Source organism: Polaromonas sp., assembly GCF_030680935.1.
GTDB lineage: Bacteria > Pseudomonadota > Gammaproteobacteria > Burkholderiales > Burkholderiaceae_C > Polaromonas.
Window position 1 is genome coordinate 1 of the sequence record NZ_JAUXUP010000070.1, and the last position, 54,831, is coordinate 54,831.

Here is a 54,831-nt window from a genome sequence, read left to right on the forward strand (position 1 = left end):
GGAGGATCAACATGGTTGCAGTGGCCGTCAGAGGACCGAAAAGCCGATGATTATAGCAATTTATGGCTGTTGGGAGGATTTTGCCGCCAGGCTGCGCAAAAACGCCTCATCCGTCTTGTCCAGCCGTCCAGCCGTGCGCGCGCTTTCGAGCAGTTCCGGCCGGTGCTGCCGGGTCAGGGCCAGCCGCTGTTCGCGCCGCCAGCCTTCGATGTGAGCGTGGTTTCCAGACAACAGCGTGTCTGGAACGCCTTGCCCCCGCCAGATCTCCGGCCGCGTGTAGTGCGGGCAATCGAGCAAACCGTCCAGCGCCGGGTTGAAGCTGTCGAACTGGTGGCTGCCTTCGTCATTGAGCACGCCCGGTTGCAGGCGCGCCACCGCGTCCAGCAGGGCCATGGCAGGGATTTCGCCGCCGGACAACACGAAGTCGCCCAGGCTGATCTGCTGGTCCACATAGCTGTCGACAAAACGCTGGTCCAGGCCTTCATACCGGCCACAAATCAATACTGCCCCGGCGCTGGCCGACCAGCGCGCCACGGCGGTGTGGTTCAACGGGTGCCCAATCGGTGAGAACAGCACCGCAGGCGCTTGCTGACCCGCCGGCTCTGCGCGGTCCGCGCGGATGGATTCCAGGCAGCGCGCCAGCGGCTCGGCCATCATCACCATGCCCGGGCCGCCGCCAAAAGAGCGGTCATCGACCCGGCGGTAATTGCCCTCGGCAAAATCGCGCGGGTTCCAGAGCCTGACGTCCACCAAGCCGGACTCATAGGCGCGGCGCGTCACGCCGCTCGTCAAAAACGGCGCAAAAAGCTCGGGGAACAGGGTGATGACGTCAAAACGCATGGCTGTATTTTGCGCCCGCCGCACCAGATCAATAGTCTGGCTGCCAGTCCACCGTGATGGTCTTGCCCGGCAGATCGACGGCATCCACATAGGCCGCCACAAAAGGGATCATGCGCTCCAGCGTCTGATCGCCTTCGGTGTATTCCACACACAAGACCGAATGCGGGCCGGTGGCCATCAGGTCGCGCACGTTACCCAAAGCCACACCTTCACGGTTGAGCACATTCAGGCCGAGCAGATCGACCCAGTAATACTCGTCCTTGCCGGCTTTGGGAAAGCTGCTGCGCGGCACAAAAATACGCGCGCCACGCAGGGCTTCGGCCGGGGTGCGGTCATCGATGCCCGCAAACTTGGCAACCACCGAGTCAGAATGGGTTTTGGACTCGCTGACGGTCAGTATCACCGTGCCGGAAAAAGCGTCAAAGCCGGGGCGGTGTTTGGCCTCAGGCGGCTGCAAAAACCAGCGACTGGAAGAAAAAAGCGCCTCGGACGAGGCGCTGTGGGCCAGGATTTTGACCCAGCCCTTGACGCCCCAGGCGTCAAGAATGCGCCCGACTTCAATGGCATCGTCCGGCAAACCGGACGGCTCAAGGCCGGGCAGCATTTAAAGCTCCAGGCTCAGGCGGCCTTGGGCGCTGCAGCAGCACCCTGCTTGACCAGACGCTCCACGGTGGGGGACGCCTGGGCGCCCACGCCCAGCCAATGGGTCAGACGGTCCTGCTCGATACGCAGGCCTTCTTCACCACCTTTGGCAATCGGGTTATAAAAACCGATGCGCTCGATGAAACGGCCATCGCGGCGGACGCGTTTGTCAGCCACAACAATATTGAAAAATGGACGGTGTTTAGAACCGCCGCGCGAGAGTCGGATGACGACCATGATTTATCCTTCGGGTGGCGGGGTGAAAAAATTCACCCCAAAATGTTCCTGCAGCGATTGAGACACACGACATGGCACCCGGCCAGCGAAATGCTGCAAAGCCGCAGATTATAACCCGCCGACCCGCGGCAGGCCATCCCAACTCCCACCACCACCCCTTTTGACACCCCATGACACTGATACGACCCAGCCTTGAAGCCGACCTGCCGGCGATCACCGCCATCTATGCCCACCACGTTCTGAACGGTACCGGCACCTTTGAAACCGAGGCGCCCAGCGTGACCGACATGCTGGCGCGGCGCGCCGACGTCCTGGCCAAAGGCCTGCCTTACCTGGTGGCCGAAGAAGCTGGTAGCGTTGTCGGTTTTGCCTACGGCAACTGGTTCAAGCCCCGCCCGGCTTACCGGTTTTCGGTCGAAGATTCGATCTACCTGGCGCCGGACCAACAGGGCAAAGGCCTGGGCCGCCTGCTGCTCACCGAGTTGCTGGCACGCTGCGAAGCCGTGGGCATACGCAAGGTCATGGCTGTGATTGGCGACTCCGCCAACGCCGGATCGATTGGTGTGCATCGCGCACTGGGCTTCACACAGGTCGGGGTCATCGAGTCCTGCGGCTGGAAGTTCGGCGCCTGGCGTGATATTGTGATCATGCAAAAAACACTGGGCGCGGGCGACACGACGCCGCCTCAGGACGCCTGACCACTCCCCTCTTTCGAAAGCCCTGATGACCTCCAGAAGTAAAAACAAGACGCTGGCGACCTGGCTGGCGTTTGTGGGTGGTCAGCTGGGCGTGCACCGGCTTTACCTGTATGGCTGGACCGATCTGCTGGCCTGGATACATCCGGCCCTTGCTGCAGTGGGCTGGTGGGGTGTGCAGCGCGTGCGTCTGTACGGGCAGGACGACCAGCTTGCATGGGCCCTGATTCCGCTGCTGGGTTTCACGCTGGCGGCCACCGCCCTCACGGCCATTTATTACGGCCTGATGGCACCCGAAAAATGGAATCTGCAGCACAACCCGCTTGCCGCACCTGACGCCACTGCGGGTAAAACCAATTGGCTGACCATGGCCGCCGTGGTGCTGGCTCTGCTGTTTGGCACGATTGCCATGATGTCGAGCATTGTGTTCAGCTTCCAGCGCTACTTTGAATACCAGGTTGAGGAAGGCCGCAAGATTTCGCAGGAGAAATAGCGCCCCCACGTTCGCTCACTTCGTGTAGCTCTCTGCCCCCTTGGGGCGCTGCGCCAGCGGCCCGGCGAAGCCGGTTCCGCGGCCCCGGCTGGTATTCAGATCATCGGGAAGTGCAACTTCAAAACAGCTGCAGGCTGACCCAGTAGGCTATCGCCGCCACAAAGGCCGAGGCGGGAATCGTGAAGATCCAGGCCCAGACAATGTTGCCGGCGACGCCCCAGCGCACGGCCGAGGCCCGTTGTGTCGCCCCCACTCCAACGATGGCACCCGTGATGGTGTGGGTGGTCGATACCGGAATGCCCAGGCCGGTGGCCAGAAAAAGTGTGATGGCTCCACCGGTTTCGGCGCAGAAACCACCCACCGGCTTGAGCTTCGTGATTTTCTGGCCCATGGTTTTGACAATCCGCCAGCCACCGAACATGGTGCCTGCGGCTATCGCCGCGTAGCAGCTGATGATCGTCCACAGCGGCGGGGCGGCGTCGCTGGCGGCGGTGTAACCGGTGGCAATCAGCAGCATCCAGATGATGCCTATGGTCTTCTGCGCATCGTTGCCACCATGCCCCAGACTGTAAGCGCCGGCAGAAACCAGTTGCAAGCGCCGGAACCACCGGTCCACACGCGAAGGCGTGGCGCGGCGAAAGGCCCAGGCCACCACCACCACCATCATGGAGCCCAGCAGAAATCCCAGAACCGGAGAGACAAAGATGAATGCCACGGTTTTGAGGATACCGGTCGACACCAGTGAACCTGCACCCGACTTGGCCAGCACCGCACCCACAATACCGCCAATCAGCGCGTGGGACGAACTGCTGGGGATGCCGTAGTACCAGGTGACCAGGTTCCAGCTGATAGCGCCTATGAGCGCACCAAAGACCACATGGGTATCGACCACACCGGGCTGCACAATGCCTTTGCCCACCGTGGCGGCCACACTGAGGTGAAAAACAAAAATCGCCACAAAGTTGAAAAACGCTGCAAACAGCACCGCCTGGCCGGGCTTGAGCACGCCGGTCGACACCACAGTGGCGATCGAGTTGGCGGCATCATGAAACCCGTTCATGAAGTCGAAGGCCAGCGCCAGCATCACCAGCATGATGATGATCCACAGGGCGGTTTGCGCTGTCTGCATGATCAGGAGTTTTCGAGGACGATGCCCTCGATCAGGTTGGCGACGTCCTCACACTTGTCGGTGATGGTCTCCAGCAACTCGTAAATCGCCTTGAGCTTGATGACCTCACGCACGTCGGGTTCTTCACGAAACAGCTTGCTCATGGCCGAACGCATCACGCGATCGGCGTCAGATTCCAGCTTGTCGATCTCTTCGCAGGTTTTCAGCGCGGCCTCGGCCGTCGCGGCATCGCTGAGCTTGTCAATCAAGGCCACCGCGTCCTTCAGGCGCTCGCAGCATTTGACGCTGAGGTCGGTCAGCCGCACGATTTCATCGGTCATGTGGTGCACGTCGTACAGCGCCATGGTTTCAGCCGAATCCTGGATCAGGTCGGCCACATCGTCCATGGTGTTGATCAGCGAGTGGATCTGCTCGCGATCAATCGGCGTGATGAAGGTCTTGTGCAACATGCGGTTGACCTCTTGCGTGATGCGGTCTGCAGCACGCTCGGCGGTGTCCACCTCGCGGTTGAAGGCTTCGCGCTTTTCAACGTCGCTGTAATTGGCCACCAGGTTCGAGAAGGCGCGTGCGGCCTTCACGATCAGGTCGGCGTGCTGATTGAACAGCTCAAAAAAATTGCCTTCGCGCGGCAGCAACTTGCCAAACAGCATCTTCAACTCCCCGGACGGTGGCTGCCAGATATATGACAGATTTGTGACAAAGCGAGTTTACCCCGCTGCTTCAGCGGCGTCCGGTATTATGATAATTTCCGGCCGCAGCCCTTATCTGGCAAGCGCGAGAAGCTATCAATTAAATAGCGTATCGGGTAACACATTTGCAAGCCCTCAGGCCCGCGCAATCCAGCGCTGGCGCGCGGCCAGCTTCTCCACATCGCGCCAGTTGCTGCATTGCCGCGCAATCTTCGGCCAGATACGCAGCAGCAGCTCACACTCGGCCAGCGTGTCGGCCGCCGCCTGGTGCCTGACGCTGCAGACAATGTCAAAGTGAGCCAGCCATTCGTCCAGCGCGCGTGCCTTGACCTTCTCGTGTGTCACCGCGCAAAGCGCCTCGATGTCCACCCAGCGGTTCGGCAGCTCGGCGCCCAGATGGACTTTGATGTGCCGCCCGATCATCGCCTGGTCAAACGGCGCATGAAACGCCAGCAGCGGCGAGTTGCCAACAAAGCGCGCAAAAGCCTGCAAGCCATCGCCAGGCGGAACCCCTTCGCGCTGTCGCTGCAAGCCGATGCCGTGCAGCAGGATGTTGTCTTTGCTGGAGCCCACAGAAGACTGGCGCAGCACCACTTCAAAACTGTCGCCCAGGGAAACGGTCAGGCGTTTTCGTGGCCAGTCCACCTGGACGGCGATCGCCGCAATGGCCAGCAGCTGGTCGCGCTGCGGGTCCAGCCCGGTGGTTTCCACGTCCAGCACCACCCAGCGCGCCTCGTTCACGTCGTACAGCTTGCCCAGGCGTCGCCTGAACCAGTCGGCCCAGCTCATCGGTCAAAGTCCAGTTGCAGGCGCTGCTGCAACGAGCGCGCCACGCGAAACGACTCGCGCAGGATGCGCCTGTCGATATCGTTCAGGCTGGCGACCTTCATGTGGTTGGGCTGCTGCGGCGCTGCGGTGCCTTCAAGCTGTATGCGCAAACGCAGCGTCTGCAAAAACTCAAAGCCGCTGACCCAGGCCAGGTACTCGGGCGCTGCCAGCCCAAGCAGCGGTCCCACGGCCTCCAGCCTTTCACGGGTGTTGGTCTCGGTGATCCCGTGGCTCAACGAATAGATACGCGCCACATCCACAAAAATCGCGGCGCCCTGAAGTTTGAGGTCAATCAGGCCTGCGTCATCCACCGCCAGGTTGCCGGTCCAGTTCAGCGGCGCGCTGCGCAACAGGGCATTGACGGCCAGTTGCTTGATGAAGCGCGGTGCCCGGCGCGCCGCCTCGGTTACCTCCAGCCGCAGCTTGTGCGCCAGCGTGCTGTCCCCGGCCAGCGCGCGAAAGTCAAAATAAATGCTGGCATTGAGCAGGTCATGCGGCGCGCCGTGTTCTACCCAGTGCGCAAAACGCTCCCGCCACTCGCGCAGCGTGAGGCAACAGGCCGGCTCTCCGGCCATGATGCCGCCCCGGCACAGCGGGTAGCCGCAGGCGTCCAGCGCCAGATTGACATCGCGTCCAAAACGCAGCGCCGCCGCGCGCTGCTCTGGCGCGCTGTCGTCCGGCAGGATCAGCGCGTTGTCCTGATCGGTGGAAATCGTCTGCTCGCTGCGCCCTTCCGAGCCCAGTGCCAGCCAGCACATCCGGCTCAGGTCCACGCCGTGTTCCTCTGCCTTGAGCGCCAGCAGACGCGCAATCAGCACGTCGTTGAGGTGGCTGATCAGCGCCGTGAGCTGACGCGCGTGCACGCCCTGCCCCAGCAGGCTGTGCGCAAAACGGCGTATGTCCTGCGCCACCATCTTCAGTGTGTCCACGTCGGCCGCCGAGCGGATCGAGGTGCTGACCTGTTTGAGACTCAGGCGCTGCATTGCAAACAGGTCGCGCTCTGACACCATGCCGATCGCCACCCCGTCCCGCGTCACCGGCACATGGCGGATGCCGTGCTGGCTCATGAGCAACGCCGCATCCAGCGCAGTGTGCGCATGTGTGAGCGTGTGCACCGGCTGCGCCATCACCTGCGCAATCGGGGTCTCCAGCGGCAGTCCGGCCAGCGTGACCCGGCCCAATATGTCGTAGCGGGTCAAAATACCCAGCGGCCGCATGGCCGCATCGGTGACCAGCATCGAGCCTATGCGCTGCTGGTGCATCTGAGCCAATGCGTCCCGCAGCGGCGTGTCGGGCAGGCAGCTGCTGGGCGCCTGGCGCACCACATCGCCCAGCGGTGTCTCCAGCGACTGCTCGGCCAGCGCCTGTGAGGCATAAGCCACCTGCAGCGCACGCCGCGACAGGTCCAGAAACTTCAGGATGCGCCGGTTCAAAAAATCGGCGAACGTCGGGCTTAGCACGGCCAGCGCATGCATGGCCTCAAGCGGCAAGGTCAGCACAAAGGTGTCGGCCACCGCGCGGTAAGTGGCCGTCACCGCACGCTGCGCTACCGCGGCACTGACGGGAAACATCTCGCCCGGCTCATAGTGAAACGCACCGCCCGACAACTCGGCCAGGCCACGCTCGCCAATCACCGCGCCCTGGCGTATAAAAAACAACTCCTTGACAGACCCACTGTCGGGCGAAAGCAGCAACTCATCGGGCGCAAAATAATTTTGCTGCGCGTGACTCAAAAAGTAGTCCACCGCACTGGCCTGCATCTGCGCAAACGGCGGGTAACGCATCAACTCCAGCCGCAGGTTGGCCAGCAGGCTACTTGACGGGCTCAGGTCGGCATGAAGGGGAGGGAGAGGCGCAGGCGAGGGGGCAGCATCCATCACGGTTGACTCCTAGTGTCTCAGGACATTATCCGGGACGGCTCTGACCCCGGCGCTGATCCAGCGCAAACCCTCGGCCCTGCGCCGCCCGACCCTAAAAGCTCGCCTGCAAGCCCACCTTCAAACTGCGCCCCGGTAAAGGCGCCTTCGGAAAGGCCGTGCTGGTCAACACCGAGGTCGCGCTGTAGGCCAGCTTGTCGGTGATGTTGTCCAGCCGGGCGTACCAAAGCAGCGCGGCCGCACCCGCCTTGATGCGGTAAGACGAGCCCGCGTTCCACAGCGTGTACGCCGAGCTTGCTCCCGTCGGTGCGGCCGGCACACGCTTTTGCGCAGCCAGGTGGTCAAAGCCCACACTCGCACCCCAGGGCCCGCTGGCCCAGAGCAGCGACGCCCCCACCCGCCATGGCGCAATACGCGGCAAAGGCTGGCCGTTGCTCAGGTTGGTGGCGCGCACCAGATCGCCGCGCAGTGCCAGGTCCACCGTGGAGGCGCCCTCCTGCAGACGGATGTTGCCACTGGCCTCGATGCCAGTGAAACGCGCCCTCACCTGCTGGTACCGAAACTCGGCCAGCGGCCTGAACGCCGCGCCAGACGCCGTGAACCCGGTATTGCCGGCGTCTTCGGTCGGGTTGACCTCGCCATCTTCGGCATTACGCCTCACGCCCGTCGTCTGGTTCAGGGCAATGTAGTTTTTAAAGCGGCTGACATAGGTATTGACCTTGAAGCTGTGTCCGCCCGACTTCCAGGCCGCGCCCACGTCCAGGTTGTTCGATTGCTCCTTGGCCAGATTGGCATTGCCGACCTCATAAGCACCCGTGGCAATGTGCGGGCCATCGGCAAACAGCTCGTAGTCCCTGGGCGCCCGTTCTGTGTGCGCCAAATTGCTCGTCATTTGCCAGCCGGGCGCGGCATTCCACAATGCGCCCAGTGCGTAACTGCCGGGCTTGAAGCTTCTGCTGGCAGGGGTAAAACGCGCCACCCTCGGGTTGCCAAACGACGTCACGTCCACAGACTCTGCCCGGCCACCCAGGCTCCACTTGCCCCAATCGGTGCCAAGCTCTTCGTAAGCAAACAAGGCCGACTGGGAGGTCTTGCTGAAAGGCGCAAAAGCCTCTGTGCCCACCGCAGAAAAGCGGTTCGATTCGGTTTGCACCCCCAGCACGCCGTCGATGTTGCCAACCCTGGCGTGGCGCGCTTCCAGCCTGAGGTCACTGCCCTTGTTGGTAAAAACCGTGCCGGCCCGCGAGCCTTCAAACTCGGTGTGGCTGTAGTCCGTCTGGCTGTATTGCGCCTTGATGCTTTGCAGCGGACCGTGCAGATTGCGTATTTCACCTTCCATTGCATAGCGGTCCGACTTCATGCCAATGGTGACCCTGTCTTCAGCCACCGTGCCGTAGGTGCTTCGGTAGTTGCTGGCCGAGGCGCCCAGGTAACCGTCGGCAAAAAACACCGACCCCCCCACTGCCCCGCCGCTCGTATCGCTTGCTGAATTGCAGATACGCCTGGCTGTGGTGGTTACTGCGGTCTTGGTGCAGGCCAGGTCGCGCGGCACGCGCACGTCGCTGGTCTTGCGGTCAAAGGCGTCCACATGCAGGCTGTAGCGCTGATTGCCGGCCTCCAGCAGCACACCCTTGCCGCGTTCTGAATTGCCGCTGGCGGCGTTGATGTCCACCTTGCCGCTGATGCCGCCTTTGTCGTCAAACTGCGCCTCGCGCGGAATGCGGTTGTCGATCACATTGACCACACCCCCCACCGCGCTGCCACCGTACAGCAGCGCGCCGGGCCCTCGCAACACTTCAATGCGCTCCATGCTCAGCGGGTCGCTGGTCACCGCGTGGTCATAACTGAGGCTGGATGCGTCGAGCGATCCGCCGCCGTTGGACAGGATACGGATGCGGTCGCCATCCAGCCCGCGGATGATGGGCCGGCTGGCGTTCGGGCCAAAGTAGGTGCTGCTGACACCCGGCGTGCCGTCCAGTGTCTCACCGAGGGTGGTTTTGGCGCGTAGCAACAGGCCGTCGCCTGAGTACTGCGTGGCGGGTGTTATCAAATCCGTGCTGCCCAGCGGGTTGCCGGTGACGGTGATTGTTTTCAGGGTAGAAGCCGGCGTCTGCGCCAGCACGGTGGTGCTGCCAAGGGCGAGCAGGGACAAGGTAGCCGTGCCTATGGCACTGCGGGGAAATAATTTTTTCATGAGGACTCGTTGAATCGGGAACGGGAAACACCAAACAGCACCCGAAAAAGGTGCGTTTAGCGGCTTCAGAGAGGGGATTCAGCGAGTCAGGGGTGGACCGCGCGCTTCGAAAAGCGCGGCCCGTCGGGCGAGTGTTTCGCCCTGTAGAAAGAGAAAAACAAACGCGGTCAACACCAAAGGCAATGCCATCAGGGGAAGGGCCGGAACAGCATCGCCGTGGCAAAGCTGGTCGTAGACGCGGCAATCCGACTCGTCCGCATGGGCAGAAAACAGATCGGCCAGCCAGCCGTGCGCATGGCTGCTCTCATCGGCTTCAACAAGATGCGCCGGTGCCGCGTGGCGCGAGTCCCCGGGGCCATGGGTCAGCCCGTGCATCAGGCCCAGCATGGGCGCGAGCAAGAACACCAGGGCCAGATAAGCCCAGGCCACCCGGAGCGCCATGCGCCTGAAGACCATGCGGGCTTACTTCACCGTCACCGCATCGTTGATGCGGTAGTACAGGCCATACGGATCGTCGTGCAGCACCTGCAGGCGGCCCTCTACCACCACCGGCTCCATGCTGTATTCCACCGGAGTTCTGGTCTTGACCTCGACCATGCTTTCTGGCCCGCCCGGCAGACAGAACGAGCAGCTCAGCGGCACCGACGACAGCAGGAAATGGCGCTGCTTTTTGCCCGGCTCCAGCGGCATCATGAAGCCCTGGATGCGCTGGGTTTTGTCGTTCATGCCCATCTGGCTGGCAGTGAACACCGGCAGGATGCGGTTCTTCTCGTTTTTGGTTTTGACATCAGTCAGCACCGACCAGGGCACCACGTCTGTTCTTGGCGCCAGTGGCGCAAACGGGCTGTTGGCCCCGTGCACACCGGCACCCTGCCCGGCTGGCAAATCAATGCTGCCAAGGGGTGCAGGGGCAGCTTTGCCCGCAGCGGGCTTGCTGCTGCCCGGGGGCAGGGGTGAGCTCAATTGGGCCTGTGCCGCGCCAGCCGCCAACAGCAGGGTCAGCAGCAAGGGCGAAGTCTTGAAGGTGGCGAAAGCAAAACTGTTCATGGGTTTCTCCGGAGACGGTGCTTGGACAACATGCCTTGGCTGTCATCCCGGACTCGATCCGGGATCCATGGAGTGCGGATGAGGTCCGCAATGACAGACCAAACTCAGTGCGCGTGTTTCATGCCGCAGTATTTACCCACCGCCAGGCCTTTGCAAGAGGCCTGCAGGTCTTTCATGCAGACGTCTTCCTTCTTGCCGGACTCCAGGCATTTGGCAGCGGCCTCGTGCGCGGCTGCCATGGCCCGGTGGCGCTGGATGTCCTCTTTGGTTTCTGCATCCTTGTGTTGTGCATGCGCTATCGAAAACATAGCTGCCAGCGCAAGTCCAGCAAGGGCTGGAAGCATATTTTTCATAAATTTCAGAGTCATGTTGGTTCACCTCGATTGTAAAAGTTCAAACACATTGACGCGGTAAGCCTCGTACGCGGGCAGCAAGGCCGACAGCAGCGCCACGCCCACGGCCAGTACCGGCACACCCAGCAGCCCCACCGGCCACGCCAGCGTACCGATCAGAACTGATTTTTCCAGCTGCAGCAGCCAGCCCAGCAGCGCCATCAGCCCCTGGCCCGCCAGCACGCCAATCACCGCTGCCAGCAGCGCCAGCCACAATGCCTCGCACAGCAGCAGTGCCGCCACCTTGCGCGGTGGCGCGCCCAGCAAACGCAGCAGCGCCAGATCGGCGCGGCGCTCGCGTACCGCGCTCCACAGGGCAATAAAAACGCTCAGGCCGGCCGTCAGCAGCAGCACCCCCGCCAGCGCGCGCAACACGTCGGTGCCCACGCCAATCAGGTTGAGCAGCCGGGTGATCTCCAGCGCCGGCGCGGCGGCCTGCATCTCGGTGGTGCTGTTCACAAAACGCGGAAACGTCACCGCGGCCAGCGGGGTTCGGTATTGAATCAGCGCCAGCGTGACCTCGCGTTCGGCCTCCAGCGTCTTGCGGTCTTCGTCGTCCAGTGCGGTGTCGCCCTCATGCATTTTTTCGTGCACCTGCCAGACCGACTCTTGCGCGGTCAGCACAAGCCGGTCCAGCACCGAGCCGCTGGCCGCCAGCACGCCACTGACCACATAAGGCGCCTGGCCGTGGCTGGCGCCGCCGCTGCCCAAACCGTGGCTGCCCACAAAACGTTCGCCCACTTTCAGCCCGGTCTGCGCCGCCACCTGCGCGCCCAGCACCGCCTGTAGCGGCGCGGCCCACACGCCGCCCTGCGCAAAGCTGGCCTGGTAGTGCGCGATGTAAGCCGGTGTGGTTCCGACGATGCGAAAGCCGCTGTAGCTGTCGCCCAGGCTCAACGGAATCAGTTTGGCCACCTGCGGGTGCTGCGCCAGGGCCTTGACCGCTGCCAGCGGCACATTGCCGGTCGGCACGTCCAGGTGAAACACGCCCGACAGAATCAGTTGCATGGGGCTGCCCTTGGCGCCCACCACCACATCGATGCCGGCCAGGTCACGATCAAACGCCCGCGTTATCTGGTGGCTGACCAGCAGCACAAAACTCAGCGAGGCCAGGCCCAGGCTCAGCAACAGCAGGTTCAGGCCCGCCGCCAGCGGCCGGGCCCACAAAAACCGCCAGGCAATTGCTATCGTATTCATAGCTGCTTGCGCAAAAGGGATAAAGGCTGGAAGCCGATTTGGCTATCGAGATTGGCGGCTACCCGCGCATCGTGCGTGGCGATCACCAGCGTGGCGCCGTACCGCGTGGCGATGGCCTGCAGCAATTGCACCGCCTGCTGCGCTGCCTCGTCGTCCAGGCTGGCCGTCGGCTCATCGGCCAGAATCACTTTGGGTTGCAGCAGCACCGCACGCGCCAGCGCGACTCGTTGGGCTTGCCCACCCGAGAGCTGGCCTGGTTTGCGGGCGGCCAGCTCAGCCACACCCAGTGCCGCCAATGACTCATGGATGCGGCCGTCGTCCTGCGCCTGCCCCGCCGCCCATTGCGCCATTGCCAGATTGGCGTGCACCGTCAACGCGTCGCTCAAGTGCAGTTTTTGCGGCAGAAAACCAATCGTTCTGGCGCGCCAGGCATCACCCGCGACCTTGCCCAGCGCGGCCAGCGACTGGCCGGCAACCGTGATGTCGCCTGCGGTAGGCGCCAGCAACCCCGCCGCCAGCGCCAGCCAGGTCGACTTGCCCGAGCCCGAAGCGCCGCGCAGCAGCAGCACTCCACCCTGCGGCACGGTCATATCGTCAAAGCGTATCTCGGCGCCGCCCGGGTACTGGTAGGCGAGTTGCCGGGTGCTGATCATGCCGCCAGCGCAGCCACCCTCGGCGGTGAATGTCGTGCTCATGAGTGGATGTGAAGGTTTGAGTAGCGCCTGACGATGGATGGGTGCTAGCGACTACACCACTGCTGCTCGCAGGGAACGCCATCTCCGTCGCCGTCCATCTGTACACCGGGGCAGTTGGCAAGGAAGTATTTGGCCTCGGCACAGGACGTCATCTGGGAGCAGTACTTTCGTCTGTCGCAACTGAAGCCGCTGGACACGCGAGGAGCCGCAGGAACAAGCTTGTCGGGAGATGTGGCAACCGCCGCCGCACGCCGTCTCTTCTCTGCAGCGTTCAGCTCTTGAACTGTGGGAGGCTTTCTAACTTCACCTGTTGGACACGGCCCTTGCTGATAGGTGACCGTCCCGTTAAGCACACACTTGTTCGCTGGCGCAGCTGCGACTCCGGACACGGCGAACACAAGAGCCGCCAATACGCTGAGGAGGCAGGAGGTTGCAGGCAGCGTGGTGTGGATGTGATGGGAGGAAGTGGCTATGTGCGAGTACATGTTATTTGCTTGCACTTAACGTTTGAGATGAGAGGCGTGACCCGGCTTGCCGGGGCACGTCCTCTCGATTGAAGGGTTGGGCGTCACAGGTGGCGCGGCACTGATTTCGATGAACGAAGAGGAAGAGTAGGAGAAGGCTAGGCTCGACAGCTCGGCTTGCCGCGTGCCCCGTCGATCAATTGCGGCGCCACAAACAGAGGGGCTTCGATTCACTCTTTTGACTCCTTTTGAATGCCAGACTTTAGGCCGATCGCCGCGCAGTAACCGAGTGAAATGGCAACTGCCCAACATAGACCGGCAAGCAGCCAGGCGTGACCTGGAAAGTACTGTCTATTTGCAGAGAGAGGTACCAGCCCGCTGATAGAGATGACCCCCAAGACGACTAGCAGAAATGCAAGCAGCGCTGTTCTACGCGGCCGTTCGACAAACACGCCTAGCGATGCCCGCAGAGACACAGACTTTTCCTTTTCGTTGGCATCACAAGTGACGCCCAACGTAATTTAGACCGCATAGCTTGCGGTATAACTTGGTCGCCTCGGCCACTGACAAGTCCTTGTCAGATAACGAATTCATGCACATCGCATACTCCAGTCATGTCGATAAAACAGGCACCAAACACCGCAGATCATAGACGCGAAGATGCACGCTTCGCACCCTGCGAATACAGGAGATGCAAGCAAATCAAGCCGCACGGGGCTTGAGGAAGCACTGTATAAACAACAAATCATGACCGACAAGCACCCGGGCGCAGCGCCCTCCTCACCCCCACCCCACCCCACCCACCTGCACACCCACACCTTCCACGGTTTGGCGCCCGGCCCCAAGCTGCTGATCCTCGGCGCAGTGCACGGCAACGAGGTCTGCGGCACCAAAGCGATCACACAACTGCTGCAAGACATCGACAGCGGCCATCTCAACATCGAACGCGGCAGCGTGACCTTCGTGCCCATCACCAACCCGCTGGCCTACAAGCGCCAGCAGCGCACCGGTGAGCGCAACCTGAACCGCAACATGGCGCCCAGTGCGATTGCGCAGGATTTTGAAGACCGCATTGCCAATGTCTTGTGCCCGCTGCTTGATGCGCATGAGGTGTTGCTGGACCTGCATTCCTTCCACACCGGCGGCGCGCCCTTTGTGATGATTGGCCCGCAGAACAACAGCGGCACGTTGGAGCCCTTCAGCGACGCCGACGCAGAAATGCAGCTGGCCCTGTGCACCGGTGCGCCGCGTATTGTGGAGGGTTGGCTGGACACCTATGCGCGTGGTGTGCAGCGGCGCGCTGCCACACCGGTACCGGCTGGCACGGCGCGGGCGCAGACGCTGGTAACGAACCCGAACTACGGCGTGGGCACCGCCGAGTACATGCGTTCGCGCGGCGGTTACGGCGTGACGCTGGAGTGTGGCCAGCACGACGACCCGCAAGGCGTGCAGGTCGCGCGCCATGCGATTTTGCAAACGCTGGCGCTGCTGAACATGGTGTCGCAGCCGCTGGAGACCTCCACTACAGAACGCGAGATCCTGCGCCTGGTCGATGTGACGGATCGCGAACACGCCGGCGACAGTTTTGCCCGCGAATGGCGCAGCTTTGATGCGGTGCAGGCCGGTGACTTGATTGGCACACGCCACAGCGGCGCCCAAGTGACCGCGCCGCACGACGGTTTTGTGGTGTTTCCCAACCCGCGTGCCGAACCGGGCCAGGAGTGGTTTTACATGGCGCGGCGCCGGACGGCATGACGCTGGTCCGTTCGGGCTGAGCTTGTCGAAGCACCTTCGACAAGCTCAGGGCGAACGGTGGGGCGGCCGAGGATGGCAGCAAAGCGCTGCGCTCACGCCTTCGCGTACTCCGAAAAAGTCTTGCGGAACTTCGCCACCTTCGGCCCGGCCACCGCCATGCAGTAACCCTGATTCGGGTTTTTCTCGAAGAAGTCCTGGTGGTAGGCCTCGGCGGCGGAGTAGTTGGACAGCGCCAGTACCTCGGTCACCACCGGTTTGCCAAACAACTTTTGTGCGTTCAGCTCGCTGACCATGTCTTCAGCCACCTGCTTTTGCTCTGGCGTCGAGTAATAAATACCGCTGCGGTACTGCGTACCGCTGTCGTTGCCCTGGCGGTTCAGCGTGGTCGGGTCGTGGATGACAAAGAAAATTTCCAGAATCGCCCGCAGGCTGATCTGCGCCGGGTCGTAAACCAGCTTGACGACTTCGTTGTGCCCGGTGGTGCCGGTGCACACCTGCTCGTAAGTGGGGCTCGTGACGTGGCCGTTGCTGTAGCCGGACTCCACATCCTCAATGCCGCGCACCTGCACAAACACAGCTTCTGTGCACCAGAAGCAGCCGCCGCCCAGCGTGATGGTCTGCAGCCCCGCGCCCGTAAACTTGTCCTGTTCCATAAATCGTCCTTTTTTATCCAGCGATCAAATGCCGATCATCCGGGAAAATCCCTTGTACCGACCCCCGCCAGCTGAAAACCCTGGTTTCCGCAACGTTTGCCGCGCTGTGCCCTGTGGCGCATTTTCAAGCATCAAATACTGCCCCGGCCCCTATCTGACCAGCGCAAGCAGCTATCAATTCAAGAGCATATTGCAATGATTTCACTTGGCGAACTCAAGCCCATTCTGAGCACCCTGCTGCTGCCACCCGCCGCGCCGCTGTTGCTGGTATTGCTGGGGCTTGTCCTCGCGGTGCGAAGAAAAGCCGCTGGCCTGACGCTGGCGTTTCTGGGCAGTGCCGTGCTGTGGTTGCTCAGTTGCCATGCGGTGGCGGTGTGGCTGGCGCTGAATCTGTTGCCGCAACAAACCGCGCTGTCGATGGCCGCACTAAAGACCAGCGGGGCGCAAGCCATTGTGGTGCTGGGCGGCGGCGTGCACCCTACCGCGCCCGAGTATGGCGAGTCTCAGGCATCGGCCGCTGCGGCCATGCGTTTGCGTTACGGCGCCCGGCTGGCCCGGCAAAGCGGACTGCCGGTCGCTTTTGCCGGGGGCCTGGGCTGGGGCGCTGCGCAGACGCAAACCCTGTCGGAAGGTGAAGTGGCGCGCCGCGCGGCCTTGCAGGACTACGGCCTGGCCCTGAAGTGGATAGACAGCCAGTCGCGCGACACATCAGAAAACGCGCGCCTGCTGCGCCCGCTGTTGCTCAAAGACGGCGTTCAGCGGATTGTGCTGGTGACCCATGCGTCACACATGCCACGATCCGTGCGGGCATTTGAAGCCGCCGGCTTCACCGTGACCGCCGCCCCCATGGGTTTTATCCTGCCCAGCCGCAATGGCGTGCTGGAGTGGTTGCCCTCGGCCGACGGACTGGAAGCCTCCCGCGCAGTACTCAAGGAATGGCTGGGCTTGTTGGCGCAGCGCTTTACTTGAGCTTTACCACCTTGCCCGCACAGGCGTGGCTTGACGAACCGGGAGTCAATGGCTACATTACTAACCAGTCAGTCAGTAAAAATGTCCCTCTCCAAATTCATCTCTGAACAAACCGCCACCCTGGCGGGCAAACGCGAGCGGCGCAAGGAAGCGCGCCCGGGCGAGTTGCTGGACGCGGCTCTGGAGCTGTTTGTGGAAAAAGGCTTTGCCGGCACCCGCGCCGAAGAAGTGGCTGCTCGCGCCGGCGTGTCCAAGGGCACGCTGTTTCTGTACTTTCAAAGCAAGGAAGAACTTTTCAAGGCGGTGGTGCGTGAAAACATCTCTGGCCGTTTCAAGGAATGGAACGAGGAGTTCGAGACTTTTGAAGGCACGGCCTCCGAGATGCTGGCTTATTGCATGACGGTCTGGTGGGAGCGCGTGGGTACCACCCGGGCCTCCGGCATCACCAAACTGATGATGAGCGAGGCCGGTAACTTTCCCGAAATTGCGGCCTTCTATCAGCAAGAGGTCATTCAGCCGGGGCAGGCGCTGATACGCCGCATCATGCAGCGCGGCATAGACCGGGGTGAATTTCGCCCGATGAATCTCGACTATGCGATTTACAGTGTGATTGCACCGATGATCTACCTGATCATCGCCAAACACTCGGCGGGTACCTGTGCAGACCCCGCGCTGGCAGACAACGCCGGCAAATACATCGCTGTGCAGATTGACACGATTCTTCATGGCATGTGTACCGCGCCCTCTTCCCCTACCGTTTCCGCGAAAGCAAAAAAATGAAACCCTGGATCAAATGGGTCATAGGCCTTGTGGTTCTGCTCTTGCTGGCCAGTGCGGTGGTCGGCGCCCTGTCGGCACGCAAGAAACAGCAGCAGGCACTGGCCGTAGCAAACGCCGAAAAAGCACAGACCGTGATTGAGCTGGCCGCCACCGATGTGTTGCAGGCCAAAACCGTGGAACTCAGCCAGGGCCTGCCGGTGTCGGGCTCACTCAAGGCCGTCAACTCGGCTTTTGTCAAAGCCAGGGTGGCTGGCGAATTGCAGGGCCTGACCGTGCGCGAAGGCGACTTTGTCAAGGCCGGACAGGTGCTGGCGCGCATCGATGCCCGCGAGTACCAGTCGCGCGTGCAGCAGGCACAGGAGCAGGCCGACTCGGCCAAGGCGCAAACCGAAGTGGTACAGCGCCAGTACGACAACAACAAGGCGCTGGTGGACCAGGGTTTTATCTCCAAAACAGCACTGGACACCTCGCTGGCCAACCTTCACGCCGCCCAATCGAACCACAAGGCAGCGCTGGCCGCCGCCGATGTGGCCAAAAAATCGCTGGACGACACGGTGCTGCGTGCCCCGCTCTCGGGCCAGATAGCACAGCGTCTGGCTCAACCCGGCGAACGGGTTGGCATCGACGCCCGGGTGCTGGAAGTGGTGGACCTGAGCCGGCTTGAACTGGAGGCCAGCCTGAGCGCAGCCGACGCCCTGGCAGTGCGGCCAGGCCAGACCGCCGTGTTGCAGATCGAAGGCAGCGCACAAACCGTCAACGCCAGCGTGGCGCGTATCAACCCCAGCGCGCAGGGTGGCAGCCGCAGCGTGCTGGTTTACCTCAGCGTGGCCAACAGCGGCAGTACCACCGGCCTGCGGCAAGGGCTGTTTGCGCAGGGTGCGCTAGGCACCACACGCGTGTCCAGCCTGGCCGTGCCGCTTAGCGCCGTGCGTACCGACAAGCCAGCGCCGTATGTGCAGGTGGTTGAAAATAATCAGGTGACCCACAAGGCCGTTGAAATGGGTGTGCGCGGCAACAGCGCAGACGGCAAAGAAGCCATGGTGGCCGTCAAGGGCCTGGCAGAAAACGCGCTGGTGATTGCGGGCGCCGTGGGTGCACTGCGCGAGGGCACGGCGGTCAAGTTCACCCAGGGCGCCACTGCCGCAGCGCCAGCCGCATCAGCGCTCAAACCGGCCCCCTGAGGGCTCCAACTGTATGTGGTTTACCCAGGTCAGTCTGAAAAACCCGGTCTTCGCGACCATGGTCATGCTCGCCATCGTGGTGCTGGGCCTGTTTTCTTACCAGCGCCTGCAGGTGGACCAGTTTCCGAACATCGATTTCCCGGTGGTGGTGGTCACTACCGAATACCCGGGCGCATCGCCCGAGATTGTGGAAAGCGAAGTCACCAAAAAAATCGAGGAGGGCGTCAACTCGATTGCCGGCATCAGCGCCCTGACCTCGCGCAGCTACGAGGGCCAGTCGGTCGTCATCATAGAGTTCCAGTTGCACATTGACGGCCGCAAGGCGGCTGAAGACGTGCGCGAAAAAATCGCCTCGCTGCGCCCGCTGCTGCGCACCGAGGTGAAAGAGCCCCGTGTGCTGCGTTTTGACCCGGCCAATCGCGCCATCTGGTCGGTGGCTGTGCTGCCGACCGTTCGTCCTGAGCTTGTCGAAGGACAGGCTTCGACAGGTAGCACCCCAACAGCCGTTGAACTCACCAACTGGGCCGACCAGGTGCTCAAAAAGCGGCTGGAAAATGTGCGCGGCGTCGGCGCTGTCTCCCTGGTCGGCGGCAGCAAGCGCGAGATCAACATTTACCTGAACCCGCAGGCCATGGAGGCGCTGGGCATCACTGCCGACCAGGTGGCCAGCGCCGTGCGCAACGAAAACCAGGACTTGCCGGTGGGCGCCATCCGCTCACTGACGCAGGAACGCATCGTCAAAATTGATGCCCGCATGAAACGGCCTGAAGACTTTGGCAAGATCATTGTGGCGCGCAAAACCGGCGCGGGTGGCGGCGCGGCGGTGACGGTCGATCAGGTGGCCAGCATTCGCGATGGCTCGCAGGAGATCGACAGCCTGGCCCTGTACAACGGCCAGCGCACCCTGCTGCTGACGGTGCAAAAGGCCCAGGGTGAAAACACCATTGCTGTGGTGGATGGTTTGAACAATGCCCTCAAGGAGCTGCAGGCGCAACTGCCGGCAGGCACGCGGCTGGAGCAGATCGGCGACGGCTCACGGCCCATCCGCGTGGCGGTTGAAAACGTGCGCCGCACGCTGATTGAAGGCGCGTTGCTGACCATCCTGATCGTTTTCCTGTTCCTGAACTCCTGGCGCTCTACGGTGATCACCGGGCTGACCTTGCCGATATCCATCATCGGCACCTTCCTGTTCATGAACCTGTTTGGCTTCACCATCAACATGATCACCCTGATGGCGCTGAGCCTGTGTGTGGGCCTGCTGATTGACGATGCGATTGTGGTGCGCGAGAACATCGTGCGCCATGTGCAGATGGGTAAAACGGCGTACCAGGCGTCGCTGGACGGCACGCAGGAGATTGGGCTTGCCGTGCTGGCCACCACGTTTTCCATCGTTGCGGTGTTTCTGCCGATTGGTTTCATGGGCGGCATCATTGGCAAGTTTTTTCATGAGTTCGGCATCACCATCGTGGCGGCGGTGCTGATCTCGATGTTTGTCAGCTTCACCCTGGACCCGATGTTGTCCAGCATCTGGCACGACCCGAGCATTGAAGCCCACGGCAAACACCATGCGCCAGTGACTTTTTACGACAAGACCATAGGCCGCGTGACCGGCTGGTTTGAGCGCGCCACCGACTCGCTGGCCGAAACTTACCAGCGCATCCTGCGCTGGTCGCTGGTGCACAAACTGGCCACAGTCGGGCTGGCGCTGGCGATTTTTGTCACCAGCATTTTCATGGTGCCGCTGCTCGGTACCGAGTTTGTGCCCAAGGCTGATTTTTCCGAAACCTCACTCAACTTCTACACGCCAGTCGGCTCTTCGCTGGAAGCCACCGAGGCCAAAACCCGGCAGGTCGAAACCATATTGCGCGAATTTCCGGAAGTCAGGTACACCCTGGCCACCATCAACACCGGCAACGCCCAGGGCAAGATGTACGCCAGCATTTATGTGCGCCTGGTGGACCGCAAGGCGCGCAGCCGCAGTGTGGATCAGTTGTCCGGGGTGCTGAGGGACCGGCTCAAACAGGTGCCCGGCATCACCGTCACCCATGTCGGTTTGCTGGACGCGGTGGGTGGCAACAAACAGGTGGAGTTTTCATTACAGGGCACCGACCTGCGGGAGCTGGAGCGCTTGAGCCGCCTGGTCATGGACAAGATCAATGGCATACCCGGCCTGGTGGACCTGGACTCCAGCCTGAAGGCCGACAAGCCGACGATACAGGTCGATGTCAAACGTGACGCCGCATCCGACATGGGCCTGACGGTGGCGCAGATCGCCGCCTCCCTGCGCACCCTGGTGGCCGGGCAGACGGTGGGCAACTGGCGCGCACTCGACGACCAGACCTATGACGTGAACGTACGCCTGGCACCCGACGCGCGCAATGCGCCGCAAGACCTGGAGCGCCTGCCCTTTATCAGCACGGTCATAGGCAGCAACGCAGACGGTTCCACGCGCAACGTGCGTTTGAGCCAGGTGGCCACCGTCAGGGAAACCACCGGGCCCAACCAGATCAACCGGCGTGACCTGACGCGTGAAGTCGCCATCAATGCCAATGTGTACAACCGGTCTGCCGGTGAGGTATCTGGCGACATCCGCAAGGCGCTGGACAGCATCCACTTTCCGCCGGGATACCGCTACCAGTTTGGCGGATCCACCAAAAACATGGCCGAGTCCTTTGGTTACGCCATATCGGCGCTGGTGCTGGCCATTTTGTTCATCTACATGATCCTGGCCAGCCAGTTCAAGAGTTTTCTGCAACCCCTGGCGCTGATGACATCGCTGCCGCTGACGCTGATTGGTGTGGTGCTGGCCTTGCTGCTGTTCCGCTCCACCCTGTCGATGTTTTCCATTATTGGTGTGGTGATGCTGATGGGCCTGGTCACCAAGAATGCGATTTTGCTGGTGGACTTTGCAATCCGCATGCGCGATGAAGGCATGGAACGCAGCGAAGCGCTGCTGACAGCGGCCCGCGTGCGCCTGCGCCCGATTTTAATGACCACGTTGGCGATGATTTTCGGCATGGTGCCGCTGGCTTTCGCGCTGACCGAAGGCTCCGAGCAACGCGCACCCATGGGCCAGGCCGTTATTGGCGGCGTCATCACCTCGTCGCTGCTGACGCTGGTGGTGGTACCGGTCACTTATTGTTATCTGGACGACCTTGCTCAATGGATCAAACGCCGCTTCAGCAGCCGGCGCGCGCAGCCGGTCACGGTGTCGACCCCCCCACTAAAATAACGGGTTTACCCCAGCACCCACCGCTTTCTAAAGGCCACGCCATGAACTACGAACAAGCCCGCTTCAACATGATTGAACAGCAGATCCGCCCCTGGGAAGTGCTGGACAGCCAGGTACTCTCCCTGCTGGCAGTGGTCAGGCGCGAAGATTTTGTACCGGCTGCACGCAAGGCCATGGCTTTTGCCGACATGGAAATTGCGCTGACCGCCAAACCGGGGCAGGCCATGCTGGCGCCCAAGGTAGAGGCGCGGATGTTGCAAGATCTCGCTGTCCAAAAACACGAAAAAGTGCTGGAGATCGGTACCGGCTCCGGCTACATGGCCGCCCTGCTGGCCCACCGCGCGCAACAGGTCATCACCCTGGAGATCGACGCCGCCCTGGCCGAGGTGGCGCGCGACAACCTGGAGAAAGCCGGCATCTACAACGCCGAAGTGCGCACTGGCGACGGCGCCGCCAAACTGGGTCAGGCCGTCTCAAGCAGCGACCCGCTCAGCGGCCCGTTTGACGTGATTGTGCTCAGCGGTTCGGTGGCCGAGGTGCCACCCGCCCTGCAGGCCATGCTGAAAGTCGGCGGACGCCTCAGCGCCATCGTCGGCTTTGAGCCCATGATGCGCGCCACACTGGTCACCCGCGTGGGTGAGACCGCCTTCCGCACCACCCAAGGCTGGGACACGGTAGCCCCACGCCTGCTCAATTTCCCTGAGCCTTCCAGATTCAGCTTCTAGAAAAAACCGCTCTCATGGTTCCTCAGCTCGCCCCTGCCAATTTTGCCGACTGGCTTGCCAGCCTTCCGGCCGACGCACCCACGCCCATCGTGCTGGACGTGCGCGAACCGTGGGAGTTGCAAACCGCATCGGTCAAGGCTGAAGGTTTCACACTGGTGCATATCCCCATGCGTGAAGTCCCTGCACGGCTGGAAGGGCTGAGAGAAGAATTGTCACCTGACCAGCCTGTGGCCTGCCTGTGCCACCACGGCATGCGCAGCCAGCAGGTGGCCGCTTATCTGGTGCAAAACGGCTTTACCCAGGTGGTCAACCTGCAAGGCGGCATTCCGGCCTGGACCGGGCAGCGCGACGCGACTGTGCCGCTGTACTGACTTGTTGCCTCCCCACTTTCTCTGATTTTTACTTCTATCAGGACCCGCATGACAACGCTATTGAAACAACCTGCCTTGTTGCCACTGGCTCTGCTGGTCAGCGCCGTGCTGGCCGCCTGGGCGCCCGCAGCGCAGGCGCAAAACCTGGTGGAGCTGTACCGCTCGGCACGCGACTATGACGCCGCCTACCAGTCATCACGCTCGCTGTACCAGGCGAATCTGGCCAAAGCCGAACAAGCCAAGGCCGGCATTCTGCCGACTGCCGGCCTGTCTGCGGGCGTGAACCGCACCAACTTTGAAAACACCAACCCGGTGGTGGACCGCAGCTTCAGCGCACAGACCGCCAGCGTCAATGCCTCACAGCCGCTGTACCGGCCCGGAAACTGGGCAACCTACGAGCAGGGCAAGCAGCAGGTAGAGCTGTCCAGGGCGCAACTGGAGACCGCCGAGCAGGACCTGATTGTGCGCACCAGCCAGACCTACTTTGATGTGCTGGCCGCGCAGGACACGCTGGCTTTTGTGCGCGCACAAAAATCAGCGGTGGCAGAACAGCTGGCTTCGGCCAAGCGCAACTTTGAAGTGGGCACCTCCACCATCACCGACTCACGCGAGGCGCAGGCCAGGTTCGACCTGGTGGTGGCGCAAGAGATCGCGGCCGAAAACGATTTGCGCGTCAAGAAAATTGCGCTGGACCAGCTGGTGGGCAAAACCGACGCGCAGCCCCGGGGCCTGCTGGTGCCGGTGGCACTGCCGCCGCTGGTGCCCAGCGACGTGACGGCGTGGGTACGCCAGTCCGAAGACTTTCACCCCAGCATCAAACAGGCGCAGGCCAACCTGGAGGTCGCCAAACTTGAAATTGACAAGGCCGAGGCCGGCCACAAGCCCACGGTGGACCTGACCGCCAGTTACGGCGCGCAGCGCAACCCGCAGGGCAGCGCCACCAGCGCACTCAACTCACGCAGCAACAGCACCACCATCGGGCTGGCGCTGAACCTGCCCCTGTTTGCCGGTTTTGCCACCCAAAATCGCATTCGCGAAACCCTGTCGCTGGAAGAAAAAGCCCGCACCGACCTGGAAGGCGCCAAACGTGGCATCGCGCTGGGCACACGCACTGCATTTTTCGGCGTCTTGTCGGGCCAGGGTCAGGTCAAAGCGCTGGAAGCCGCTGAAGCCTCCAGCCAAAGCGCGCTGGATGCCAACAAACTGGGCTACCAGGTGGGCGTGCGGATCAACATCGATGTGCTCAATGCACAAAGCCAGTTGTTCCAGACCAAGCGCGATCTGGCGGTTGCCCGTTACAACGTGCTGATCGGCGGCCTGAAGCTGCGCCAGGCCAACGGCACGCTAACGCCAGAGGATTTGCTGCTGATCAATTCGCTGCTGGTGCAGTAGGCCGCTTCGCAGTCACTGCGCCTCTTCTTGACCGTCAGTCCAGCAACTCAAACACGCCAAGCGCCCTCGCCTGCCCGTTGAGCAGCACATCGACCCGGTGCAGCCCCGCACGGCGTTTGCGTGTGGTCATCTCCGCCGTAGATACCGTCTTGCCCAATCGGACCGTTTCTTTCGGCGCGAGATCCAGCACCTTGAGCTTGAACACCTTGGCGCTGGTCTTGCCGCTGGCTTTCACGTAGTGGATACAAAAATCTACCAGCACCTGCTGCGCCTTGTTGCTGGTGCTGGAAACGTCGAAGGCGATGTTCACCTTCTCGCCCATCACCACACGTTTTGGCATGATGCGGGCGTTCGACACTTCGACCTCTGCGCTTTTGCCAAATCCCAGCACCTCCAGCGCACCAGCCTCACCACGTTTGACGGCTGAACGCAGCGCATGTTGCACGATCCAGCGCCGCTCATCGCTGGCGCCCTTGAGCCACTGCTTCGCGGTCTTCGCCAAAACGTCCGGGTGATCCTTGCCGATGTCGTTGAGGTTGTTGGCGACCGAGCGGCGCACATACAGCGCCGGGTCGTCCTTCAGCAGCTCCAGCAGGGCCAGCACCGGCGCCGGGTCTTTTTGAAACGCCGGCAGGCGGCTGGCCCAGGGCAGGCGCGGGCGGCTGCCTTCGGACACCAGGCGGCGCACATGTTCGCTCGGGTCGCTGGCCCATTGTTTGAAACGCGCCAGTGTGGCGGCTTGGTGTTTCTGCAAAAAGGCGCGGATGCTGAATTCGGCCGTGAAGCGCTGCGTCAGCGCATGTTGTGCGCGCATCGAGTCTTCAAAATGATCGAGCCCGAACTGGGCGACGAACATCGTGTGCGGCAGGTATAAAAAAGACGCCATGCTGAGCTCGGCAGGCCGGCCATGCGGCTGGTCCAGCGACGCCAGCAGAATGTCTATCGCCTTTGGGTACTCGGGCGGCAGGTGACGCTGCAGCGCGTGAGCAATGTGTTTGCCGCGCGGCATCAGGGCCAGCGCGTCGTAGCCCGTGAGCACATCGGCAACAAATTTGCGGGATTCAAACCGGGGGTACACGGCGGCGATCATGCGGGCGATGGCCTTGGGCACATCGGCGCCGTACTGGTTGATCAGGGGTTCTGCCATGGGGGTCCGTCTGGTTGAAGTGCCTGGCCGCCGGTACGCACTATTTGCAGTGCTGCTTGTATTCGGCCTCCATGCCGGCAAGAAAGGCATCCCGGTTTGCGTCGCTTTTGAAAACGCGCTCGCCCTTGGCGTTCAAATCGTAAATGCGTGCATGGCGCTTGCGCTCAAGATCATCCCTGGCCTCTATGCACCATTGCTTTCTGGATGCCGCTTCCTGAAAGTCTTTGGCCTCTGCTTCCTGCCTGGCAATCTGGCGGCGTTTGAATTCGGTGTCTTGCTCGCGCACCGTGGCCAGCGGGTCTTTGGCGGCTGACGCGCCCCGTGCGGCAGCAGGCGGCGCGTCGGGCAGTTTCATCTTTTGCCCCTTGTGGTCTGCCGGCGGCTTTTGCCCATACTGGGTCACGCCTTTTTCGTCCACCCATTTGTACACCTGGGCCTGGGCCGGCACCCACAGACCCATGGCCAACAAGGCAATCCATAAACAAGGCATGACACGACCTCCTGTATTTTTCTGGCCTCAACGCACTTTCAGGACTTGAGACCTTGTTCCAACCACCTGGCCAGCGCCTGCACGGTGCTGGCAGCCGCGCCCCGGTGCTGCGCCGCAAACTGCAGGCCCGCCGCAGCCGCTGCCTGCTGGGCAGCGGGTCTGCTCAGCATGGCGCGGGCGCTGCGCACGGCTTCGGCCATGTCCTGCACCCGGCGCGCCGCGCCCGCCGCTTCGGCCAGCTCGGCCACTTCGGCAAAATTGAAAGTGTGCGGCCCCATGATGACGGGGCAGCCACCGGCCGCCGCTTCAATCAGGTTCTGGCCGCCCAAAGGCGCATAGCTGCCGCCCAGCAGGGCCACGTCGCTCAGGGCGTAATACAGCGCCATCTCACCGAGTGAGTCGCCGAGCCAGACATCGGCCGGTAGCGGTGCAGCGCCCCACGACGAGCGGCGCGACACCGACAAGCCGTGTTGTTCAACCAGAGCGCGCACCTCGTCAAAACGCTGCGGATGGCGCGGCACGATCAGGATCTGGAAATCAACTGCAGCCCGCAGCCCTGCCGCGCCGTAATCTGCTATCTTTTCAGTAGCTGCTTGCGCAGGTGCAGAAAGGGCTAGAGCCCTGATTTGCTTGAGGAAATCGTCTTCCTCCCCCTCGCGCGAGCTGGCCAGCATCAGCACCGGTCGACCCAGCGCCTGGCGCCACTGCCGGCCCAGCAACTGCTGCGCTGCGTCTGGCGCAGCGTCAAATTTGAGGTTGCCAAAAACGCCCTGCACGGGCGCCCCCAGCAAGCACAGCCGGTCGGCATCGCCCTCACTTTGCGCATAAACCGCTGCCAGCGCTGCATACGCCGGTTTGGACAGCGGCGCCATGCGCAGCGCCTGTTGCAGCGACTTGGCCGACAGGCGCGCATTGACCAGCGCCAGCGGCACGCCGCGCGCCCGCGCAAAGGCCACGGTGTTGGGCCAGACTTCGGTTTCCAGCAGCAGTCCCAGCCGCGGCTTGAAGTGCGTGAAAAACCGCGCCACTGCGGCTTCGCTGTCCCAGGGCTGCCAGACTTGCACATCGCCTTCGCGCAGCAGGCTGGCACCCTCAGCGCGACCGGTGGCAGTGCCATGGGTCAGCAACACACGCAGCCCCGGCCACTGTGCCCGCAGGCTGCTGAGCAAAATGGCAGCGGTACGGGTTTCGCCCAGCGACACCGCGTGTATCCAGACCAGCTCGGAGCGCGCCTCGGGCGCCTGGCTGTAAAAACCAAAACGCTCGTTCACCGCCTCCAGGTAACCCGGCTCTGCCTGGCCACGCCGCAGCAGTTTGCGCCGCAGAAAAGGCTGCGCCGCCCACATCAGCCACGAATACAACTTGCGTATAAAGGCGTCCATTTTCAAAGCGGCTGCCATTCAGACACCGACGGAAGGTTGGGCTGGCAACTGAGCCAGGCGTCCCACACCGCCTGCACCGAAGGAGTTGGCTGGGCAAAAACGCTGCGTTGACGCGGCGGTGCGTCAGCACCGGCCATGCCGGTCAGGGGCCCGGTGCGCCAGGCTGTGTCAAAGTTGTAGATCTGCACATGCGGTACATCCAGGGCGACAGCGATGTGGCTGAGGCCGCTGTCCACGCCAATCACGCCTGCACATTGCGCAAAATTTTGCGTGAGCTCATCCAGAGGCAAGCGGGGCCAAACAGTGGCGCGCGCTGGCCCTGCTTCTGCGTTAAGCGCGGTGGCAATCGCCTGGCTGGTGGCCAATTCGTCTGCGCTGCCGTGCGGCAGGGCAATGCGGTAACCCAATGCGTTTAATTGCCGGCCCAGTGTGATCCAGTTTTCCTGCGGCCACTGCTTGTCGGCGCGTGAGCTGCCATGTACAAACGCTATCATTTCAGGAGCTGTCTGCGCAATAGCACCGTGGGCTGGAGCCCGATTTAAGCCATAAGCTGGCAGCGTATCCAGCGGGTAGCCCAGCGCGCGGGCCGACAACTCGCGCCCGCGCTGCACCGCGTGGATGTGCGGCTCCAGCACTATCGCCACATCGGCCAGCCAGCGGGTGGGCGCTTCGTAGCCCGAGCCTTCGGTCTGGTTGGCCATGGCGTAACGTTTGCCACCGGGCGACAGGCGCGCCAGCCAGGCGAGCAGCGCCGACTTGGTCAGGCCCTGCAGGTCGATGACGGCGTCGTAACGCTGGCTTTGCAGCTCGCGCCGGAAGGCGCGCCAGGCGCTGCGCGTGGCAGCACTGAATGGCGACTTGCGCCAGCGCCTCAGCTCGCAGGAGATGACACGCTGCAGGCCCGCGCCCCGCAGCGGGGTCAACAGCGGCGCAAAGGCTTTCTCGACCACCCAGTCGATCTGCGCACCGGGATGCGCGACCAGGATGTCCTGCACCACGGGCAGCGTGTGCACCACGTCGCCGAGGGACGAGAGTTTGACGAGCAGTATTTTCACAAGGCCCCAAGCAAGGTCAACCCTCTCGGGGCGCATCCTTCGACAAGCTCAGGACAAACGGTAGATGGCAGTGACGAGCGTGGGGGCATCAGTGGGCAGGGGCAGCAAAGCTGGCGTCAGGCTTGACGCTGCGCAGCAACTTGAGCATGTCGGCCTCGATGCGCTGGAGCGCCGCCTCGGTGTGGCCTTCAAAACGCAGCACCAGCACCGGCGTGGTGTTGGACGCGCGGATCAAACCAAAGCCGTCCGGCCAGTCCACACGCACGCCGTCAATCGTGCTGACTTTTGCCGGCGCCGGAAAGGCCGCGAGCTTAATAAGCGCCTCCACCACCGCGTGCGGCTCGCCTTCCTTGCAGGCTACGTTGAGCTCTGGGGTGCTGAAGCTGGTCGGCAGGCCGTTGAGAAGTGCGCCGACGTCGTCCACCTTACTCAATATCTCCAGCAAGCGCGCGCCGGCATAGGTGCCGTCGTCAAAGCCAAACCAGCGCTCCTTGAAAAAGATGTGGCCGCTCATCTCGCCACCCAGCGGGGAGTTGACCTCTTTCATCTTCGCCTTGATCAGCGAGTGGCCGGTCTTGTACATCATGGGCACGCCACCCGCCGCTTCGATCTCGGGCGCCAGGCGCTGCGAACATTTGACGTCGTACAGGATGGTGCCGCCCGGTACGCGCGACAGCACATCGCGCGCAAACAGCATCATCTGCCGGTCGGGGTAAATGTTCTGGCCGTCCCGCGTGACGATGCCCAGGCGATCACCGTCGCCGTCAAAGGCCAAGCCCAGCTCGGCGTCGCCCGACTGCAGCGCGGCGATCAGGTCCTTGAGGTTTTCCGGTTTGCTCGGGTCCGGGTGGTGGTTGGGAAAATCGCCATCGACCTCGCTGAACAGCTCGGTTACTTCACAGCCGAGCGCGCGAAAGATGCCGGGGGCCGAGGCGCCAGCAATGCCGTTGCCGGAGTCGATGACAATTTTCATCGGCCGCTTGAGTTTGATGTCGGACACGATGCGGTCGCGGTAAGGTGCCAGCACATTGACATGGGTGATGCGACCGGCCTGAGCGGGCATGGCCCAGTCTTGTGCCTCCATGCTTTTGCGCAGCGCCTGAATGTCTTCGCCAAAAATCGCGCGGCCGGCCAGCACCATCTTGAAGCCGTTGTAGTCCTTGGGGTTGTGGCTGCCGGTGATTTGTATGCCCGAGCTGGCCAGGGTACTGGCCGCAAAATAGAGCATGGGGGTGGTTGCCATGCCGATATCAATCACATCCACCCCGCTGGCCGCCAGACCACGAATCAATGCGGCACTGATGACCGGCCCGCTCAGGCGCCCGTCGCGCCCCACAGCCACGGCGCTTTCGCCCTGTGCCAGCGCAGCGCTGCCAAAGGCGCGGCCCAGCGCCTCGGCGACGGCTTCATTGACGGTGGCAGGCACTACGCCACGGATGTCATAGGCCTTGAAAATCGATGCGTCAAATGGCATGCGCTGGGGCTCCTGAAGGTTGCGGAAAATCGACTGATTGTAGGCGCCGGGAATGGCTGGGAGATGTCCGGAAACGGCTAGCTACAAGCAGCCCGCCGCGTATCATGAAGCCATGACCCCGAGCACCGCCCCCCTGGCCGACGACGCCTGTTACCTTGCGCTGAAAACGCGCGATGCGCGGTTTGACGGGCGCTTTTTTACCGGCGTCACGTCCACCGGCATTTACTGCCGGCCGGTCTGCAGCGTGAAGACACCCAAACGCGAAAATTGCCGTTTTTTTGGTCATGCGGCACAGGCTGAGGGCGCGGGTTTTCGGCCCTGCCTGCGCTGCCGGCCCGAACTGGCGCCACATTCGGTGGTGTGGTCGATTCAGGATGCGAGCTACATCCTGGCGCACCAGGCCGCCCGTTTGCTGGACGAGCCCGACGCATGGCCAGGGGGGCTGCCTTCGGTGGAATCGCTGGCTGCCAGGTTGGGCGTCAGCGACCGCCACGTCCGGCGCATTTTTGAAACGCAATTCGGTGTTTCGCCGATGCAGTACCTGCAGACGCGCCGGCTGCTGACTGCCAAGCAGTTGCTGGCCGACACGGCACTGCCAATCACGCAGATCGCGCTGATCAGCGGGTATGCCAGTGTGCGCCGCTTCAACGCCGCCTTTGTCGGGCATTACGGGCTGAACCCGACGCAGTTGCGGCGCCAGGGCAGCGCGCCGTCAGACCAGGGCATCACCGTGAAGCTTGGCTATCGCCCGCCTTATGACGTCGCGGCCATGACGGGCTTCTTCAAAAAGCGCCAGATCCACGCAATCGAGTTTATTGATGAGGCGGCTGGTGCAACAAAAATGGGCCGTACCTTCCGCGTCGAAACCGGCGGCAAAGTCCACGCCGGCTGGCTGCTGGCCAGCTTTGACGAAAGCCGTTGCCATGTCGCGCTGCATATCAGCGACTCGCTGCGCGAGGTGTTGCCACTGGTGATACGCCGGGTGCGCGCCATGCTGGACCTGGATGCCGACCCGCAGGCCATCAACGCCGTGCTGCACGACAGTTTTCCAGGCGGTGATGGCCTGCGTGTGCCCGGCGCCATGGACGGCTACGAGCTGGCGGTGCGCGCCGTGTTGGGCCAGCAGATCACGGTGGCAGCAGCGCGCACCCTGGCGCAGCGCATGGTCGACAAACTTGGCGAGGCAATTGAAACGCCGTGGCCGGGCCTGACGCGCCTGTTCCCCGCGCCCGCCGTGTTGGCGCAGGCCAGCGGCAACACGCTGGGGCAGCTCGGCATCGTGCGCCAACGCCAGACGGCGATTGTTGGTATCGCCCAGGCGGTGGCCGAAAAACGCGTGCAATTGCATGGCGGTGCCGACGTCAATGCCACCATTGCAGCGTTGAAAGAATTGCCTGGCATCGGCGACTGGACGGCGCAATACATCGCGATGCGGGCCTTGCGCTGGCCCGATGCCTTTCCGGCCGGGGACGTGGCGCTGCACAAGGCGCTGGGAGTACAGGGTCAGAAGAACCCGGCGAAAGAAGCCGAGCAGGCCTCACTTGCCTGGAAGCCCTGGCGCAGTTATGCGGTGATTCGTGCCTGGAGCGGCGCGATGCAGCCCTCGGCGCTTGCACCAGCCACACAAAATGCTACTGAATTTATAGCTACCCGCGCACAACCAGCAAGGGCCGACACCCTAAAACGTTCCATAAAACCCTGACGCCCCTCAATGAGAGACACTCTCAAGGAGATCATCATGAAATTTCACAACCCTATTGTGCAGACACGCTACGACAGCCCGCTGGGTAGCATCATCATCGCGGCAACGGCAAAAGGCCTGGCAGGGCTCTGGTTTGACGGCCAGCGGCATTTACCGGTGGAGTTGGCGGGGCCTGTCATCTGGCCTGCAAACCCGGACCATCCGGTGCTGCAGGAAGTCATCCGGCAGCTCACCGACTATTTCGCCGGGCAGCGCACACAGTTCGACGTGCCGCTGGACCTGGCCTACGGCACGGCTTTCCAGCAATCGGTCTGGCAGGCGCTGCTGAAGATACCCCAAGGCGGCACCGCGAGTTACGGCGAGGTGAGCCGGCGCATCGGCAAACCGGCTGCCGTGCGCGCAGTCGGCGCGGCGGTGGGCCGCAACCCGGTCAGCATCATCGTGCCCTGCCACCGCGTGATGGGTGCCGGCGGCGCGCTGACGGGTTACGCCGGCGGCCTGGAACGCAAAAGTGCCCTGCTCCAGCTGGAGGGTGTGGCCCATGAGGGCGCGCGGTGAGTGCCGTGATACCCACCTTGAGTAGCAAGACCTGGGTCAGCGATTTTGTATTGCTGGCGGCCATCTGGGGCTCGTCTTTTCTGTTCATGCGTATCGCCGTCGTGGACTTCGGCCCGCTACCCACCGCTGCGGTGCGGGTCGCGATTGCTGCTGCCTTTTTGCTGCCGCTGGTGCTGTGGCGCGGTCACGGCGCAGCGCTAACGCGCAACTGGCGCCGCGTCTTTCTGGTGGGCCTGTTCAACTCCGGGATTCCGTTCGCCTGTTTTGCATTCGCGCTGCTGTCCATCACCACCGGGCTGTCGGCCATCCTGAATGCGACCGTGCCGATGTTCGGTGCGGTCGTCGCCTGGGTGTGGCTGAAAGACCGGCCCACGGGCTCGCGTGTGCTGGGCCTGCTGGTCGGTTTTGCCGGCGTGGCGATGCTGGCCTGGGACAAGGCCACTTTCAAGCCAGATACCTCGGGCCTGGCACCCGGCTGGGCCGTGCTGGCATGCCTGTTTGCCTGCCTTTGTTATGCACTTTCGGCCAGTTATACCAAGCGGTACCTCACCGGCCTGCCGCCGCTGGTCACCGCCGCCGGCAGCCAGATCGGCGCGACCTTGGGGCTGGCCCTGCCCGCCGCGTGGCTGTGGCCCGCGCGTTTGCCTGGCGGCAGCGCTTGGCTGGCCCTGCTGGCAGTCGGCGTCCTGTGCACCGGCATTGCCTACGTCCTTTATTTCAGGCTGATAGCTACCGCCGGCCCGGCGCGGGCGCTGGCCGTCACCTTTGTGGTGCCGGTGTTTGCGGTGTTTTACGGCCTGGTCTTTCTGGGAGAGACGGTCACGCTGTGGATGCTGCTGTGCGCCGTGGTGATCATTTGCGGCACGGCGCTGTCCACCGGCTTGCTTAAAATCGGTCGATGAGTTCTGCACGCAAATTCAAGCTCAAGCTGACAGCCAGCAAGCCGCGCAACCCGCTGGTGGCGCCGGCAGCCCTGCGCAAGGCGGGCTCACACCGCAAGCCGCAGGCCGCGCTGCGGCGAGAGGAAAAAATGGCGCTCAAAAAATTACTGAGCGAAAGCTGACCTTCGCATGGCTGAATTTTTCAAAACATCCGTCATCTGGGTCGTGGACTTCCACTACGAAGGCCGTGCGCGCCGCTGGTTCAAGGCCTTCGAGCCCAAGGACGATCCGTTTCAGAAAATGACGGACGCCCTGAAAGACCTGTACGGCGAGCGCGCCAAGCTGGCGACAGTGCGCAAGGCCACCGAAGAAGAGGAATTGCAGTACCTGCGCGGCGAAGAACCGAAAAACAGCTACTGCCCGACCGGGCGCTGAAAAAAGTGCCGCGTGAACCCGTCTGGTTGCGCCGTCGCCATGCGTCACCCGGAATAACCCCGGCCGGCGTGCGAATGTCGGGGCCGGAAAGCAAAAAGGGTTTGCTTCTATTTTCATAGCAGCAAACCCTTCAATACTGGCGGAGCGGACGGGACTCGAACCCGCGACCCCCGGCGTGACAGGCCGGTATTCTAACCAACTGAACTACCGCTCCTGGTAGATAGCGTCTGCTCTTGCGAGCCAAGTGCTAACTGCTTGCGCCTTGTGCATCACACAGCTGGTGTGATGAATGCTGGCGACCCCACGGGGATTCGAACCCCGGTACCTACCGTGAAAGGGTAGTGTCCTAGGCCTCTAGACGATGGGGTCAAAACCTTGGAACTTCCGGAAACAGGTTTTTGCAAACCCGCTCAAAAAAACTCAACTCAAAAACTTTTACCGACAAAATTTCAGGACAGTTGATTGGTGGAGGTAAACGGGATCGAACCGATGACCTCTTGCATGCCATGCAAGCGCTCTCCCAGCTGAGCTATACCCCCGTACCGTCCTGCAATGCGGGTTTCCCTGCAATTGTCGAGCCTTGAATTATAGCCCGAAAATCAAAGCGCTTTCAAGCGCGCCAGCCGGGCAATGACGTTTTCACGGTCCATCAAAGCCACAAAGGCGTCGAGCGACGGGGTTTGTGGCCGGCCCGCCACCAGCACCCGCACCGGCATGGCCAGTTGCGGCATCTTCAGGCCGGTGTCAAGCAGCACCTGCTTGATGGCTGCGGCAATGCCTGCCTTGGTCCACTCGCAACTTGCCAGCAGCTCCGCCAGTTTTTCAACCGCTGGCAGGACTTCGGGCGGCACCTGGGCCCTGATCTCTTCGGCGCTGACCAGCTCGTCTGCGACCAGCACGGCGATCCACTCGGCCAGCTCCACCAGGGTGCTGCAGCGGTCTTTGAGCAAGGCGCAGGCCGCCACGCGCCGCGTGACATCGAGGGTAGACAAGGCGTGTTCACTGAGGAAAGGCGCAACCAGATCGGCCAGTTGTTCATCGGCCATGACCTTCATGTGCTGGGCATTGACCCAACGCAGTTTGGCCTCGTCAAATTGCGCGGCGCTTTTGCCGAGGTGGTCGAGGTTGAACCACTGCAAAAATTGTTCACGGCTGAAAATTTCATCGTCGCCGTGGCTCCAGCCCAGACGCGCCAGGTAGTTGACCATGGCGTCGGGCAGGTAGCCCTCCTTCGCGTACTGCGTGACGGCTTTGGCGCCGTTTCGCTTGCTCATCTTCTCGCCCTGCTCATTGAGCACGGTCGGCAGATGCGCATACACCGGCACGTCTTTGCCCAGCGCGCGCAAGATGTTGATCTGGCGCGGTGTGTTGTTGACATGGTCGTCGCCGCGGATCACGTGCGTGATGCCCATGTCCATGTCATCGACGACCACGCAGAAGTTGTAGGTCGGCGTACCGTCGGGCCGCGCAATCACCAGGTCATCAAGCTCGTCGTTGCTGATCTCGATGCGGCCCTTGACCTTGTCGTCCCAGACCACGGCGCCGCCTTGCGGGTTCTTGAAGCGCAGCACCGGCAGCACACCTTCGGGCACGGCCGGCAAGGTTTTGCCGGCTTCGGGCCGCCAGGTGCCGTCATAACGCGGTTTTTGTTTGTCGGCCATCTGCTGCTCGCGCAGCGCATCAAGCTCGGCCATGCTCATGTAGCAGGGATAGACCAGGCCGTCAGAGACCATTTGCGCGAGCACTGCCTTGTAGCGGTCCATGCGCTGCATCTGGTAAACCGGGCCTTCGTCGTAATTGAGGCCCAGCCAGCGCATGCCTTCGATGATCACATCGACGGCCTCCTGCGATGAGCGCTCGACATCGGTGTCCTCGATGCGCAGGATGAAGTCGCCGCCGGTGGAACGCGCAAACGCCCACGGATACAGCGCCGAGCGGATGTTGCCGAGGTGGATGAAGCCGGTGGGGGAAGGTGCGAAGCGGGTGCGTGTCTTCGGTGTCATGTCAGGGTGTCCAGGCCACGCAGCAGGTCGGTCTTCAGGTCTTCGATATGCTCCAAACCAACAGCCACGCGGATCAGGCCCTGCCCGATACCGGCTGCCTGGCGCTGCACTTCGGTCAGGCGTCCATGCGAGGTGGTGCCGGGGTGAGTGATGATGGTTTTTGTATCGCCGAGGTTGGTGGCAATGCTCATCACGCGTACGCTGTTGATGACATGGAACGCGTTGGCTCGCGCAATTTCAGGGGTGTCCCCGCGCACATCGAACGAAACCACCGCGCCGCCCTGCCCCGATTGCTGGCGCATGGCAAGTTCGTGCTGCGGATGCGATGCAAGCCCGGGGTAATAAACGCGCGAAACAGCCGGCTGCTTTTCCAGCCACTGCGCAAAGGCAAGCGCATTGGCGCACTGAGCCTGCATGCGAATACCCAGTGTCTCAAGCCCCTTGAGCACCACCCAGGCGTTGAAAGGGGACAAGGTCATGCCAGCCGTGCGAACGACCGGGCCGAACACGTCAACGATCAGCTTCGAAGGACCGCAAATGGCCCCGGCCATGACGCGGCCCTGGCCATCAAGGTATTTGGTGCCGGAATGGATGACGAGGTCGGCGCCGAGTTCGACGGGCCGCTGCAGCGCAGGCGTGCAGAAACAATTGTCCACAGCCAGCAGTGCGCCGACACTGTGCGCCAGGTCGGCCAGCGCGGCGATGTCGCACACATCGGTCAGGGGGTTGGTGGGTGTTTCGGCAAACAGCAGTTTGGTGCTCGGCTTGAGTGCAGACTTCCACTCGCCCACATCGGTCTGCGACACAAAGGTAGTTTCGACACCAAACTTGCCAAACTCCCGGCCGATCAGGTTGATGGTCGAGCCGAACATGGAACGCGAACAAATCACATGGTCCCCGGATTTGAGCAGCCCCATGCACATCATGAGGATGGCTCCCATGCCAGTGGAAGCGGCGATGGCGGCTTCCGTTCCTTCCAGCGCGGCCAGTCGCTGCTCAAAGCTGGTGACCGTGGGGTTGGACGTGCGGCCGTAGGTGTAGCCTTCTTCAGTACCGGCAAAACGCCGGGCTGCGGTTTCGGCATCGGGCTGCACAAAACCGCTGGTCAGGTACAGCGCTTCCGAGTTTTCGCCATGTTGGCTGGGCTCCAGCGCAACACGTACAGCGAGTGTGTCACGGTGCAGCTTGTCGGGGAGTTTGCTTGATGCCATGGTCAGGCTTCCTGCGGATTGGGCAGCGCCAGGCGCGAAACATCGACCTCGCCCTCCTCGCTGCTGTCCACCCGCTGCTCGTTCATTTTGGCAATGCTTTCCGGCGTGATGCCGCCGGTGATGTACACGCCGTCAAAACAGGAGGCGTCAAAACCATCGAGCTTTCCGTTGAGCGAGCCGATGGCGCGTTTCATGCCTTCCACGTCCTGGTAAATCAGCGCATCACAACCAATCGCGACGCGAATCTCCTCGATCGTGCGGTCGTGCGCGACCAGCTCGTCGGCGGTCGGCATGTCGATGCCGTAGACATTGGGGAAACGCACAGGCGGCGCGGCGCTCGCCAGATAGACTTTTTTGGCACCCGCATCACGCGCCATCTGCACGATTTCTCTGGAGGTGGTGCCGCGCACGATGGAGTCGTCCACCAGCAGCACATTGCGGCCCTTGAACTCGCTGGCGATCACATTGAGTTTTTGGCGAACGGATTTTTTGCGCACGCCCTGGCCCGGCATGATGAAGGTGCGGCCCACATAGCGGTTTTTGACAAACCCTTCGCGGTAGGGAATGCCCAGCAGGTGCGCCAGTTGCGTCGCGCTCGGGCGGCTGGACTCGGGGATGGGGATGATCACGTCGATTTCATTCGGCGGCACGGTGGAGACCACACGTTTGGCCAGGGTTTCGCCCAGGTTCAGACGCGCCTGGTACACCGAGATGCCGTCCAGCACCGAGTCTGGCCGCGCCAGATAAACAAACTCAAAAATGCAGGGCATCAGCTGCGAATGCGCAGCGCACTGCTCGGCATGCACCGTGCCTTCAAGGTCAACAAACACCGCTTCGCCCGGCGCGATGTCGCGCTCGAACTGGTGCGACGTGCCCTCCAGTGCCACCGACTCGCTGGCCACCATGACGGTGCTGCCGCTTTCGTTCTGGCCGCGGCCCAGGCACAGCGGGCGAATGCCGTAGGGGTCGCGAAAGGCCAGCAAACCGTGGCCGGCAATCAGCGCCACCACGGCGTAAGAGCCCTGTATGCGTTTGTGCACGCCGCGCACTGCGGCAAACACATCAGCCGGTTTGAGCGGCAGACCGCGTGTGGTTTTTTCCAGCTCATGCGCCAGCACGTTGAGCAACACTTCCGAGTCGCTGTCGGTGTTGATGTGGCGGTGATCGGTGGTGAAGAGTTCGGCCTTGAGCGCCGCCGCATTGGTCAGGTTGCCGTTGTGCGAGAGCACCAGGCCAAACGGCGCGTTGACATAAAACGGCTGGGCCTCATCCTCGCTGTAGGCATTGCCGGCCGTCGGGTAACGCACCTGACCCAGGCCCACATTGCCCGGCAGCGCGCGCATGTTGCGCGTGCGAAACACGTCGCGCACCATGCCCTTGGCCTTGTGCATGAAGAACTTGCGGCCTTGCTGCGTGACGATTCCCGCCGCGTCCTGGCCACGGTGCTGCAGCAGCAGCAGACCGTCGTAAATCAGCTGGTTCACCGGGGCGTTGCTGACAACACCAACTATTCCGCACATACATTTCCGTTCATCAATTCGTCATTCCGTGACCAGGTACTTTGCAAACTGTTCCGGCAACACCGGTTTCAGGCCCTTGAGTGCCGCTGTCAACACTTCAGCGCCCTGGGACTGTTGCCACCAGATGCTGCTTTTGAAAGCAGTCATGTTGACGACCACCGTCAAGGCCAGCAACAAAATGACTCCGCGCACCAGGCCAAACGCAGCGCCCAACGTGCGATCTACAGGCCGCAGGCCAATGGCTTCCACCATCTTTTTGAACAGCACCGCCACCAGACCGGCCAACAACACCGCGAGCACAAACACCAGTACAAAAGCGGCCGCGTAACGCACCGGCTCTGAAGCGCCCTGCAAGGGCAAACGGCCAGCCACGTCCGGGGCAAAAAACTGGGCCAGGTAGAACGACAGCGCCCAACCCAGAACCGACAACACTTCGTACACCAACCCACGCCATGCGCCAATGATCAGCGAAACCGCCAAAACCCCCAGAAAAGCCCAGTCAGCAACAGCCACAGCGTTGCCAGCAATTACAAGGTCAGGACGGCGGCCGGCAAATCAAGGCTTTTGATCTTGCTGGCGGCCTTGTCGGCGTCGGCCTTGCTGTCAAAAGGCCCGACCCGCACGCGGATACGTTTGCCGTCCTTGGTCTCGGCCACCTGGGTGTAGGTTTTGAGGCCCGCCTTCTCCAGCTTTTGCCGCACGTCTCTGGCCTTGTCGGCATCGGCAAAAGCGCCGACCTGCACCACATGGCGGCCTTCCGCCTCAGCAGCAGCCGGTTTGCTGTCCACCGTTTTGGCAGCACTTGCAGCAGCAGCGACCTTGCCGTCCAGCAGCGCCTTGGCGCGGCTGCCGTCGTCGCTGGCCGCACTGGCCGCTGGTGCTTTGGCAAGCGGCTTGGGCTCGGCGGCAGGCTCTGTTTTTGCTTCGTTTTTGATAGCTGCTGGCGCAGGACTGGTCTGGGCTGCAGCCTTTTTGTCCGTTACGATTTCTTCACGGGGGGTGAGACTGGCCGGGGCCGCCACGCCGGATGCAGCGGCTACAGAGCCACTGGCGGCCTGCGCAGGTGCAGCCACCGGGCCTGGCATGGCCAGCGGTTTGACTGCGGCTTTGGAAGGTATTTCAATCGGGATGTCCACCGCAACCGGCCGGGGCTGGGTGTCAAACAGCAGAGGAAAACCAATCACACCCGCCAGCACCAGCACCACAGCGCCAATCAGGCGGTGTTTGGCGCGTCTGCGTATGACGTCCACGCTTTCGGTCTGGGCACCCGATCCGGCGGAAGCAGCAGCGGGTTGGCCCCGACGAAAGTTGAAAAACGGCATGGTGTGGAGGGTATCCCTTAGATATCGGTTGATGAGGGAGCTGGCGCAGCGTGCGGGGCAAAAAGCCGGGGCAAACCGTCTTTCAACACCCCTCCCACGGTGTAGAACGATCCGAACACGACAATTCTATCAGCGGGGTCTGCTGCGGCGACCGCTGCACGCAGTGCCTGAGCCGGGTCGGCCCAGACGCTGCCCCGGGCATCGCGGCGGATGTTGGACGCCTGCCAGGTTGCCAGCAAATCGCCAGATTTGGCGGCCCGGGCTGTAGGCAGGTCGGTGAAATACCAGCGGTCCACCAGCGGCCCGACACGCGCGAGCATTTGCGTCAGGTCCTTGTCGGCCATGACGCCAAACACGCCGTGTGTGCAGGGGTAAAAACCCATGGCATCCAGGTTTTCAGCCAGGGCGGCGACTGAATGCGGGTTGTGTGCCACGTCCAGCACCAGCGTGGGCTGGCCCGAGATGATCTGAAAACGCCCGGGCAGCTCGACCATGCCCAAGCCGTTGCGCACCGCCTGAGCCGTCACCGGCAGGCGATCGCGCAAGGCCGTCAGCGCTGCCAGCACGCCCGACGCATTGACCAGCTGGTTGGCGCCGCGCAGCGCCGGGTAGGCCAGACCGGCATAACGACGACCGCGACCTGCCCAGGCCCATTGCTGCTTGTCACCCGAGAAGTTGAAGTCATGGCCCAGGCGCCACAGGTCAGCGCCCACTTCTGCGGCGTGCTTCAGCACACTTTGCGGCGGCACGGGGTCGCTGATGACCGCCGGTTTGCCGGCGCGCATGATGCCGGCTTTTTCAAAACCAATACTTTCCCGGTCCTTGCCCAGCAGTTCGGTGTGGTCAATGTCGATGCTGGTGATCAGCGCGCAATCGGTATCGATGATGTTGACCGAATCGAGCCGGCCACCAACACCGACCTCCAGAATCACCACGTCCAGGCCGGACTCGGCCAGCAGGCTGAAGATGGCCAGCATGGTGAACTCGAAGTAAGTCAGCGAGGTGTCACCACGCAGGGCTTCTACCCGCTCAAAATGCGGCAGCAGGGCCGCAGCCTGCACCATCTCGCCGCGAACGCGGCAGCGCTCTTCAAAATGCACCAGATGCGGCGAGGTGTACAGCCCGGTGCGGTAGCCCGCCTGACCCAAAATGGCCTCCAGCATGGCGCAGCTGGAACCTTTGCCATTGGTGCCAGCCACGGTGATCACCGGACAGTCAAAACGCAGCCCCATGCGCTGCGCGACGCCCCGCACCCTGGCCAGGCCAAGTTCTATGGTGGTGGGGTGCAGGCGCTCGCAGTGCGCGAGCCAGTCGTCAAGGGTGGCAGGTTTGTTCATACAGGGCCGTATTGTCGCCGCTGGCGAATCTCGGCCTGGCATCCGGGTGTCACCCCCCTACGCTATTAACTTCATAGCTGCTTACGCATACCCACCAAGGGCCGCAGGCCAATTTGGCTTGCAAACATGTAAAAATGGCGAGCATGATCATTGTTTACGGCATTTCCAACTGCGACAGCGTCAAAAAAGCCCGCGCCTGGCTGGCAGAGCGGGGACTGGCCTGTGAATTTCACGATTTCAAAAAACTCGGTGTCCCCACTGACCGGCTGGCCGCCTGGGAGCACGCCGTGGGTTGGGAAAAACTGCTGAACCGGCAAGGCACGACCTGGCGCAAGCTTGACGCGGCAGCCCAGGCCGGCATCAAGGACGCCGCCAGCGCCATGGCCCTGATGCAGGCCCAGCCCAGCATCATCAAACGACCGGTGGTCGAGTGGGGCCCAAAAGGCAGCGCAACCACGGTCGGGTTTGACCCGGCAAGCTGGGCGGCCAGGTTGTCATAGCGGCTTCGTCCCTGTGTAAAGCCTGGCCAGGCAGCACCAGCTTTACAGTGATTTACCGAACTTGTGTGCACCAAAACAGCTCCCAAACATTAAACTGGGCGTTGCCACTTTGGCCACCCCCACAAGGGCTTAACCAGCCGGCTGAAAAGGAATTCTCATCATGAAAAAAGCACTTGTTTTATCGGCCCTGGCCACCTCGTCCGGCCTGTTTGCCGTCAACGCCTCGGCCATGGACATCCTGGCGCGGGTGATCTCCAGCACACCTGTGGTGCAACAGGTCAGCGTGCCGCGCCAGGTTTGCAATACCCAAGCCATGATCACCCAGGCACCTGGCTCGGGTGCGGGCGCCGTCATGGGCGCGCTGGCCGGTGGTGCCATGGGCAACGCGATTGGCGACGGCGGTGGGCGCGCGCTGGCCACAGTGATTGGCCTGGTCGGCGGCGCCATGATAGGCAACAACATTGAAGGCAACCGCCAGCAGGTGCAAAACGTGCAGCAGTGCGGCACCCAGGTTTCTTACGAAAACCGCACCTCGCACTACAACGTGGTGTACGAATACGCCGACCGGCAACACAGCGTGCAGATGGCCAACGACCCCGGCCCCTACGTGCGCTTGCAGGCCACCCCGGTGGGCGCCATGCCCTCGCAGCCCCAGGCTGCCGTGCAACCGGGATTTGCCCAGCCCTATCCGCAGACGGGTTATGGCCAACCCGTGTATTCGCAACCCGTGTATTCGCAGCCGGTCTATTCGCAGCAGCCGGTGTATGTACAACCCCAGGTGATTGCGCCTGTGCTGACTTACCCCGGCTATTACTCGCGTCCGTATTACCCGCCGGTGGGTGTGTCACTCAACTTCGGTTACAGCCGGGGTGGATATGGGCACGGTCACCGCCACTGGCGTTGAGCTGATCAGATACAAAAAAAGGGGCTCTTGAGCCCCTTTTTTTTGATTCCCGTTTTTTTGCAGTTCTTACAGCGCGGTTTGCAGCAGCGCGCCCTTGAAAAGCACCGGACCGCTCGGCCCGCTGCCCAGCGGCACGCCGCCCTTGGGCTCCAGGCTGATGGCCAGTGTCGGCACCTGGTTCACATCCCCCGCCCCGGCGGGCAAACGCACCACGGCGCCATCCCCCAGCACACCCAGCGATTTGGGCCCGCCCGCCTGCGGCAAGGCCCACAACTGCAGCGATTTATCAGGCGCGGGGTGGAACTGGCCCACATGTTTAAGCTGCAACTGGTTGTGCTTGGGGTCGTAGGTCACCAGCACAGAAGGCGCGGACTTGTCGTCGGCCAGCACAGCCACGTACTGGATCTCGGGCGTGGCGGCCAGCTTGGCGGTCAGTTCGCTGACCTGGCCGTTCAAGGCCGTGTTCAGGTTCAGCCCGGTCACCACCGCCACCACGGCAGCCATCGCGCCCGCAGCCGTGGCGCCGCGCCACAAGCCGAGGCTGGCCCACCAGCCGCCACCTGATACCGCGGCAGGCGCCCGCCGGGCGGCCAGCATGGCTTTGGACTCTTTTTCAGCGTTGACCAGATTTTCGATGCGTTTCCAGACCGCCGGGCTGGGTGCGGCCTGCGGCTGCAGCTCGGCCACCGAAACCATGCGGCCCTGCCAGATCAGCGCGGCCGCACGCACAGTCGCATGGGTGCGCGCCAGTGCCTCAAAGCGGCGACGGGCACCGCCGCGCAGCGTACCCAGCGCATAGCTGGCCGCCAACTGCTCGACCAGCGAGGGGTTGCGCGTGATATTCATACCTTACCTTCTTCCAGAAGTTTCCCGTCACCATGGACGGGAACAAACAAAATCCAATACATGCGGCTCATGCAAACCGCGCCATACAGCCGCGCAATTGCTCCAGCCCACGGCGTATCCAGGTCTTCACGGTTCCCAGCGGCAGCTTGAGCTGCTCGGCCAGCTCGTTGTGGCTCAGGTCCCGCATATAGGCCAGGCTTACCACCTCGCGCTGTTTGTTGTCCAACTGGCTCAGGCACTGGTGCAGGGCCCAGGCCTGCTCACCGGCCAGCGCCGTGTCCATGGGATTGGCCGAATCACCTTCCAGGGTGTCGGACAACACGTCGTCAAGCTCCAGCGCCGCGTCCGCCCGCTCGGACGTGCGGCGGCGCAGAAAGTCCAGCCCCCGGCTGCGCACGATCAGGCACATCCAGGCCATGGGCGGCGACAAGGTGGCTTTGTAATCCCCTGCGATGCGCCAGATATTGAGGAAAGCTTCCTGCAACACGTCCTCGGCCCAGTTGCGGTTGCTGACCACCCGCACCGCCACACCGTAAAGCTTGGACGAGGTCAGCTCGTACAGCTCCCTGAGCGCCGATTCGTCAGCCTGTGCAACGCGGTCAATGAGCGCGATCAATTGGGTATCCGGACTTTCTGCATTCATGGACGCCATTGTCCTGCATTCCCTATACGCCGGAAACAGGGCTATGGATTCAGGGCGTTAGCGTCGCGCCCTTCCCGGGTGCCCTAAAATCGATGGTTTTGCACGCCGGGCGTTCTTCTGGCTGTACCTCCTGTTTTTCCCTTCCAGCACACCATGATTACCGAAAAAATAGACAACATCAGCGTCACCGCCCAGGCCAACGTGTATTTCGACGGCAAATGTGTGAGCCATGGCATCACCTTCGCCGATGGCACGAAAAAATCTGTCGGTGTGGTGCTTCCCTCGACGCTCACCTTCAACACGGGCGCCCCCGAGATCATGGAATGTGTCGCAGGCTCGTGCGAATACAAGCTCGCCGGTAGCGACAGCTGGGTCAAGTCCTCGCCTGGCGAAAAGTTCAGCGTGCCGGGCAACTCGAAGTTCGACATCCGCGTTACCGAGGCCTACCACTACATCTGCCATTTCGGCTGAGAAGCTCAAGATCTATTTCAGCACTGAGAAAAACATGGCCACCATCCTCCAAACCATCCCCGCCGGCCAAAAGGTCGGCATCGCCTTCTCTGGCGGCCTCGACACCAGCGCCGCGCTCTTGTGGATGAAACAGAAGGGCGCCCTGCCCTACGCCTACACCGCCAACCTGGGTCAGCCCGACGAGGCCGATTACGACGAGATCCCGCGCAAGGCCATGGAATACGGCGCCATCAAGGCGCGCCTGATTGATTGCCGCCCGCAACTGGCTGCAGAAGGCCTGGCCGCGCTGCAGGCCGGCGCCTTCCACATCACCACCGCCGGCTCCACCTACTTCAACACGACGCCGCTGGGCCGCGCCGTGACCGGCACCATGCTGGTCAGCGCCATGAAGGAAGACGACGTCAACATCTGGGGCGACGGCAGCACCTTCAAGGGCAACGACATCGAGCGCTTCTACCGCTACGGCCTGCTGACCAACCCCGCGCTGAAAATCTACAAGCCCTGGCTGGACCAGCAGTTCATCGACGAACTGGGTGGCCGTTCTGAAATGAGCGCCTTCATGACCGCCAACGGCTTTGGCTACAAGATGAGCGCCGAAAAAGCCTACAGCACCGACAGCAACATGCTGGGCGCCACGCACGAGGCCAAAGACCTCGAAAGCCTGGCCACCGGCATGAAGATCGTCAACCCCATCATGGGCGTGCCCTTCTGGAAAGACGACTGCGTCGTCAAGGCCGAAGAGGTGAGCATCACTTTTGAAGAAGGCCGCCCGGTGGCCCTGAACGGCGTGCAATACCCCGACCTGGTCACGCTGATTCTGGAAGCCAACAAAATCGGCGGCCGCCACGGTTTGGGCATGAGCGACCAGATCGAAAACCGCATCATCGAAGCCAAGAGCCGCGGCATCTACGAAGCCCCCGGCCTGGCGCTGCTGTTTATCGCCTATGAGCGCCTGGTCACTGGCATCCACAACGAAGACACCATCGAACAATACCGCGACAACGGCCGCAAGCTGGGCCGCCTGCTGTACCAGGGCCGCTGGTTCGACAGCCAGGCCATCATGCTGCGCGAAACCGCCCAGCGCTGGATCGCCAGCGCGATCACCGGCACCGTCACGCTGGAACTGCGCCGCGGCAACGACTACTCGCTGTTGAACACCGAATCACCCAACCTGACCTATGCACCAGAGCGCCTGAGCATGGAAAAGGTGGAAGACGCGCCATTCAGCCCGTTGGACCGGATTGGGCAGTTGACCATGCGTAATCTGGACATCACCGATACGCGCGCAAAGCTGCAGGTCTATTCCAACGCCGGGCTGCTGGAGTTGGGCAAAGGAGATGATTTCTTGAAGCTGGGCAAGTAGGCCAGTTCAAGCCGCAAAAGCAGGCACGGGCCTAGTCCAGAAAACGCCAGGCCGCATCGGCCGGCGGCAGCAAACAGGTCTCACTGCGGCCAAACCAGCGGTAGCGATTGCGCGCCAGCCAGCGGTACAGCGCATCACGCAGCGGTGCAGGCACCAGCCAGGCGAGCCAGGCCAGGCGCCAGACACCGCCCAGCGCATGCAGGATGCGCAGGATCGCGGCCGTGTGCTGCCAGCTTCGGTCTCCGTCCACCAGCAGCAAGGTCTGCAGGCCATCAACCTGCAGGCCCGCGCGCCGCAACAACGCCAGCCCCTGGACGCCCTGGATGGAGGCAAAACGCAATGCCTGTTTTTTGTCATGGCGCAGCAAGAACTTCACCCACCCGTCGCAGGCCAGGCATTGCGCGTCGAATACGAGGACCATGGGGCAGCGACCGAACCGGCGCTAAACGACAACCGGCTCCGGCTCCAGCAGAATGCCAAAGCGTTCATACACACTGGTCTGGATGGCTTTGGCCAGGGTCATCACCTCGCCGCCGGTCACCGGGTTGGCTCTGCCGCCCCGGTTGACCAGCACCAGCGCCTGGCGCTCGTACACCCCGGCGTTGCCTATGCTTTTGCCTTTCCAGCCGCAAGCGTCAATCAGCCAGCCGGCAGCGAGTTTGACCGTACCGTCATCCAGGTGGTAGTGAACAATCTTTGGCTCGCGCTGGATGATGTCGGCGCACTGCTCGGGGGAGACGGTGGGGTTTTTGAAGAAGCTGCCGGCGTTGCCGATGACCGCAGGGTCGGGCAGCTTGGCTTTTCGGATCTCGCAGATCCACTCATAAATTTGTAGCGCATCAGGCACAGCGGACGTGGGCTGGGCCATCTTTTTATCCAGATCGGCATACCCCAGAACGGCTTTCCAGGCCTTGGGCAGCGCAAACCGTACCCGCGTGATCAAGGCCTTGCCTGCCAGACCCAGTCCGTTCGGGCCGGTGCTTGAGTGTTTGAAAACCGAGTCGCGGTAGCCAAACGCGCACTGCGCGGCGTCCAGCGTGAAGCTTTTGCCAGTGCTCAGGTCAATCGCATCGAGTGAATCAAAACGGTCCTGCAACTCCACGCCGTAGGCACCTATGTTCTGCACGGGCGAGCCGCCCACCGTGCCCGGAATCAGCGCCAGATTTTCCAGACCCGGGTAGCCGTTCTGCACCGTCCAGCTGACGATGTCGTGCCAGTTTTCGCCCGCGCCGGCCTCCACAATCCAGGCTTTGGCGGTCTCGCCGGCCAGCCGTTTGCCCATGATCTCGACCTTGAGCACCAGCGGCTTGACATCGCCGGTGATCACGATGTTGCTGCCTCCTCCGAGCACAAATTTGGGGGCGGCTTGCAACGCCGGATCGGCCAGCACCGCGGCCACATCCGCCTCGCTGGTGATACGCACCAGCGTGAGGGCCTTGGCCATGATGCCAAAGCTGTTGGAAAACTGCAGGGGAACGTTTTTCTCGACTAACATCGCAGGATTGTCGCACCCCGACACCCCAGCAATACAAGCCCGGAAGCCAGAAACCATGCCCTCTTTTGACACTGTCCTGGAAGCCGACCTCGTGAAGGTCAAAAACTCGGTCGAAAACACCGCCAAGGAAATCGGCACACGTTTTGACTTCAAGGGCACGGCGGCTGCGATCGAGCTCAAGGACAAGGAAATCACGCTGATCGGCGACAGTGATTTCCAGATCGACCAGATCACCGACATCCTGCGCAACAAGGCCACCAAAAGCGGCGTCGATGTGCGCTTTTTCGACGCTGGCAAGGTCGAAAAAATCGGCGGTGACAAGGTCAAGCAGGTGACCAAGGTGCGCAACGGCATAGAAACCGAGCAGGCCAAAAAAATCTCGCAACTGATCAAGGGCAGCAAGGTCAAGGTGCAGGCCTCGATCCAGGGCGACGCGGTGCGGGTCACCGGCAAAAACCGCGACGACCTGCAGGAAGCCATGGCCATGATCAAGGCCGAGCTGCCGGACATGCCGCTGAGCTTCAACAACTTTCGAGACTAGGCATATGACATCCCGCCGTGCCCGACTCCTGTTGGCAGGGTTCTGTGGCATCGCGGGCCTGCTGCTCACTCCGGCGGCCATGGCACAGAGCGTGGCCCTGGCCGGCATGTTGGGCAACAAGGCGCTGTTGGTGGTCAACGGCGCGGCGCCCAAATCGGTGGCCGCCGGTGAGTCCCATCTTGACGTCAAGGTGGTTTCCACTGCGGGAGACCAGGCGGTGCTGGAGATCAATGGCAAACGCCACACCCTGCGGGTAGGTGACGCGCCCGTCAGTGTGGGGGCGGGCGGGGCAAGTGGGCGCGGTGCCGGTCAAAGCAACAAGATTGTCCTGACGGCCGGCACCGGCGGTCACTTCATGACACAGGGCCAGATCAACGGAAAAACCGTGCAATTCCTGGTGGATACCGGCGCCACCGCTGTCTCCATGACGGCAGACGAGGCCGAACGGCTTGGCGTGGACTACAAATCCGGGCAACGCATTCAACTGGGCACCGCCAACGGGGTGATTCCCGGCTGGCGCACCACACTCAGCTCGGTGCGTGTGGGAGATGTGGAGGTATTCAACGTGGCTGCCGTGGTGGCCGCGCGCGACATGCCCTTCCTGCTGCTGGGCAACAGCTTTCTGACCCGCTTCCAGATGATCCGCGAAAACGACCAGATGACGCTGATCAAACGCTTTTAAGAAAAAAAGGGCTGCAGCCCATTCCAGTAAAGCGCAGACAGCTATTAAATCAATAGCACTAGTGCCCTTTCTTTTTGGCCCCGAGTTTCGACTCGGTCCCCTTGAACAGCTTGTTGATGTTGTCGCGGTGGCGGTAAACCAGAAAAGCGCTCATGGTCACAACCGCCAGCGCCATCATCTTGTCTACGTACCAGAACGAGCGGTCGCCGAGCAGGTAGTACCAGGGCGCAAATAACGCGCAGGCCAGTGCGGCCAGCGACGAGTAACGCGAGAAAAACGCCACGATGACCCAGGTGGCCAGCGTCGCAAGCCCCAGCACCCAGTGCACGCCAAACAACACGCCAGCGGCAGTCGCCACGCCCTTGCCGCCCTGAAAACCAAAAAACACCGGGTACAGATGGCCGATGAAAGCCGCGAGGCCAACGGCAGCCAGCGTGCCCTCACGCAGTCCGTAGTCCTTGCCAAACCACATCACCAGCGCCATCGGCAGCCAGCCCTTCACACCATCGAGCAGCAGCGTCAGCACAGCCGCAGCCTTGTTGCCTGAGCGCAGCACGTTGGTGGCACCCGGGTTTTTGCTGCCGTAACTGCGCGGATCGTTCAGCCCCATCAGGCGGCTGATGATGACCGCAAACGACAGCGAGCCGATCAGGTAAGCAGCCAGCACGGCAATGGCGAAATAGGCGTATTCCATGGGGTCTCCGGTGTGGGGGTCGGTGTTGCAGTTTCGTCGGCGTCAATCGTCCAGCGCGCAGTGCACTGATTTTGCACCCAGCAGGTCCACGCAGACCTGCGGCGCGATGCCGACCAGGTATCCGCGTCGGCCACCATTGATGGCGATTTTAGGCAAGGCCAGAATGCTCTCCTCGATGTACACCGGCATGTCCCGGCGCGTGCCAAAAGGCGAGGTGCCGCCGACCAGGTAGCCGCTGTGCCGCTGCGCCACTTCGGGCGCGCAGGGTTCGACCGACTTGGCGCCAATCTGCCGCGCCAGATTTTTGGTGGACACCTTGCGGTTGCCGTGCATCAACACCAGCAGCGGTTTGGCATCCTGGTCCTGCATGACCAGGGTCTTGACGACGGTGGAGGGATCAAACCCCAACACCTCGGCGCTGTGTTGTGCGCCGCCGTGCTCAAGGTACTCGTAGGGGTGTTCCGTAAACACCACTCTATTTGCCTTGAGCAGTTGTGTGGCGGGGGTTTCGCTCACGTGGTCTTTTTTGCCCATGATTCACCGTTCGAACGGGATGTGAACAGACTCCTCTTAAAGCGCCGGGTCCCGCGCGTCCCAGCGAATCGCATCAATCGCCGCCAGCAATTCGGGCGAAAGCTGCGTGCCCCAGGCGGCTATATTTTCCTCAAGCTGCGCCACCGACGTGACACCAATGATGGTGCTGGCCACCTGCCACCTGGTGTAACAAAACGCCAGCGCCAGTTGCGTGGGGCTCAAGCCGTGTTCACGCGCCAGGGCGTTGTAGCGGCGGGCGGCGGCCAGGGCTTCCGGCCGTCCCCAGCGCTGCTTGCGCACCGATTCGTATCTGGCGATACGCGCCGCCTCGGGCGCGCCCGCGCCGCTGGTGCCGCTGCTGTCGTATTTGCCGGTCAACAAACCGAAACCCAGTGGCGAATACGCCAGCAGCGACACGCCCAGCCGGTGCATGGTTTCGTCCAGACCGTTTTCCACCGTGCGATTCACCAGGCAAAACGGGTTTTGCACCGTCGCCACTTTCGGCAGGCCGTGTTGTTCGGCCAGACGCACAAATTCATGCACGCCGTAAGGCGTCTCGTTGGACAGGCCTATGGCCCTGATCTTGCCGGCCTTGACCAGGCCAGCCAGCGCGTCGAGTTGCTGATGAATGGAAGAAACCGTCCGGTCTTTGCTGGGGTCGAAATACGCCATGCCAAACACCGGCACGTTGCGCGCCGGCCAGTGAATCTGGTACAGATCAATCACATCGGTCTGCAGGCGCTTCAGGCTGTCGTTGCAGGCGCCTTCAATATCGGCGGCGGTCAGGTCGGCACTGCCCTGGCGTATCCAGGGCATGCCGCGCGCCGGGCCGGCCACCTTGGTGGCCACCACCAGTTTGCTGCGCGCGCCGGGGCGTTTGGCAAACCAGTTGCCGATGATGGTTTCGGTCGCGCCAAAGGTTTCGGCCCGCGCAGGCACCGAGTACATTTCTGCCGCATCGAGAAAATTGACGCCGCGTTCGAGTGAGCGGTCAAGAATGGCATGTGCGCCGGCTTCGTCCACCTGCTCACCAAAAGTCATGGTGCCCAGGCAAATGGGGGTGACCTGCAGGTCGCTGCTGCCGAGTTGTACTGTGTTCATGGATTTCAGGAAAGATGCTAAGGATGATCAGCGGGGTCAGACGACTGACGTCCCGGCTGCGGGACCCACGGACCGGGGCAGCGGCTAGTTTACGGGCTTCAAGCTGAGCCTGCTGGCGGGCAAGGACTCGGGCACTTGGCTTACAAGTTCCACGCGGACACGCCACTAACATCCATACACAAGGGCTTGCAAGCCTTGCAAGCACAGGCCCTCACCAACAACCTTTCAGGAGAATCCATATGAAACTAGCCCTCACATCCCTCGCCCTCGCCGCCTTCGTTTTGACTGGCTGCGCCAACATGAGCGAAACCCAGCAAGGCACGGCCAAAGGTGCCGGCATAGGTGCTGTTGCCGGCGCTGTTCTGGGTGCTGCCACCGGCGGCTCCAAAGGTGCTGCTACTGGCGCTGTGCTGGGCGGCGCTGTGGGTGCTGGTGGCGGTTATCTGTGGTCGCAGCGCATGCAGCAACAAAAGGCTGCCATGGAACAAGCCACCGTCGGTACCGGTGTGGCCGTGACCCAGACTTCCGACAACCGCCTCAAGCTCGACATTCCTTCGGACATCTCGTTTGCCACGGGCCGTTCGGAGATCAACAGCAGCTTCGGACCTATCCTGAACCAGTTTGCCAGCAGCCTGAATCAGAACCCCGTGACGACCGTGACCATTGTGGGCCATACCGACTACACCGGAAGCGATGCCATCAACAACCCGCTGTCCATGGACCGTGCCAACAGCACCCGCAACTACCTGGTGTCCCGCGGCGTGGCCGCCAACCGCATCGGCACCGATGGTCGCGGTGAGCGCGAGCCGATTGCCGACAACAACACCAACGAAGGCCGGGCCAAAAACCGCCGGGTCGAGATTTATGTGGCCGAGCCCGTGCAGGCCTCAGCACGCTGAACCCATCCCCAGGCCGCAAGAAAACCCTCCGGGCCACTGGAGGGTTTTTTTATTTCTGGGTGCGTGAGAACACCCCAACACCTGCCGACGCCTGAAAAGCGTTCCTGCAACACAGAGGTTGAACCATGCGACTTTCCAAATTTCTCCGATCGAACGCGGAAGAAATCCTCACCGCATGGGACGAATTCGCCGCCACGGTGGTGCACGAAGGCAGCGTGCTGGACCAGAAAGCCCTGCGCGACCACGCGGGAGAAATCCTCTCGGCCATTGCCAACGATCTGGAGCAACCTCAGACCGCTGCCGCACAGGAAGAAAAATCCCGGGGAGAAAGCACCAAGCCCCAGGGAGAGCTGGAGACAGCGGCCGAGACCCACGCCGACACACGCATGGTCTCTGGCTTTGCCATCGACGCCATGATCACCGAGTACCGCGCCCTGCGGGCCAGCGTCGTGCGGCTCTGGACCGGCGCAGGCGGCGGACAGGATCACCACAACGACATGCGGGACCTCATCCGATTCAATGAAGCGATGGACCAGGCGATTGCCGAATCCGTGGCTCGCTACACAGACCAGACCAAAAAATCAACCGACCTGTTTATCGGCATCCTCGGTCATGACATCCGTAACCCGCTGGGCACCATCTCCATGTCGGCGCAATACCTGGTGCGCTCCGGCAAACTGCCGGCCAGCGCTGCGGAAACCATCATCAACAGCGTGGTCCGCATCAACAGCGTGATTGAACACGTGGTTGATTTCACGCGGGTGCAGTCCCAGGGCATGATGCCGATCAGGCTGGCGCCCGGTGACCTCGCCAGCCAGTTCGTCAAGATACTGGCGGAGACGCGCGTGCGTTATCCGCGCAGCCTGCTCAGTCTGGACAGTGTTGGCGACTTCACCGGCTCATGGGACGAAGGCCGCATGGGGCAGTTGCTGTCCAACCTGCTGGCCAATGCCCTGACCCATGGCGCCCCAGACCAGCCGGTGACGGTTCGCCTGTGGGAAAGTGCAGACGGCGTGGCTTTTTCAGTCCACAACCTCGGCCCACCCATTCCGCCGAAGGAACAGCAACTGATCTTCAAGCCGCTGGTCCGCGGCATGGTCTCCGGCAAGGGAGAGCACCGCGAAACAGCCGGGCTGGGCCTGGGCCTGTTCATCTGCCGCGAGATCGTCCGCGCGCACGGCGGAAGCCTGGACGTCACGTCCAGCGCAGCTGCAGGCACCTGCTTCACGGTCCACCTTCCGCGTCATTAAGCTCACCCCTATCGGCGCTCACTGCGTGTAGCTCCTTTTCCCCTTCCAGGGGACGGCGCCTGCAGACTGGCAAAGCCAGATCTGCGGCCCCCGCTGGTCTAAGAAAAGGGGCCGCTCAGCCTGCCTTGCGGAAACGTTCTTCTTCCTGCAGCCTGAGCACACGGCGCTGTACCTTGCCGGTGGTGGTCATGGGCAGGGCAGCTATGAATTCAATTTCCTTGGGGTATTCGTAAGGCGCCAGCAGCGCCCTGACGTGGGCTTGCAGTTCCCCCACCAGCTTTATGTCAAATGGTCCTGTAGCCCCCGCCAACATTGCACGAGCAGCTACAAAATCAGGAGCAAGTACGACATAGGCCTTGACCACCGCACCACGCTCGCTGTGCGGTTTGGGCACCACGGCGGCATTCGCAACCGCCGGGTGTTTGACCAGGCAGTTCTCGATTTCCCCAGGACCAATGCGGTAACCGGCCGCCTTGAAGACGTCGTCGGCCCGGCCTTCGTACCAGAGGTAGCCCTCGGCATCGCGCGTGGCCAGGTCGCCTGTGCGGCACCAGTCCCCGGTGAACTTGGCCTGGGTAGCGGCTTCCTTTTTCCAGTAGCCCAGAAAAAAGATCGGGTCCGGGTCGCCATGGATGTCATACCGGTTCACCGCTACATCGCCCGGCACGCCCACCGCGCATTCAAGCCCCTCGTCGTCAATCACCGCCACGCGATGGCCGGGGTAGCCCTTGCCCATGCTGCCCGGCTTGGCCGGCCACAGTGCAGCACAATTGCCCACGACGTAATTGATCTCGGTCTGGCCAAACATCTCGTTGACAGTGACCCCCAGTTCATCCCGGCACCAGGCAAACACCGCATCACCGACTGCCTCCCCGGCACTCATCATCGCCCGCAACTCAAGCTTGAACTGCTGGCGCGGCTGCGGAAAGGCCTTCATCATGGCCTTGAGCGCGGTGGGAAACAAAAAGGTGTGGGTCACGCCCTGCTCTTGCATCAGTGTGAAGGCCAGCTCCGGGCTGAAGCGGCCGTTAAAGGCAACGATCGGTCTGCCAAAGTAAAGGGTGGGCAGCAAGGCGTCCATCAGGCCGCCGGTCCATGCCCAGTCCGCCGGAGACCAGAAGACGCTTTGCGTTTCTGGCTCCGGCAGACTGGGCTTTGCCCTGTATGTGCTCGCCCCCTCCCCGGCCCTCCCCCGCGCGGGGGAGGGAGTGGACGCGCCAACGCCGGGGTCAAATCCAAACCAGTTCTGGCTGCAAATGAAACCCGGCAAATTACCGATCAGCGCGCGGTGCGCCAGCAAGGCGCCCTTGGGCGGACCGGTGGTGCCGCTGGTGTAAATCAGGATGGCAGCTTCATCGGCTTTTGTTTTGACCGCGGCGAATGCCCGCTGATGGCTGGCCAGCGCCGATTCGTAGTCGACATCGCCCTGGCCCGCAGCCTCACCCGCCGCGATCACCGTGCGCAGCGCAGGGCAGCTTGCGCGAATGGCCTGCAGGCTGGTGATGGAGCTTTCATCACAAATTGCCAGTACCGCGTCGCTGTCCTGCAGGCGGTACTCCAGCGCCTCGGGCCCAAACAGCATGGACAGCGGCATGGCCACCGCCCCCATCTGGAACACCGCCATATAGGCCACCGCGGTTTCAAACCGCTGCGGCATCACGATGGCCACACGGTCCCCGCGCTGCACACCCAGACCTGCCAGCACATGGCTCAGGGCATCGGCTGCCTGCTGCAACTGAACATAGGTATAAAAAGTGGCTCCAGCCCTTTCCTGGTGTGCGCGAATAGCTACTCTTTTAATAGCACCTTTAGCATCATTGAGGCCGTCGGCCCTGGCCCAGCGGCTACAGCAAACCTCGGCGATGTTGAAATATTCGTCCACCTGCCAGCGAAAGCCGCTGTGCAGGGCGGCGT

The 54,831-nt window shown here is 62.3% G+C and carries 57 protein-coding genes and 3 tRNA genes (1 of these 60 only partly in view); 23 read left to right on the forward strand and 37 right to left on the reverse strand.

All coding sequences use genetic code 11. From position 1 onward, the window contains the following. Window positions 1–60 precede the first annotated feature (60 nt). From trmD to rpsP, 3 genes are read right to left on the reverse strand one after another with little or no spacing between them, the layout of a single operon-like run. Window positions 61–840 (reverse strand): tRNA (guanosine(37)-N1)-methyltransferase TrmD, encoded by a 780-nt coding sequence (gene trmD / locus Q8L50_RS16775; protein ID WP_305349779.1) that lies wholly within the window; start codon window positions 838–840, stop codon window positions 61–63. Window positions 841–868: 28 nt separating this feature from the next. Further along, window positions 869–1,444: a ribosome maturation factor RimM gene (gene rimM, locus Q8L50_RS16780; RefSeq protein WP_305349780.1), complete on the reverse strand. Its 576-nt coding sequence runs from the start codon at window positions 1,442–1,444 to the stop codon at window positions 869–871. A 14-nt stretch (window positions 1,445–1,458) separates the two neighbouring features. Next, window positions 1,459–1,719 (reverse strand): 30S ribosomal protein S16, encoded by a 261-nt coding sequence (gene rpsP, locus Q8L50_RS16785; RefSeq protein ID WP_188708034.1) that lies wholly within the window; start codon window positions 1,717–1,719, stop codon window positions 1,459–1,461. 170 nt (window positions 1,720–1,889) lie between these two features. Here rpsP and Q8L50_RS16790 point away from each other — a divergent pair, with 170 nt between their 5' ends. Both Q8L50_RS16790 and Q8L50_RS16795 read left to right on the forward strand, forming a co-directional pair. After that, the gene (locus tag Q8L50_RS16790; protein WP_305349781.1) at window positions 1,890–2,417 is read left to right on the forward strand and encodes a GNAT family N-acetyltransferase; all 528 of its coding nucleotides are present in this window, start codon (window positions 1,890–1,892) and stop codon (window positions 2,415–2,417) included. Between the two features lie 25 nt (window positions 2,418–2,442). Next, on the forward strand, window positions 2,443–2,907 hold the full coding sequence (locus tag Q8L50_RS16795; RefSeq protein ID WP_305349782.1) for a hypothetical protein: 465 nt from the start codon (window positions 2,443–2,445) through the stop codon (window positions 2,905–2,907). 118 nt (window positions 2,908–3,025) lie between these two features. Here the strand turns inward: Q8L50_RS16795 and Q8L50_RS16800 are convergent, their stop codons facing one another. The 11 genes from Q8L50_RS16800 to Q8L50_RS16850 all read right to left on the reverse strand — a co-directional run bounded on the left by Q8L50_RS16800 (window position 3,026) and on the right by Q8L50_RS16850 (window position 13,440). Beyond that, on the reverse strand, window positions 3,026–4,036 hold the full coding sequence (locus Q8L50_RS16800) for an inorganic phosphate transporter (protein ID WP_305349783.1): 1,011 nt from the start codon (window positions 4,034–4,036) through the stop codon (window positions 3,026–3,028). 2 nt (window positions 4,037–4,038) lie between these two features. Further along, on the reverse strand, window positions 4,039–4,686 hold the full coding sequence (locus tag Q8L50_RS16805; RefSeq protein WP_305349784.1) for a DUF47 domain-containing protein: 648 nt from the start codon (window positions 4,684–4,686) through the stop codon (window positions 4,039–4,041). Window positions 4,687–4,860: 174 nt separating this feature from the next. After that, on the reverse strand, window positions 4,861–5,514 hold the full coding sequence (locus tag Q8L50_RS16810; RefSeq protein WP_305349785.1) for a 3'-5' exonuclease: 654 nt from the start codon (window positions 5,512–5,514) through the stop codon (window positions 4,861–4,863). Continuing rightward, entirely contained in the window at window positions 5,511–7,430 is a 1,920-nt protein-coding gene (locus Q8L50_RS16815) for a DUF294 nucleotidyltransferase-like domain-containing protein (RefSeq protein WP_305349786.1), read from the reverse strand. Before Q8L50_RS16815 ends, Q8L50_RS16810 begins: the two co-directional genes overlap by 4 nt. Window positions 7,431–7,524: 94 nt before the next feature. Continuing rightward, entirely contained in the window at window positions 7,525–9,624 is a 2,100-nt protein-coding gene (locus tag Q8L50_RS16820; protein WP_305349787.1) for a TonB-dependent receptor, read from the reverse strand. Window positions 9,625–9,702: 78 nt separating this feature from the next. After that, window positions 9,703–10,080 carry a hypothetical protein gene (locus tag Q8L50_RS16825; protein ID WP_305349788.1) on the reverse strand — a complete coding sequence of 126 codons (378 nt, stop codon included), beginning with the start codon at window positions 10,078–10,080 and terminating at the stop codon, window positions 9,703–9,705. Window positions 10,081–10,086: 6 nt separating this feature from the next. Next, window positions 10,087–10,671 carry a DUF3299 domain-containing protein gene (locus tag Q8L50_RS16830; RefSeq protein ID WP_305349789.1) on the reverse strand — a complete coding sequence of 195 codons (585 nt, stop codon included), beginning with the start codon at window positions 10,669–10,671 and terminating at the stop codon, window positions 10,087–10,089. A 104-nt stretch (window positions 10,672–10,775) separates the two neighbouring features. Then, the gene (locus Q8L50_RS16835) at window positions 10,776–11,024 is read right to left on the reverse strand and encodes a hypothetical protein (RefSeq protein WP_305349832.1); all 249 of its coding nucleotides are present in this window, start codon (window positions 11,022–11,024) and stop codon (window positions 10,776–10,778) included. Between the two features lie 21 nt (window positions 11,025–11,045). Beyond that, window positions 11,046–12,260: an FtsX-like permease family protein gene (locus Q8L50_RS16840; protein ID WP_305349790.1), complete on the reverse strand. Its 1,215-nt coding sequence runs from the start codon at window positions 12,258–12,260 to the stop codon at window positions 11,046–11,048. Further along, window positions 12,257–12,913, reverse strand: a complete 657-nt coding sequence (locus tag Q8L50_RS16845; protein ID WP_305349833.1) for an ABC transporter ATP-binding protein — start codon at window positions 12,911–12,913, stop codon at window positions 12,257–12,259. Before Q8L50_RS16845 ends, Q8L50_RS16840 begins: the two co-directional genes overlap by 4 nt. Window positions 12,914–12,999: 86 nt before the next feature. Next, complete coding sequence (locus tag Q8L50_RS16850) at window positions 13,000–13,440, reverse strand: excalibur calcium-binding domain-containing protein (protein ID WP_305349791.1); 441 nt, start codon at window positions 13,438–13,440, stop codon at window positions 13,000–13,002. Window positions 13,441–14,166: 726 nt separating this feature from the next. On the opposite strand from Q8L50_RS16850, the gene Q8L50_RS16855 reads away from it, so the two are divergent. Then, on the forward strand, window positions 14,167–15,174 hold the full coding sequence (locus Q8L50_RS16855; protein ID WP_305349792.1) for a succinylglutamate desuccinylase/aspartoacylase family protein: 1,008 nt from the start codon (window positions 14,167–14,169) through the stop codon (window positions 15,172–15,174). Window positions 15,175–15,266: 92 nt separating this feature from the next. Here the strand turns inward: Q8L50_RS16855 and msrA are convergent, their stop codons facing one another. Next, complete coding sequence (gene msrA / locus Q8L50_RS16860) at window positions 15,267–15,827, reverse strand: peptide-methionine (S)-S-oxide reductase MsrA (RefSeq protein ID WP_305349793.1); 561 nt, start codon at window positions 15,825–15,827, stop codon at window positions 15,267–15,269. A 195-nt stretch (window positions 15,828–16,022) separates the two neighbouring features. Between msrA and Q8L50_RS16865 the strand changes: the two genes are divergently transcribed. The 7 genes from Q8L50_RS16865 to Q8L50_RS16895 all read left to right on the forward strand — a co-directional run bounded on the left by Q8L50_RS16865 (window position 16,023) and on the right by Q8L50_RS16895 (window position 24,477). Next, on the forward strand, window positions 16,023–16,796 hold the full coding sequence (locus tag Q8L50_RS16865; protein ID WP_305349794.1) for a YdcF family protein: 774 nt from the start codon (window positions 16,023–16,025) through the stop codon (window positions 16,794–16,796). Between the two features lie 81 nt (window positions 16,797–16,877). Continuing rightward, window positions 16,878–17,576, forward strand: a complete 699-nt coding sequence (locus tag Q8L50_RS16870; RefSeq protein ID WP_305349795.1) for a TetR/AcrR family transcriptional regulator — start codon at window positions 16,878–16,880, stop codon at window positions 17,574–17,576. Continuing rightward, on the forward strand, window positions 17,573–18,757 hold the full coding sequence (locus Q8L50_RS16875) for an efflux RND transporter periplasmic adaptor subunit (protein WP_305349796.1): 1,185 nt from the start codon (window positions 17,573–17,575) through the stop codon (window positions 18,755–18,757). Before Q8L50_RS16870 ends, Q8L50_RS16875 begins: the two co-directional genes overlap by 4 nt. Before the next feature lie 13 nt (window positions 18,758–18,770). Then, window positions 18,771–21,989, forward strand: a complete 3,219-nt coding sequence (locus tag Q8L50_RS16880) for an efflux RND transporter permease subunit (RefSeq protein WP_305349797.1) — start codon at window positions 18,771–18,773, stop codon at window positions 21,987–21,989. A 41-nt stretch (window positions 21,990–22,030) separates the two neighbouring features. Then, entirely contained in the window at window positions 22,031–22,714 is a 684-nt protein-coding gene (locus Q8L50_RS16885; RefSeq protein ID WP_305349798.1) for a protein-L-isoaspartate O-methyltransferase, read from the forward strand. A 14-nt stretch (window positions 22,715–22,728) separates the two neighbouring features. After that, a complete protein-coding gene (locus Q8L50_RS16890; protein WP_305349799.1) occupies window positions 22,729–23,085 on the forward strand; it encodes a rhodanese-like domain-containing protein in 357 nt (118 codons plus the stop codon). Window positions 23,086–23,133: 48 nt separating this feature from the next. Next, complete coding sequence (locus Q8L50_RS16895; protein ID WP_305349800.1) at window positions 23,134–24,477, forward strand: TolC family outer membrane protein; 1,344 nt, start codon at window positions 23,134–23,136, stop codon at window positions 24,475–24,477. A gap of 34 nt (window positions 24,478–24,511) precedes the next feature. Here Q8L50_RS16895 and Q8L50_RS16900 read toward each other — a convergent pair whose 3' ends face one another. From Q8L50_RS16900 to Q8L50_RS16920, 5 genes are all read right to left on the reverse strand, one after another. Further along, window positions 24,512–25,624, reverse strand: coding sequence for a DNA alkylation repair protein (locus Q8L50_RS16900; protein WP_305349801.1), 1,113 nt, complete (start codon window positions 25,622–25,624; stop codon window positions 24,512–24,514). A gap of 40 nt (window positions 25,625–25,664) precedes the next feature. Then, the gene (locus Q8L50_RS16905; protein ID WP_305349802.1) at window positions 25,665–26,114 is read right to left on the reverse strand and encodes a DUF4124 domain-containing protein; all 450 of its coding nucleotides are present in this window, start codon (window positions 26,112–26,114) and stop codon (window positions 25,665–25,667) included. Window positions 26,115–26,152: 38 nt separating this feature from the next. Continuing rightward, complete coding sequence (locus Q8L50_RS16910) at window positions 26,153–27,514, reverse strand: 3-deoxy-D-manno-octulosonic acid transferase (protein ID WP_370869825.1); 1,362 nt, start codon at window positions 27,512–27,514, stop codon at window positions 26,153–26,155. Beyond that, complete coding sequence (waaC, locus tag Q8L50_RS16915; RefSeq protein ID WP_305349803.1) at window positions 27,499–28,551, reverse strand: lipopolysaccharide heptosyltransferase I; 1,053 nt, start codon at window positions 28,549–28,551, stop codon at window positions 27,499–27,501. The genes Q8L50_RS16910 and waaC overlap by 16 nt, the downstream gene beginning before the upstream one ends. An 88-nt stretch (window positions 28,552–28,639) precedes the next feature. Further along, a complete protein-coding gene (locus tag Q8L50_RS16920; RefSeq protein ID WP_305349804.1) occupies window positions 28,640–30,025 on the reverse strand; it encodes a phosphomannomutase/phosphoglucomutase in 1,386 nt (461 codons plus the stop codon). 112 nt (window positions 30,026–30,137) lie between these two features. Here Q8L50_RS16920 and Q8L50_RS16925 point away from each other — a divergent pair, with 112 nt between their 5' ends. The 5 genes from Q8L50_RS16925 to Q8L50_RS16945 are packed head-to-tail and all read left to right on the forward strand — an operon-like array spanning window position 30,138 to window position 33,601. Then, window positions 30,138–31,727: a DNA-3-methyladenine glycosylase 2 family protein gene (locus tag Q8L50_RS16925; RefSeq protein WP_305349805.1), complete on the forward strand. Its 1,590-nt coding sequence runs from the start codon at window positions 30,138–30,140 to the stop codon at window positions 31,725–31,727. A 36-nt stretch (window positions 31,728–31,763) separates the two neighbouring features. After that, window positions 31,764–32,285, forward strand: coding sequence for a methylated-DNA--[protein]-cysteine S-methyltransferase (locus Q8L50_RS16930; protein WP_305349806.1), 522 nt, complete (start codon window positions 31,764–31,766; stop codon window positions 32,283–32,285). A gap of 17 nt (window positions 32,286–32,302) precedes the next feature. After that, on the forward strand, window positions 32,303–33,187 hold the full coding sequence (locus Q8L50_RS16935) for a DMT family transporter (RefSeq protein ID WP_370869826.1): 885 nt from the start codon (window positions 32,303–32,305) through the stop codon (window positions 33,185–33,187). Further along, window positions 33,184–33,348 carry a hypothetical protein gene (locus tag Q8L50_RS16940; RefSeq protein ID WP_305349808.1) on the forward strand — a complete coding sequence of 55 codons (165 nt, stop codon included), beginning with the start codon at window positions 33,184–33,186 and terminating at the stop codon, window positions 33,346–33,348. The genes Q8L50_RS16935 and Q8L50_RS16940 overlap by 4 nt, the downstream gene beginning before the upstream one ends. Before the next feature lie 7 nt (window positions 33,349–33,355). Next, entirely contained in the window at window positions 33,356–33,601 is a 246-nt protein-coding gene (locus tag Q8L50_RS16945) for a hypothetical protein (RefSeq protein WP_305349809.1), read from the forward strand. Window positions 33,602–33,738: 137 nt separating this feature from the next. Here Q8L50_RS16945 and Q8L50_RS16950 read toward each other — a convergent pair. The 9 genes from Q8L50_RS16950 to folC form a co-directional block, all read right to left on the reverse strand. Then, window positions 33,739–33,815, reverse strand: a tRNA-Asp gene (locus tag Q8L50_RS16950). 79 nt (window positions 33,816–33,894) lie between these two features. Further along, window positions 33,895–33,970, reverse strand: a tRNA-Glu gene (locus Q8L50_RS16955). A 94-nt stretch (window positions 33,971–34,064) separates the two neighbouring features. Beyond that, window positions 34,065–34,140: transfer RNA gene (locus tag Q8L50_RS16960), tRNA-Ala, on the reverse strand. Between the two features lie 60 nt (window positions 34,141–34,200). Beyond that, entirely contained in the window at window positions 34,201–35,604 is a 1,404-nt protein-coding gene (gltX, locus tag Q8L50_RS16965; protein ID WP_305349810.1) for a glutamate--tRNA ligase, read from the reverse strand. Continuing rightward, window positions 35,601–36,815: an O-succinylhomoserine sulfhydrylase gene (locus Q8L50_RS16970; protein ID WP_305349811.1), complete on the reverse strand. Its 1,215-nt coding sequence runs from the start codon at window positions 36,813–36,815 to the stop codon at window positions 35,601–35,603. Before Q8L50_RS16970 ends, gltX begins: the two co-directional genes overlap by 4 nt. A gap of 2 nt (window positions 36,816–36,817) precedes the next feature. Then, entirely contained in the window at window positions 36,818–38,335 is a 1,518-nt protein-coding gene (gene purF, locus Q8L50_RS16975; protein ID WP_305349812.1) for an amidophosphoribosyltransferase, read from the reverse strand. 21 nt (window positions 38,336–38,356) lie between these two features. Then, window positions 38,357–38,848 (reverse strand): CvpA family protein, encoded by a 492-nt coding sequence (locus Q8L50_RS16980; protein ID WP_305349813.1) that lies wholly within the window; start codon window positions 38,846–38,848, stop codon window positions 38,357–38,359. A 14-nt stretch (window positions 38,849–38,862) separates the two neighbouring features. Next, window positions 38,863–39,657: an SPOR domain-containing protein gene (locus Q8L50_RS16985; protein ID WP_305349814.1), complete on the reverse strand. Its 795-nt coding sequence runs from the start codon at window positions 39,655–39,657 to the stop codon at window positions 38,863–38,865. Between the two features lie 17 nt (window positions 39,658–39,674). After that, window positions 39,675–40,994 carry a bifunctional tetrahydrofolate synthase/dihydrofolate synthase gene (gene folC / locus Q8L50_RS16990; protein WP_305349815.1) on the reverse strand — a complete coding sequence of 440 codons (1,320 nt, stop codon included), beginning with the start codon at window positions 40,992–40,994 and terminating at the stop codon, window positions 39,675–39,677. Between the two features lie 143 nt (window positions 40,995–41,137). On the opposite strand from folC, the gene Q8L50_RS16995 reads away from it, so the two are divergent. Both Q8L50_RS16995 and Q8L50_RS17000 read left to right on the forward strand, forming a co-directional pair. Next, window positions 41,138–41,494, forward strand: coding sequence for an arsenate reductase (locus Q8L50_RS16995; RefSeq protein WP_305349816.1), 357 nt, complete (start codon window positions 41,138–41,140; stop codon window positions 41,492–41,494). Between the two features lie 160 nt (window positions 41,495–41,654). Further along, the gene (locus Q8L50_RS17000; protein WP_305349817.1) at window positions 41,655–42,398 is read left to right on the forward strand and encodes a glycine zipper 2TM domain-containing protein; all 744 of its coding nucleotides are present in this window, start codon (window positions 41,655–41,657) and stop codon (window positions 42,396–42,398) included. A 66-nt stretch (window positions 42,399–42,464) separates the two neighbouring features. On the opposite strand, the gene Q8L50_RS17005 is transcribed toward Q8L50_RS17000, so the two are convergent. After that, window positions 42,465–43,244: an anti-sigma factor domain-containing protein gene (locus tag Q8L50_RS17005; protein WP_305349818.1), complete on the reverse strand. Its 780-nt coding sequence runs from the start codon at window positions 43,242–43,244 to the stop codon at window positions 42,465–42,467. 67 nt (window positions 43,245–43,311) lie between these two features. Then, entirely contained in the window at window positions 43,312–43,887 is a 576-nt protein-coding gene (locus Q8L50_RS17010) for an RNA polymerase sigma factor (RefSeq protein WP_305349819.1), read from the reverse strand. 153 nt (window positions 43,888–44,040) lie between these two features. Here Q8L50_RS17010 and Q8L50_RS17015 point away from each other — a divergent pair, with 153 nt between their 5' ends. Together Q8L50_RS17015 and argG are read left to right on the forward strand one after the other, a co-directional pair. Continuing rightward, the gene (locus tag Q8L50_RS17015) at window positions 44,041–44,358 is read left to right on the forward strand and encodes a pyrimidine/purine nucleoside phosphorylase (protein ID WP_305349820.1); all 318 of its coding nucleotides are present in this window, start codon (window positions 44,041–44,043) and stop codon (window positions 44,356–44,358) included. Between the two features lie 34 nt (window positions 44,359–44,392). Continuing rightward, entirely contained in the window at window positions 44,393–45,721 is a 1,329-nt protein-coding gene (gene argG / locus Q8L50_RS17020) for an argininosuccinate synthase (RefSeq protein ID WP_305349821.1), read from the forward strand. A 31-nt stretch (window positions 45,722–45,752) separates the two neighbouring features. Here argG and Q8L50_RS17025 read toward each other — a convergent pair whose 3' ends face one another. Next, complete coding sequence (locus Q8L50_RS17025) at window positions 45,753–46,142, reverse strand: thiol-disulfide oxidoreductase DCC family protein (protein ID WP_305349822.1); 390 nt, start codon at window positions 46,140–46,142, stop codon at window positions 45,753–45,755. Window positions 46,143–46,163: 21 nt separating this feature from the next. Further along, window positions 46,164–47,216 (reverse strand): UDP-N-acetylmuramate dehydrogenase, encoded by a 1,053-nt coding sequence (gene murB, locus Q8L50_RS17030; protein ID WP_305349823.1) that lies wholly within the window; start codon window positions 47,214–47,216, stop codon window positions 46,164–46,166. 55 nt (window positions 47,217–47,271) lie between these two features. Between murB and Q8L50_RS17035 the strand changes: the two genes are divergently transcribed. Then, a complete protein-coding gene (locus tag Q8L50_RS17035) occupies window positions 47,272–47,757 on the forward strand; it encodes a YajQ family cyclic di-GMP-binding protein (RefSeq protein WP_296919201.1) in 486 nt (161 codons plus the stop codon). A 4-nt stretch (window positions 47,758–47,761) separates the two neighbouring features. Next, complete coding sequence (locus Q8L50_RS17040; protein ID WP_370869827.1) at window positions 47,762–48,439, forward strand: TIGR02281 family clan AA aspartic protease; 678 nt, start codon at window positions 47,762–47,764, stop codon at window positions 48,437–48,439. Between the two features lie 58 nt (window positions 48,440–48,497). On the opposite strand, the gene plsY is transcribed toward Q8L50_RS17040, so the two are convergent. Genes plsY through Q8L50_RS17055 form a run of 3 tightly spaced genes read right to left on the reverse strand, consistent with a single transcriptional unit; the run spans window position 48,498 to window position 50,768 of the window. Beyond that, entirely contained in the window at window positions 48,498–49,133 is a 636-nt protein-coding gene (plsY, locus tag Q8L50_RS17045; RefSeq protein WP_305349824.1) for a glycerol-3-phosphate 1-O-acyltransferase PlsY, read from the reverse strand. Window positions 49,134–49,175: 42 nt separating this feature from the next. Next, window positions 49,176–49,667 carry an aminoacyl-tRNA deacylase gene (locus Q8L50_RS17050; RefSeq protein WP_305349825.1) on the reverse strand — a complete coding sequence of 164 codons (492 nt, stop codon included), beginning with the start codon at window positions 49,665–49,667 and terminating at the stop codon, window positions 49,176–49,178. Between the two features lie 36 nt (window positions 49,668–49,703). Beyond that, window positions 49,704–50,768, reverse strand: coding sequence for an aldo/keto reductase (locus Q8L50_RS17055; protein WP_305349826.1), 1,065 nt, complete (start codon window positions 50,766–50,768; stop codon window positions 49,704–49,706). A 239-nt stretch (window positions 50,769–51,007) separates the two neighbouring features. Between Q8L50_RS17055 and Q8L50_RS17060 the strand changes: the two genes are divergently transcribed. Continuing rightward, window positions 51,008–51,667, forward strand: coding sequence for an OmpA family protein (locus tag Q8L50_RS17060; RefSeq protein WP_305349827.1), 660 nt, complete (start codon window positions 51,008–51,010; stop codon window positions 51,665–51,667). Window positions 51,668–51,792: 125 nt separating this feature from the next. Beyond that, on the forward strand, window positions 51,793–52,917 hold the full coding sequence (locus Q8L50_RS17065) for a sensor histidine kinase (RefSeq protein WP_305349828.1): 1,125 nt from the start codon (window positions 51,793–51,795) through the stop codon (window positions 52,915–52,917). Window positions 52,918–53,032: 115 nt separating this feature from the next. Here Q8L50_RS17065 and Q8L50_RS17070 read toward each other — a convergent pair whose 3' ends face one another. Continuing rightward, window positions 53,033–54,831: the 3' portion of an acyl-CoA synthetase gene (locus Q8L50_RS17070; protein WP_305349836.1), read on the reverse strand. 28 nt of this gene lie beyond the right edge of the window; the window shows 1,799 of its 1,827 coding nt (coding positions 29–1,827); its start codon lies off the right edge, out of view; it ends in the stop codon at window positions 53,033–53,035.

Bases quoted from the DNA above. Each gene is read 5' to 3' on its own strand.
- trmD (WP_305349779.1), bottom strand. From the start codon at position 840: ATGCGTTTTGACGTCATCACCCTGTTCCCCGAGCTTTTTGCGCCGTTT.
- rimM (WP_305349780.1), bottom strand. From the start codon at position 1,444: ATGCTGCCCGGCCTTGAGCCGTCCGGTTTGCCGGACGATGCCATTGAA.
- rpsP (WP_188708034.1), bottom strand. From the start codon at position 1,719: ATGGTCGTCATCCGACTCTCGCGCGGCGGTTCTAAACACCGTCCATTT.
- Q8L50_RS16790 (WP_305349781.1), top strand. From the start codon at position 1,890: ATGACACTGATACGACCCAGCCTTGAAGCCGACCTGCCGGCGATCACC.
- Q8L50_RS16795 (WP_305349782.1), top strand. From the start codon at position 2,443: ATGACCTCCAGAAGTAAAAACAAGACGCTGGCGACCTGGCTGGCGTTT.
- Q8L50_RS16800 (WP_305349783.1), bottom strand. From the start codon at position 4,036: ATGCAGACAGCGCAAACCGCCCTGTGGATCATCATCATGCTGGTGATG.
- Q8L50_RS16805 (WP_305349784.1), bottom strand. From the start codon at position 4,686: ATGCTGTTTGGCAAGTTGCTGCCGCGCGAAGGCAATTTTTTTGAGCTG.
- Q8L50_RS16810 (WP_305349785.1), bottom strand. From the start codon at position 5,514: ATGAGCTGGGCCGACTGGTTCAGGCGACGCCTGGGCAAGCTGTACGAC.
- Q8L50_RS16815 (WP_305349786.1), bottom strand. From the start codon at position 7,430: ATGGATGCTGCCCCCTCGCCTGCGCCTCTCCCTCCCCTTCATGCCGAC.
- Q8L50_RS16820 (WP_305349787.1), bottom strand. From the start codon at position 9,624: ATGAAAAAATTATTTCCCCGCAGTGCCATAGGCACGGCTACCTTGTCC.
- Q8L50_RS16825 (WP_305349788.1), bottom strand. From the start codon at position 10,080: ATGGTCTTCAGGCGCATGGCGCTCCGGGTGGCCTGGGCTTATCTGGCC.
- Q8L50_RS16830 (WP_305349789.1), bottom strand. From the start codon at position 10,671: ATGAACAGTTTTGCTTTCGCCACCTTCAAGACTTCGCCCTTGCTGCTG.
- Q8L50_RS16835 (WP_305349832.1), bottom strand. From the start codon at position 11,024: ATGAAAAATATGCTTCCAGCCCTTGCTGGACTTGCGCTGGCAGCTATG.
- Q8L50_RS16840 (WP_305349790.1), bottom strand. From the start codon at position 12,260: ATGAATACGATAGCAATTGCCTGGCGGTTTTTGTGGGCCCGGCCGCTG.
- Q8L50_RS16845 (WP_305349833.1), bottom strand. From the start codon at position 12,913: ATGATCAGCACCCGGCAACTCGCCTACCAGTACCCGGGCGGCGCCGAG.
- Q8L50_RS16850 (WP_305349791.1), bottom strand. From the start codon at position 13,440: ATGTACTCGCACATAGCCACTTCCTCCCATCACATCCACACCACGCTG.
- Q8L50_RS16855 (WP_305349792.1), top strand. From the start codon at position 14,167: ATGACCGACAAGCACCCGGGCGCAGCGCCCTCCTCACCCCCACCCCAC.
- msrA (WP_305349793.1), bottom strand. From the start codon at position 15,827: ATGGAACAGGACAAGTTTACGGGCGCGGGGCTGCAGACCATCACGCTG.
- Q8L50_RS16865 (WP_305349794.1), top strand. From the start codon at position 16,023: ATGATTTCACTTGGCGAACTCAAGCCCATTCTGAGCACCCTGCTGCTG.
- Q8L50_RS16870 (WP_305349795.1), top strand. From the start codon at position 16,878: ATGTCCCTCTCCAAATTCATCTCTGAACAAACCGCCACCCTGGCGGGC.
- Q8L50_RS16875 (WP_305349796.1), top strand. From the start codon at position 17,573: ATGAAACCCTGGATCAAATGGGTCATAGGCCTTGTGGTTCTGCTCTTG.
- Q8L50_RS16880 (WP_305349797.1), top strand. From the start codon at position 18,771: ATGTGGTTTACCCAGGTCAGTCTGAAAAACCCGGTCTTCGCGACCATG.
- Q8L50_RS16885 (WP_305349798.1), top strand. From the start codon at position 22,031: ATGAACTACGAACAAGCCCGCTTCAACATGATTGAACAGCAGATCCGC.
- Q8L50_RS16890 (WP_305349799.1), top strand. From the start codon at position 22,729: ATGGTTCCTCAGCTCGCCCCTGCCAATTTTGCCGACTGGCTTGCCAGC.
- Q8L50_RS16895 (WP_305349800.1), top strand. From the start codon at position 23,134: ATGACAACGCTATTGAAACAACCTGCCTTGTTGCCACTGGCTCTGCTG.
- Q8L50_RS16900 (WP_305349801.1), bottom strand. From the start codon at position 25,624: ATGGCAGAACCCCTGATCAACCAGTACGGCGCCGATGTGCCCAAGGCC.
- Q8L50_RS16905 (WP_305349802.1), bottom strand. From the start codon at position 26,114: ATGCCTTGTTTATGGATTGCCTTGTTGGCCATGGGTCTGTGGGTGCCG.
- Q8L50_RS16910 (WP_370869825.1), bottom strand. From the start codon at position 27,514: ATGGCAGCCGCTTTGAAAATGGACGCCTTTATACGCAAGTTGTATTCG.
- Q8L50_RS16920 (WP_305349804.1), bottom strand. From the start codon at position 30,025: ATGCCATTTGACGCATCGATTTTCAAGGCCTATGACATCCGTGGCGTA.
- Q8L50_RS16925 (WP_305349805.1), top strand. From the start codon at position 30,138: ATGACCCCGAGCACCGCCCCCCTGGCCGACGACGCCTGTTACCTTGCG.
- Q8L50_RS16930 (WP_305349806.1), top strand. From the start codon at position 31,764: ATGAAATTTCACAACCCTATTGTGCAGACACGCTACGACAGCCCGCTG.
- Q8L50_RS16940 (WP_305349808.1), top strand. From the start codon at position 33,184: ATGAGTTCTGCACGCAAATTCAAGCTCAAGCTGACAGCCAGCAAGCCG.
- Q8L50_RS16945 (WP_305349809.1), top strand. From the start codon at position 33,356: ATGGCTGAATTTTTCAAAACATCCGTCATCTGGGTCGTGGACTTCCAC.
- gltX (WP_305349810.1), bottom strand. From the start codon at position 35,604: ATGACACCGAAGACACGCACCCGCTTCGCACCTTCCCCCACCGGCTTC.
- Q8L50_RS16970 (WP_305349811.1), bottom strand. From the start codon at position 36,815: ATGGCATCAAGCAAACTCCCCGACAAGCTGCACCGTGACACACTCGCT.
- purF (WP_305349812.1), bottom strand. From the start codon at position 38,335: ATGTGCGGAATAGTTGGTGTTGTCAGCAACGCCCCGGTGAACCAGCTG.
- Q8L50_RS16985 (WP_305349814.1), bottom strand. From the start codon at position 39,657: ATGCCGTTTTTCAACTTTCGTCGGGGCCAACCCGCTGCTGCTTCCGCC.
- folC (WP_305349815.1), bottom strand. From the start codon at position 40,994: ATGAACAAACCTGCCACCCTTGACGACTGGCTCGCGCACTGCGAGCGC.
- Q8L50_RS16995 (WP_305349816.1), top strand. From the start codon at position 41,138: ATGATCATTGTTTACGGCATTTCCAACTGCGACAGCGTCAAAAAAGCC.
- Q8L50_RS17000 (WP_305349817.1), top strand. From the start codon at position 41,655: ATGAAAAAAGCACTTGTTTTATCGGCCCTGGCCACCTCGTCCGGCCTG.
- Q8L50_RS17005 (WP_305349818.1), bottom strand. From the start codon at position 43,244: ATGAATATCACGCGCAACCCCTCGCTGGTCGAGCAGTTGGCGGCCAGC.
- Q8L50_RS17010 (WP_305349819.1), bottom strand. From the start codon at position 43,887: ATGAATGCAGAAAGTCCGGATACCCAATTGATCGCGCTCATTGACCGC.
- Q8L50_RS17015 (WP_305349820.1), top strand. From the start codon at position 44,041: ATGATTACCGAAAAAATAGACAACATCAGCGTCACCGCCCAGGCCAAC.
- argG (WP_305349821.1), top strand. From the start codon at position 44,393: ATGGCCACCATCCTCCAAACCATCCCCGCCGGCCAAAAGGTCGGCATC.
- Q8L50_RS17025 (WP_305349822.1), bottom strand. From the start codon at position 46,142: ATGGTCCTCGTATTCGACGCGCAATGCCTGGCCTGCGACGGGTGGGTG.
- murB (WP_305349823.1), bottom strand. From the start codon at position 47,216: ATGTTAGTCGAGAAAAACGTTCCCCTGCAGTTTTCCAACAGCTTTGGC.
- Q8L50_RS17035 (WP_296919201.1), top strand. From the start codon at position 47,272: ATGCCCTCTTTTGACACTGTCCTGGAAGCCGACCTCGTGAAGGTCAAA.
- Q8L50_RS17040 (WP_370869827.1), top strand. From the start codon at position 47,762: ATGACATCCCGCCGTGCCCGACTCCTGTTGGCAGGGTTCTGTGGCATC.
- plsY (WP_305349824.1), bottom strand. From the start codon at position 49,133: ATGGAATACGCCTATTTCGCCATTGCCGTGCTGGCTGCTTACCTGATC.
- Q8L50_RS17050 (WP_305349825.1), bottom strand. From the start codon at position 49,667: ATGGGCAAAAAAGACCACGTGAGCGAAACCCCCGCCACACAACTGCTC.
- Q8L50_RS17055 (WP_305349826.1), bottom strand. From the start codon at position 50,768: ATGAACACAGTACAACTCGGCAGCAGCGACCTGCAGGTCACCCCCATT.
- Q8L50_RS17060 (WP_305349827.1), top strand. From the start codon at position 51,008: ATGAAACTAGCCCTCACATCCCTCGCCCTCGCCGCCTTCGTTTTGACT.
- Q8L50_RS17065 (WP_305349828.1), top strand. From the start codon at position 51,793: ATGCGACTTTCCAAATTTCTCCGATCGAACGCGGAAGAAATCCTCACC.